The organism is Streptomyces sp. NPDC001663, assembly GCF_042893105.1.
Classification (GTDB): Bacteria; Actinomycetota; Actinomycetes; order Streptomycetales; family Streptomycetaceae; genus Streptomyces.
In genome coordinates this window covers 1035384-1090875 of record NZ_JBIAUR010000001.1, presented here as the reverse complement: position 1 = coordinate 1090875, position 55492 = coordinate 1035384, and the positions used below count along the sequence as shown (strand labels likewise).

At 69.8% G+C, this 55492-nt stretch carries 62 protein-coding genes and 2 pseudogenes (1 of these 64 running past the window's edge); 35 read left to right on the top strand and 29 right to left on the bottom strand.

What is annotated here, in order from left to right:
• Positions 1-111: 111 nt before the first annotated feature.
• The 6 genes from ACFY1L_RS05155 to ACFY1L_RS05130 all read right to left on the bottom strand — a co-directional run bounded on the left by ACFY1L_RS05155 (position 112) and on the right by ACFY1L_RS05130 (position 5906).
• Complete coding sequence (locus tag ACFY1L_RS05155; RefSeq protein WP_388818310.1) at positions 112-1437, bottom strand: MFS transporter; 1326 nt, start codon at positions 1435-1437, stop codon at positions 112-114.
• A 236-nt stretch (positions 1438-1673) separates the two neighbouring features.
• A complete protein-coding gene (locus tag ACFY1L_RS05150) occupies positions 1674-2624 on the bottom strand; it encodes a catechol 2,3-dioxygenase (RefSeq protein WP_388818307.1) in 951 nt (316 codons plus the stop codon).
• A complete protein-coding gene (locus ACFY1L_RS05145) occupies positions 2621-3697 on the bottom strand; it encodes a 4-oxalomesaconate tautomerase (protein WP_388818970.1) in 1077 nt (358 codons plus the stop codon). Before ACFY1L_RS05145 ends, ACFY1L_RS05150 begins: the two co-directional genes overlap by 4 nt.
• Before the next feature lie 32 nt (positions 3698-3729).
• Entirely contained in the window at positions 3730-4443 is a 714-nt protein-coding gene (locus ACFY1L_RS05140; RefSeq protein ID WP_388818305.1) for a 4-carboxy-4-hydroxy-2-oxoadipate aldolase/oxaloacetate decarboxylase, read from the bottom strand.
• On the bottom strand, positions 4440-5189 hold the full coding sequence (locus tag ACFY1L_RS05135) for a PIG-L deacetylase family protein (protein WP_388818302.1): 750 nt from the start codon (positions 5187-5189) through the stop codon (positions 4440-4442). Before ACFY1L_RS05135 ends, ACFY1L_RS05140 begins: the two co-directional genes overlap by 4 nt.
• A 66-nt stretch (positions 5190-5255) precedes the next feature.
• On the bottom strand, positions 5256-5906 hold the full coding sequence (locus tag ACFY1L_RS05130) for a GntR family transcriptional regulator (protein ID WP_388818300.1): 651 nt from the start codon (positions 5904-5906) through the stop codon (positions 5256-5258).
• Between the two features lie 236 nt (positions 5907-6142).
• Between ACFY1L_RS05130 and ACFY1L_RS05125 the strand changes: the two genes are divergently transcribed.
• Positions 6143-6982 carry a tannase/feruloyl esterase family alpha/beta hydrolase gene (locus ACFY1L_RS05125; RefSeq protein ID WP_388818297.1) on the top strand — a complete coding sequence of 280 codons (840 nt, stop codon included), beginning with the start codon at positions 6143-6145 and terminating at the stop codon, positions 6980-6982.
• Between the two features lie 260 nt (positions 6983-7242).
• On the opposite strand, the gene ACFY1L_RS05120 is transcribed toward ACFY1L_RS05125, so the two are convergent.
• From ACFY1L_RS05120 to ACFY1L_RS05075, 10 genes are all read right to left on the bottom strand, one after another.
• Entirely contained in the window at positions 7243-7392 is a 150-nt protein-coding gene (locus tag ACFY1L_RS05120) for a hypothetical protein (RefSeq protein WP_388818294.1), read from the bottom strand.
• 228 nt (positions 7393-7620) lie between these two features.
• Positions 7621-9135 (bottom strand): ATP-binding protein, encoded by a 1515-nt coding sequence (locus ACFY1L_RS05115; RefSeq protein ID WP_388818291.1) that lies wholly within the window; start codon positions 9133-9135, stop codon positions 7621-7623.
• A gap of 45 nt (positions 9136-9180) precedes the next feature.
• Complete coding sequence (locus ACFY1L_RS05110; protein WP_385743407.1) at positions 9181-9720, bottom strand: hypothetical protein; 540 nt, start codon at positions 9718-9720, stop codon at positions 9181-9183.
• Positions 9721-9743: 23 nt separating this feature from the next.
• Positions 9744-10214, bottom strand: a complete 471-nt coding sequence (locus ACFY1L_RS05105; protein WP_388818288.1) for a DUF6238 family protein — start codon at positions 10212-10214, stop codon at positions 9744-9746.
• A gap of 57 nt (positions 10215-10271) precedes the next feature.
• Positions 10272-11744 (bottom strand): SCO6880 family protein, encoded by a 1473-nt coding sequence (locus ACFY1L_RS05100; RefSeq protein WP_388818285.1) that lies wholly within the window; start codon positions 11742-11744, stop codon positions 10272-10274.
• A gap of 87 nt (positions 11745-11831) precedes the next feature.
• Positions 11832-13196, bottom strand: coding sequence for an ATP-binding protein (locus ACFY1L_RS05095; RefSeq protein WP_388818282.1), 1365 nt, complete (start codon positions 13194-13196; stop codon positions 11832-11834).
• Positions 13197-13235: 39 nt separating this feature from the next.
• Positions 13236-13922: a hypothetical protein gene (locus ACFY1L_RS05090; RefSeq protein ID WP_388818280.1), complete on the bottom strand. Its 687-nt coding sequence runs from the start codon at positions 13920-13922 to the stop codon at positions 13236-13238.
• Positions 13922-14230, bottom strand: coding sequence for a DUF6112 family protein (locus tag ACFY1L_RS05085; RefSeq protein ID WP_388818277.1), 309 nt, complete (start codon positions 14228-14230; stop codon positions 13922-13924). The genes ACFY1L_RS05090 and ACFY1L_RS05085 overlap by 1 nt, the downstream gene beginning before the upstream one ends.
• A gap of 254 nt (positions 14231-14484) precedes the next feature.
• Complete coding sequence (locus ACFY1L_RS05080; protein WP_388818275.1) at positions 14485-14850, bottom strand: hypothetical protein; 366 nt, start codon at positions 14848-14850, stop codon at positions 14485-14487.
• Between the two features lie 140 nt (positions 14851-14990).
• On the bottom strand, positions 14991-16106 hold the full coding sequence (locus ACFY1L_RS05075; protein WP_388818272.1) for a C40 family peptidase: 1116 nt from the start codon (positions 16104-16106) through the stop codon (positions 14991-14993).
• 523 nt (positions 16107-16629) lie between these two features.
• Between ACFY1L_RS05075 and ACFY1L_RS05070 the strand changes: the two genes are divergently transcribed.
• The 25 genes and pseudogenes from ACFY1L_RS05070 to ACFY1L_RS04950 all read left to right on the top strand — a co-directional run bounded on the left by ACFY1L_RS05070 (position 16630) and on the right by ACFY1L_RS04950 (position 37133).
• Positions 16630-17385: a site-specific DNA-methyltransferase gene (locus ACFY1L_RS05070; RefSeq protein WP_030614312.1), complete on the top strand. Its 756-nt coding sequence runs from the start codon at positions 16630-16632 to the stop codon at positions 17383-17385.
• A 169-nt stretch (positions 17386-17554) separates the two neighbouring features.
• Positions 17555-18205 (top strand): DUF4913 domain-containing protein, encoded by a 651-nt coding sequence (locus tag ACFY1L_RS05065; RefSeq protein WP_388818269.1) that lies wholly within the window; start codon positions 17555-17557, stop codon positions 18203-18205.
• Complete coding sequence (locus ACFY1L_RS05060) at positions 18202-18687, top strand: hypothetical protein (protein ID WP_388818266.1); 486 nt, start codon at positions 18202-18204, stop codon at positions 18685-18687. Before ACFY1L_RS05065 ends, ACFY1L_RS05060 begins: the two co-directional genes overlap by 4 nt.
• Positions 18684-19418: a DUF3631 domain-containing protein gene (locus ACFY1L_RS05055; RefSeq protein ID WP_388818263.1), complete on the top strand. Its 735-nt coding sequence runs from the start codon at positions 18684-18686 to the stop codon at positions 19416-19418. The genes ACFY1L_RS05060 and ACFY1L_RS05055 overlap by 4 nt, the downstream gene beginning before the upstream one ends.
• A 29-nt stretch (positions 19419-19447) precedes the next feature.
• The gene (locus ACFY1L_RS05050; RefSeq protein WP_388818261.1) at positions 19448-19921 is read left to right on the top strand and encodes a GNAT family N-acetyltransferase; all 474 of its coding nucleotides are present in this window, start codon (positions 19448-19450) and stop codon (positions 19919-19921) included.
• Positions 19918-20607: a hypothetical protein gene (locus tag ACFY1L_RS05045; protein WP_388818258.1), complete on the top strand. Its 690-nt coding sequence runs from the start codon at positions 19918-19920 to the stop codon at positions 20605-20607. The genes ACFY1L_RS05050 and ACFY1L_RS05045 overlap by 4 nt, the downstream gene beginning before the upstream one ends.
• Before the next feature lie 56 nt (positions 20608-20663).
• On the top strand, positions 20664-21386 hold the full coding sequence (locus ACFY1L_RS05040; protein ID WP_388818255.1) for a hypothetical protein: 723 nt from the start codon (positions 20664-20666) through the stop codon (positions 21384-21386).
• A 199-nt stretch (positions 21387-21585) separates the two neighbouring features.
• The gene (locus tag ACFY1L_RS05035) at positions 21586-21912 is read left to right on the top strand and encodes an SH3 domain-containing protein (RefSeq protein ID WP_388818252.1); all 327 of its coding nucleotides are present in this window, start codon (positions 21586-21588) and stop codon (positions 21910-21912) included.
• A 115-nt stretch (positions 21913-22027) separates the two neighbouring features.
• Entirely contained in the window at positions 22028-22483 is a 456-nt protein-coding gene (locus ACFY1L_RS05030) for a hypothetical protein (protein ID WP_388818249.1), read from the top strand.
• On the top strand, positions 22480-22923 hold the full coding sequence (locus tag ACFY1L_RS05025; RefSeq protein ID WP_388818246.1) for a hypothetical protein: 444 nt from the start codon (positions 22480-22482) through the stop codon (positions 22921-22923). Before ACFY1L_RS05030 ends, ACFY1L_RS05025 begins: the two co-directional genes overlap by 4 nt.
• A gap of 11 nt (positions 22924-22934) precedes the next feature.
• Positions 22935-23357 carry a hypothetical protein gene (locus ACFY1L_RS05020; RefSeq protein ID WP_388818243.1) on the top strand — a complete coding sequence of 141 codons (423 nt, stop codon included), beginning with the start codon at positions 22935-22937 and terminating at the stop codon, positions 23355-23357.
• Between the two features lie 30 nt (positions 23358-23387).
• Positions 23388-24278 (top strand): winged helix-turn-helix transcriptional regulator, encoded by an 891-nt coding sequence (locus ACFY1L_RS05015; RefSeq protein ID WP_388818240.1) that lies wholly within the window; start codon positions 23388-23390, stop codon positions 24276-24278.
• A complete protein-coding gene (locus ACFY1L_RS05010) occupies positions 24275-24787 on the top strand; it encodes a hypothetical protein (protein ID WP_388818237.1) in 513 nt (170 codons plus the stop codon). Before ACFY1L_RS05015 ends, ACFY1L_RS05010 begins: the two co-directional genes overlap by 4 nt.
• Entirely contained in the window at positions 24784-26022 is a 1239-nt protein-coding gene (locus tag ACFY1L_RS05005; protein WP_388818234.1) for an MFS transporter, read from the top strand. Before ACFY1L_RS05010 ends, ACFY1L_RS05005 begins: the two co-directional genes overlap by 4 nt.
• A gap of 117 nt (positions 26023-26139) precedes the next feature.
• Complete coding sequence (locus tag ACFY1L_RS05000; protein WP_388818231.1) at positions 26140-26283, top strand: hypothetical protein; 144 nt, start codon at positions 26140-26142, stop codon at positions 26281-26283.
• Between the two features lie 93 nt (positions 26284-26376).
• Entirely contained in the window at positions 26377-27597 is a 1221-nt protein-coding gene (locus ACFY1L_RS04995; RefSeq protein WP_388818967.1) for an ATP-grasp domain-containing protein, read from the top strand.
• Positions 27594-28757 (top strand): MFS transporter, encoded by a 1164-nt coding sequence (locus ACFY1L_RS04990; protein WP_388818228.1) that lies wholly within the window; start codon positions 27594-27596, stop codon positions 28755-28757. The genes ACFY1L_RS04995 and ACFY1L_RS04990 overlap by 4 nt, the downstream gene beginning before the upstream one ends.
• A pseudogene (locus tag ACFY1L_RS04985) lies at positions 28754-29406 on the top strand (HAD family hydrolase). The gene ACFY1L_RS04990 and the pseudogene ACFY1L_RS04985 overlap by 4 nt, the downstream one beginning before the upstream one ends.
• A gap of 44 nt (positions 29407-29450) precedes the next feature.
• Positions 29451-30323, top strand: coding sequence for a DUF317 domain-containing protein (locus ACFY1L_RS04980; protein WP_388818225.1), 873 nt, complete (start codon positions 29451-29453; stop codon positions 30321-30323).
• 47 nt (positions 30324-30370) lie between these two features.
• Complete coding sequence (locus ACFY1L_RS04975; protein WP_388818222.1) at positions 30371-31243, top strand: DUF317 domain-containing protein; 873 nt, start codon at positions 30371-30373, stop codon at positions 31241-31243.
• Between the two features lie 42 nt (positions 31244-31285).
• Positions 31286-32164: a hypothetical protein gene (locus ACFY1L_RS04970; protein ID WP_388818219.1), complete on the top strand. Its 879-nt coding sequence runs from the start codon at positions 31286-31288 to the stop codon at positions 32162-32164.
• Between the two features lie 64 nt (positions 32165-32228).
• Positions 32229-33251: a SpaA isopeptide-forming pilin-related protein gene (locus ACFY1L_RS04965; RefSeq protein WP_388818217.1), complete on the top strand. Its 1023-nt coding sequence runs from the start codon at positions 32229-32231 to the stop codon at positions 33249-33251.
• Positions 33252-33565: 314 nt separating this feature from the next.
• Positions 33566-34489, top strand: coding sequence for a serine/threonine protein kinase (locus tag ACFY1L_RS04960; protein WP_388818214.1), 924 nt, complete (start codon positions 33566-33568; stop codon positions 34487-34489).
• Between the two features lie 47 nt (positions 34490-34536).
• Positions 34537-35112 (top strand): ABC-three component system middle component 2, encoded by a 576-nt coding sequence (locus tag ACFY1L_RS04955; protein ID WP_388818211.1) that lies wholly within the window; start codon positions 34537-34539, stop codon positions 35110-35112.
• 5 nt (positions 35113-35117) lie between these two features.
• Entirely contained in the window at positions 35118-37133 is a 2016-nt protein-coding gene (locus ACFY1L_RS04950; protein ID WP_388818208.1) for a DNA recombination protein RecN, read from the top strand.
• 631 nt (positions 37134-37764) lie between these two features.
• Here the strand turns inward: ACFY1L_RS04950 and ACFY1L_RS04945 are convergent.
• The 3 genes and pseudogenes from ACFY1L_RS04945 to add all read right to left on the bottom strand — a co-directional run bounded on the left by ACFY1L_RS04945 (position 37765) and on the right by add (position 39597).
• Positions 37765-38397, bottom strand: coding sequence for a DUF2461 family protein (locus ACFY1L_RS04945; RefSeq protein WP_388818205.1), 633 nt, complete (start codon positions 38395-38397; stop codon positions 37765-37767).
• Positions 38398-38406: 9 nt separating this feature from the next.
• Positions 38407-38544 carry a hypothetical protein gene (locus tag ACFY1L_RS04940; RefSeq protein ID WP_388818202.1) on the bottom strand — a complete coding sequence of 46 codons (138 nt, stop codon included), beginning with the start codon at positions 38542-38544 and terminating at the stop codon, positions 38407-38409.
• A gap of 80 nt (positions 38545-38624) precedes the next feature.
• Positions 38625-39597 (bottom strand): annotated as a pseudogene (gene add / locus ACFY1L_RS04935) (adenosine deaminase).
• 115 nt (positions 39598-39712) lie between these two features.
• On the opposite strand from add, the gene ACFY1L_RS04930 reads away from it, so the two are divergent.
• The 6 genes from ACFY1L_RS04930 (at position 39713) to ACFY1L_RS04905 (ending at position 44334) form a co-directional block, all read left to right on the top strand.
• Positions 39713-40495, top strand: a complete 783-nt coding sequence (locus tag ACFY1L_RS04930) for a transposase (RefSeq protein WP_388818199.1) — start codon at positions 39713-39715, stop codon at positions 40493-40495.
• A gap of 86 nt (positions 40496-40581) precedes the next feature.
• On the top strand, positions 40582-41352 hold the full coding sequence (locus ACFY1L_RS04925; protein WP_388818196.1) for a transposase family protein: 771 nt from the start codon (positions 40582-40584) through the stop codon (positions 41350-41352).
• A gap of 209 nt (positions 41353-41561) precedes the next feature.
• Positions 41562-41933 (top strand): DUF317 domain-containing protein, encoded by a 372-nt coding sequence (locus tag ACFY1L_RS04920; protein WP_388818193.1) that lies wholly within the window; start codon positions 41562-41564, stop codon positions 41931-41933.
• Between the two features lie 104 nt (positions 41934-42037).
• A complete protein-coding gene (locus ACFY1L_RS04915) occupies positions 42038-42319 on the top strand; it encodes a hypothetical protein (RefSeq protein WP_388818965.1) in 282 nt (93 codons plus the stop codon).
• Positions 42320-42397: 78 nt separating this feature from the next.
• Positions 42398-43084, top strand: a complete 687-nt coding sequence (locus ACFY1L_RS04910; protein WP_388818962.1) for a DUF317 domain-containing protein — start codon at positions 42398-42400, stop codon at positions 43082-43084.
• A gap of 161 nt (positions 43085-43245) precedes the next feature.
• A complete protein-coding gene (locus tag ACFY1L_RS04905) occupies positions 43246-44334 on the top strand; it encodes a hypothetical protein (protein ID WP_388818190.1) in 1089 nt (362 codons plus the stop codon).
• Positions 44335-44412: 78 nt separating this feature from the next.
• On the opposite strand, the gene ACFY1L_RS04900 is transcribed toward ACFY1L_RS04905, so the two are convergent.
• The 10 genes from ACFY1L_RS04900 to ACFY1L_RS04855 form a co-directional block, all read right to left on the bottom strand.
• A complete protein-coding gene (locus ACFY1L_RS04900; protein WP_388818187.1) occupies positions 44413-45105 on the bottom strand; it encodes a hypothetical protein in 693 nt (230 codons plus the stop codon).
• Between the two features lie 93 nt (positions 45106-45198).
• Positions 45199-45636 carry a hypothetical protein gene (locus ACFY1L_RS04895; protein ID WP_388818184.1) on the bottom strand — a complete coding sequence of 146 codons (438 nt, stop codon included), beginning with the start codon at positions 45634-45636 and terminating at the stop codon, positions 45199-45201.
• 82 nt (positions 45637-45718) lie between these two features.
• A complete protein-coding gene (locus ACFY1L_RS04890) occupies positions 45719-47443 on the bottom strand; it encodes a relaxase/mobilization nuclease domain-containing protein (protein ID WP_388818181.1) in 1725 nt (574 codons plus the stop codon).
• A complete protein-coding gene (locus tag ACFY1L_RS04885; RefSeq protein ID WP_388818959.1) occupies positions 47440-47796 on the bottom strand; it encodes a plasmid mobilization protein in 357 nt (118 codons plus the stop codon). The genes ACFY1L_RS04890 and ACFY1L_RS04885 overlap by 4 nt, the downstream gene beginning before the upstream one ends.
• 302 nt (positions 47797-48098) lie before the next feature.
• Positions 48099-48314: a hypothetical protein gene (locus tag ACFY1L_RS04880; RefSeq protein WP_388818178.1), complete on the bottom strand. Its 216-nt coding sequence runs from the start codon at positions 48312-48314 to the stop codon at positions 48099-48101.
• Positions 48315-48434: 120 nt separating this feature from the next.
• Positions 48435-48626, bottom strand: coding sequence for a hypothetical protein (locus ACFY1L_RS04875; RefSeq protein ID WP_388818175.1), 192 nt, complete (start codon positions 48624-48626; stop codon positions 48435-48437).
• Positions 48623-50329 carry a hypothetical protein gene (locus ACFY1L_RS04870; protein ID WP_388818172.1) on the bottom strand — a complete coding sequence of 569 codons (1707 nt, stop codon included), beginning with the start codon at positions 50327-50329 and terminating at the stop codon, positions 48623-48625. Before ACFY1L_RS04870 ends, ACFY1L_RS04875 begins: the two co-directional genes overlap by 4 nt.
• Complete coding sequence (locus ACFY1L_RS04865) at positions 50326-50961, bottom strand: WhiB family transcriptional regulator (RefSeq protein WP_388818169.1); 636 nt, start codon at positions 50959-50961, stop codon at positions 50326-50328. The genes ACFY1L_RS04870 and ACFY1L_RS04865 overlap by 4 nt, the downstream gene beginning before the upstream one ends.
• A 148-nt stretch (positions 50962-51109) precedes the next feature.
• Complete coding sequence (locus ACFY1L_RS04860; RefSeq protein ID WP_388818166.1) at positions 51110-51802, bottom strand: hypothetical protein; 693 nt, start codon at positions 51800-51802, stop codon at positions 51110-51112.
• A gap of 5 nt (positions 51803-51807) precedes the next feature.
• Positions 51808-52713 carry a helix-turn-helix domain-containing protein gene (locus tag ACFY1L_RS04855; RefSeq protein ID WP_388818164.1) on the bottom strand — a complete coding sequence of 302 codons (906 nt, stop codon included), beginning with the start codon at positions 52711-52713 and terminating at the stop codon, positions 51808-51810.
• A gap of 1150 nt (positions 52714-53863) precedes the next feature.
• Here ACFY1L_RS04855 and ACFY1L_RS04850 point away from each other — a divergent pair.
• The 3 genes in view from ACFY1L_RS04850 to ACFY1L_RS04840 are tightly spaced (at most 42 nt apart) and all read left to right on the top strand, a layout consistent with a single transcriptional unit that may run on beyond the window.
• Positions 53864-54304 (top strand): hypothetical protein, encoded by a 441-nt coding sequence (locus tag ACFY1L_RS04850; RefSeq protein ID WP_052425335.1) that lies wholly within the window; start codon positions 53864-53866, stop codon positions 54302-54304.
• A 42-nt stretch (positions 54305-54346) separates the two neighbouring features.
• On the top strand, positions 54347-54859 hold the full coding sequence (locus ACFY1L_RS04845) for a hypothetical protein (protein WP_388818160.1): 513 nt from the start codon (positions 54347-54349) through the stop codon (positions 54857-54859).
• Positions 54856-55492, top strand: the 5' portion of a protein-coding gene (locus ACFY1L_RS04840; RefSeq protein ID WP_388818157.1) for an MAB_1171c family putative transporter. The gene runs 572 nt beyond the window's last position; only the first 637 of its 1209 coding nucleotides appear in the window; the start codon lies at positions 54856-54858; its stop codon lies beyond the right edge, outside the window. The genes ACFY1L_RS04845 and ACFY1L_RS04840 overlap by 4 nt, the downstream gene beginning before the upstream one ends.

Genomic DNA, 55492 nt, shown 5'->3' with positions numbered 1-55492 from the left:
GACGCGGCCGACCGCACCCCGTGCGGGAATCCCGTCGAACGCCGGACGCCGGCCACCGCACCGGGTGCGGTGGCCGGCGTCCGTCCTTCCCCCGGTGGCGGCGCAGGCCGATCAGTGAGCTCCGACCAGCTCCTGGTCGGTGTTCTGCGGCGCCTGCTTGGAGCTGCGGAGCGCGGCGATGCCGATGAAGACCATGGACGACAGGCCGGCGAGGGCGAAGGCGGTGAAGCCGACGTCGCCGTTGCCCGCAGCGAGCAGCTGGCCGCCGAGCCACGGGCCGAAGACGGCGCCGAAGCGGCCCATGCCCGAGGTCCAGCCGACCGCGGTGGCGCGGTTGTCGGGGTTGTAGCGGATGGAGACGGTCGCGTAGATCATCGTCTGCGCGCTGTTCAGGAACACGCCGGTGAGGAAGACGACGATCATCGTCACGGTCATCTGCATGTGGACGCTGAGCAGGAAGACGCCGGCCGCGGTCAGCGCGAACCAGATCGCCGAGATGCGCGGGGCGCCGAAGCGGTCGGCGGCGCGGCCGGCGACCAGCATGCCCACGATGCCGCCGAGGTTGAAGACGACGACGAAGGACAGGGCGGAGCCCAGCTCGTAGCCTTCGGCGCGCATCAGGGTGGGCAGCCAGGTGGCGACGCCGTAGACGAGGAGCAGACCGCCGAAGGAGGCCAGCCAGTACAGCACCGTCTGGGTCCACTCGCCGCCGCGGAACAGGTCCTGCAGCGCCTTGAAGCGGTCGGCCGCGCCCTGCTTGCCGGACTTGGCGGCGGGCAGCTCGACGTCGTAGCGGGTGGCGAGCTCACGGGCCTCGTCGGTGCGGCCCTTGGCGACGAGGAAACTCAGAGACTCGGGCAGGAACTTGGCGAGCACCGGGGCGAAGAGCAGGGGGATCACGCAGACCCAGAACGCGGCACGCCAGCCGACCGGGTCGATGAGCCACTTGGCGACGTAGGCGGAGAGGATGCCGCCGGCGTGGTGGGCGGTCATCAGCAGGCCGATGATGATCGCACCGCGGCCGCGCGGTGCGTAGTCGGAGACCATGCTGATCGCGGTGGGCAGCAGGCCGCCGAGGCCGACGCCCGCCAGGGTCCGGCCGAGGCCGAAGACCGCGACGCTGTCCGCCAGCGCGCACAGGCCGGACGCCAGCGAGAAGAGGACCACGCACGAGACCATCAGCTTCTTGCGCCCGATCCGGTCGGCCACGGTGCCCGCGGTGAGGGCGCCGACCAGCATGCCGAAGGTGGCGTAGCTGCCCAGGTCGCCGGCCGTGTCGGGGGTGAGGCCGAAGGTCTTCGTCGCCAGCAGGTGCGGCAGCACGGAGCCGTAGATGAACATGTCGAGGCCGTCGAAGAGGACGGCCAGCCAGCACAGGCCGACGACCAGGAAGGCCAGTCTGCTGCCGCGGGCCGACAGAGCGGGGGAGGAGGACATCGTTGTTTTCCTCTCGTCCAGGAGGCGTTCCCTGGAGGGGATCAGGTGAAGCGGGCCTGCGCGGCTCGTGCGGCTGACCCGGTGCGCAAGACGCTAAGGATTCGTCCGAAAAGAGTCAACGCTTTTGTCAACAATCTCATCAACGATCCAGAACCGTGACGCTCACGGCGGGTGAGGCGAAGGGGCGGGCGCGCACGACCCTGTGCGCGCCCGCCCCCCCGGCACGAAAACCCTCGTTACGCGATCGGCGGTGTGCCGTGCGTGTGGAAGGACCCGATCGTCTTCAGGCCCCAAGCCTGCCCCTTCTTCCGCTCCTCCTCGGTCCAGGTGATGAGCGGCCAGTCGGGCGCCAGGACGAGACGCGTGAGCGGGTTGCACAGCTCGATGCGGTTGCCGCCCGGCTCGTAGACGTACAGGAAGAACGTCTGCTGGATGGCGTGCTTGTGCGGTCCCGTCTCGATGAACACACCCGTGTCGATCGCGAGATCGGCCGCGCGCAGGACGTCCTCGCGGGTGTCGGTCGCGAAGGCGATGTGGTGCAGCCGCCCGGCGCTGCCGGTCCAGTCCGACGTGTAGACGACGTCGTACGACTTGTTCGTGTACGTCAGCCAGCGCGCCGCGATCTTTCCGCTGTCGAGCCGGATCTGCTCGGTCGGCCGGGCGCCGAGGACGTTCTGCTGGAACTCGGCGTTGGCGAGGACGTCGGCGGCGAGGAAGTTGACGTGGTCCAGGCGGCGCACGCCCACGCCCCGGTTGGGCTTGGCCTGCGGCTGGTTCTTCAGTGCGGGCTTCAGCTCGTCGGGGGCCTGGTAGTGCTCGCTCTCCCAGTACAGCGCGTGCTCGTGGCCGTCCGGGTCGGTGGTGACGTACAGCTTGCCGAGGCCGGGTTCGTCCTCGACCCAGTGGCCGGCGCCGCCCGCCTCCTCGACCGCCTCGATCCGGCGCCGGAGTGCCTCCTCGCTGGTGGTGCGCAGGGCGAGCCGGCCGAGACCGGGCTGCTCGCGGGCGGTGAGCACCAGGCTGTGGTGCTCGTAGTCGTCGAAGGTCCGCAGATAGACCGAGTCGCCGTCCTGCCCGTTGACGGTGAGCCCCAGGTAGTCGGTGAAGAAGGCGACGCTGGCGTCCAGGTCCGGGGTGAACAGCTGGGCGTGGCCGATGTGGGCGATGTCGCCGAGCGGCGGAGTCATCGTTGACCTCCTTGGGGTTGCGGGGGGATCGGCGCCGTCTCGGCGGACCGGGGGAAGACCGTGCCGTCGAAGATCTTGCGGGCCGTTCGGACCACGGCGGTGCGGCGGGCGGAGGGCCAGCCCTCGGGGGTGGCTCCGAGGCTACTTTCGATGTCCAGGAATCCCGTGGGATGTTCTATGCGAATTCGGTCACTGGCGGGCGTGAGCTCTGCGAGCTCCACACCCACGCTGCCTTCGATCCGCAGGCCTGCGGCGACGCTGGCTGCGCCGAGCACACCGATCGAGGTGTGGCAGCGCACGGGAATGAAGGTGCGAGTGGTGACCGCGCCCCCGTCGCGGGGTGCGGCGAGCAGCGTGAGCTTGGGCACGGTGGCGGCCGAGACGTCACCGAGGCCCATCAGTCGGCCGGCCTCCAGGCGGATGGTGCGCAGGCGGTCGGTCAGCTCCTCGTTCGCCTCCAGTTCGGCGGGCGTCTCGTAGCCGGTGACCTTGAGCGAGGAGGCCGCGATCAGCACCGTCGGCATCCCGTTGTCCACGCAGGTGACCTGCACGCCGTCGATCTCGTCCCGCACGGCGCCGGTGGGCAGCAGCGGGCCCGCGCCCGGCGGGAACTCGATCACCACGGGCGCGGCCGTCCCGGGCACGCCCGAGATCTCGGCGTCCCCGGTGTAGCGGACCCGGCCGCCGGGGGTCGGGAAGGTCGCCGTCGCGTAGTCGCCGGTGTTGACCATGCGGATGCGGACGGAGGTCTGCGCCTGGCCCGCCTCGACGAGCCCGCGCTCGACGGCGAACGGGCCGATGCCGGCGAGGATGTTCCCGCAGTTCTGACGGTCGCTCACTTCCGGCTTGTCGACGATGACTTGGAGGAAGAGGTAGTCGACGTCGGCCTGCGGGTCGGCGGAGGGGGAGACGACCGCGACCTTGCTGGTGAGCGGGTGGGCACCGCCCAGGCCGTCGATCTGGCGCTCGTCCGGGCTGCCCATGATGCGCAGCAACAGCGCGTCCCGCAGGGCCGGTTCGGCCGGGAGGTGGTCGGCGAGGAAGTAGGCGCCCTTGGAGGTGCCGCCCCGCATCAGCAGGCAGGGCACCTCCGCGGGCACGGGGGTCACGGCCGCTCCCCGGCGTCCGAGGAGTACTCCTCGTAGGTCTTGTACTCGACGCCGAGCCGCTTGAGCGTCTCCCTCAACCCATAGCGGTCCAGGCCGAGTTCACCGTCGAGGAAGGCGGCGCGGGACCTGGCCTCCTTGGCCTCGCGTGCCTCGGACGCCTCCGCCGTGGCGCGGGCGCGCTCACGCGGGACGACCACGACGCCGTCGTCGTCGGCGAGGATCACGTCGCCGGGGCGGATCACCTGGCCGTCGACCGCGACCGGCACGTTGACCGAGCCCCCGGTGGCCTTGACCGTGCCTTGCGCGCAGACGGCCCGCGACCAGGCGGGGAAGGACATGTCCCGCAGTTCCTGGGTGTCGCGGATCCCCGCGTTGATGATCAGTCCGCGCACCCCGCGCTGCTGGAGCGCGGTCGCGAACAGCTCGCCGAACATGCCGTCGGTGGACGGCGAGGTGGTGGTGACGACCAGGATGTCGCCCTCGCCGCACTGCTCGACCGCCGCGTGGATCATGAGGTTGTCCCCGGGCCAGCTGAGCACGGTGACGGCGGTGCCGACGACCCGTACACCCTGCTGGATGGGGCGAACTCCCGGGCCGATCAGCCCGGTTCGGCCCATCGCCTCACTCACGGTGGCCACGCCGAAGCCGGCCAGCGTCTCGACGTCCTTGGCGTCCGCCTTCGGCGGGTGGGTGACGATGACGCCGCTCATGCCAGCTCCTTCGCGATCTGCGGGTAGGGGCGCATGTACGCCTCGGCCATGGTCTTGTGCGCGAGGCCCAGGTTGGGGCCGGCGTTGCGCTTGAGCTGGACGCCCCGGCGGACGGCGAGGTCGGTGTAGTAGTCCCACAGGTGCTGCTGGGCGCCGAGGCACTCCATGGCCTTGCGCTTGGTCTCCCAGACCTCGGTGATGTCGAGGAGGACCTCGGGCTTGAAGCCGCTCATCTCGGGCTGGTGCGGCTCGAAGTAGAAGACCGGCGGGGCCCCGATGATCTCGCCCTCGCCCGGGTAACCGATGGCCTGGGCCAGCACGCGGGCCTCCAGCGCCATGCGGTTGGCGGCCGGATGGTCGCCGTTGTACGGGTCCTCGGTGGGATGGGTGAGGACGACGTCCGGCTGGGTGTCCCGGTAGACGGCGACGAGCTGGTCGGTCAGCTCGGCGGTGGCCACGAGGGGGTAGTCGCCGGCGTCGAAGAAACGGACCTCGGCGCCCAGGGCGGCGGCGGCGCGCTCCGCCTCGTCCCGGCGTATCGCCTTGATCTCGGCGAGCTTCTTGCCCTCGCGCCACGCCTTGGCGGACTCGCCGCGCTCACCGAAGGTCAGGCACGCGATGGTGACCTTCTCCCCGCGGGAGGCGGCCAGGGCGATGGCGCCGCCCGCCCGCCACACGAAGTCCCCGGCGTGCGCGGTGACGACGAGGGTCGATCGTGGCGGGGCGGGCGCGTTGGCCTGGGTCATTGCTGAAATCTCCTTGGTGACAGGTGGGCGCCCGCCCCCCGCGCGTGGCGTGCTGCGGCTGCGGCTCTAGTCGCGCAGCGCCTCGATCACGCTGGTGAGGTGGGCGCGGACGGCCGTCTCGGCCGCCTGCGGGTCCCTGGCCCGGATCGCTTCGATCATGGTCAGGTGCTCGTTCAGGGATTGCTGTGGACGCCCCGGCCTCAGCGCCAACTGGAAGCGGTGGCGCACCAGTTGGGCGTTCAGCCGCTCCAGCAGCTCCTGCGCGGTCTGCTGTCCGGAGAACTCCCGGATACGGACGTGCAGTTCGTGGTTGAGATCGGAGTAGGTGACCGGCTCGCCGTCGGCGACGGCCTTGGTCATGGCCGTGCCGAGGTCGGTGAGTTCGATCAGCTGCTCGTCGCTGGCCGCGACGGCCGCCTTCGCCGCGCACAGTCCTTCGAGGACCATGCGGCACTCGGTGATGGCGACCGCTTCGTCCACGCTCACCACGCGCACCCGCGAGCCGCGGTTGCGGATCCGTTCGACGAGGCCCTGGGACTCCAGATCGATGAGCGCCGCGCGGATGCTGGCCCGCGTCACACCGAACTGCTCGGCGAGCTCGTTCTCCACCAGCCGCTGCGCCGGCGCCATCTCGCCGTGCAGGATCGCCTGCCGCAGCTGCGCGAACGCATGCTGCTTGGCCTGCTCTCCGGTGCTCGGACGGGCTTCCTTCGGCATCGCTGCCCTCCCTGAGTGAGTGCCTGTCGAACCTAAATCTAGCCAAACAAGATTGTCAACAATTTTGTCCGCCGTATTGCCCACGTGCGTCGGCGGCGCTACGGTCCCGGGGCGGCGCCGCTTGATCCTTCTGCTTCCCCTCCGGAAGCACCCCCCGATCCCATCCCCCGATCCAAACGATCTCGATGATCTGATCGAACGGAGACCGCTGGTGCCGGTGGAAGACAGCCAGCTTCATGGCCACCCTCGCCGCCGCCCTCGCGCTCGTGACGGGCGCAAGCATGGCACTCGCCTACGGCACGAGCGGCGGCGCACAGGCCTCCGCCGCTACCGACGCCGTCGCCGCGAGCAGCACGTCCGCCGGGATCGCACCGGCCATCTCCTGCTCCGGCCTCACCGCGCTGGACCTGGCGAGCGCCGTGCCCGGCACCCCCTTCGAGATCACCTCGGCCACGGAGCTGGCCGCCGGCAGCAACACGCTGGGCAACTGGGCCGCCTGCGACGTGAAGGGCGTGATCGCCCCGCAGATCCACTTCGAGATCAAGCTGCCCCAGACCGGCCGGCAGGCCAACTACCTCCAGCTCGGCTGCGGCGGGCTCTGCGGCAACACGACCGTGACCAGCGCCCCCGCCTCGGCCGGGTGTGTCCCGCTGGCCACCGGCGCCTTCGCCGTCGCGTCCAGCGACGAGGGCCACTACCAGGGCGGCGGCCTGTTCTCCACCGACCCGACGCTGCGCGCCGACTTCGGCTACAAAACCGACCACCTGCTCGCCCAGGCGGCCAAGGCCGTCATCAAGCAGTACTACGGCCAAGCCGCCACCCACTCCTACTTCGACGGCTGCTCGCAGGGCGGCCACCAGGCACTCACCGAGGCTCAGCGCTACCCGACCGACTTCGACGGCATCATCGCCGGCGCCCCGGCCAACAACTTCACCGCCCTGAACACCTTCTCGCACGCCTGGACCGCGCAGTCCGTTCGGCTCACGTACCGGGGAGATCTGGTGGGTTTGAAGCCCTCGGGCTCCAGCGGGGCCACCACAAACTGGTGGCGGTACAGGGGCCGGTCGGTGACGTAGAGCTGTTCTCCATCGGGGCCGTTCAGGACGGCGTCATGGCCGAGGACGTACTGGCTGACGATGTAGTCGACGTGGCCAACGTCCCAGAGCCGTTCGATGGTGGGGAACTGGTCTTTGTAGGTGGGGTGGCGGTGGTACTCGCTCGTCCAGGTGCCGGGCAGGCGTTCGGCGAGTGCGGCGGCGAAGGCGGACAAAAAGGTCGTGCGGGGCGTGGGCATGGGTTCCTGAGGTGCTGCGGCGGGTGGTTGATCCGTCGGCAGTCAGCGCCGTGGTCCCGCGGACCCGGGCTGATGTCCGGGCGGGGCCGGGGGAGTGGCGGGCGTCGTGCGGGTCTGCTTCAGGAGCGCGTCGAGGTCCGGGGGTGGGTCGTAGTGCGCGCGGAGGATCTTGAGATCCGCTTCGGTGGCCATGGCCAGGGCTGAAGCGATGCTGCTGGCTGCGCCGCGGAGCAGCCAGGGGTGCCGGGTGCGGAAGGCTTCGGTATCGCGATCCGCCCAGCGGTGCAGGTCTGCCTTTGTGGCGGAGCGGGTGTGGTAGGCGTGGATCTGATCGGCGGTGCGGCCGACGTTGTCGTACAGCTCGAAGTCGGGGTTCTGCAGGGGTGCTCCAGGTCTCGTGCGGCCGCGGCTTGCGGGGTTTCAGTGCATGCGGGCGTCGGTGTCGAAGAGCGCCAGTTCGTGGGGGTGCAGGAGGTGCTGCACGATGAAGCTGCGCCCCGCGACCTTCCACAAGCCGCGGCCTCGGTTGAGGTGGGAGATCGCGTCGGTCTCCACCGAGGTCAGGCCCAGCAGGGCTGCTGCGGCATGGAGTTGGTCGGTCTCCTGCCGGTAGACGATGCGGGTGGAGCAGTCGGCGAGCAGACCTTCGGCCAGGGCCCGGCCGCGGGATCCGGCGTCGCCCGCGGTGAGCAGGTCGGACAGCCGGTGGATCACCATCAGGTTCGCGATGCCGAGTCCGCGGCTCAGCTTCCACTGGGACTGCATGCGCTGCAGGAGGCCGGGGTGGCGCATCAGGCGCCAGGCTTCGTCGTAGATGATCCAGCGTCGGCCGCCGTTCGGGTCGGACAGTGCGGATTCCATCCACGCGGACGCGCAGGTCATGGCGAGGACGAGCGCGGTGTCGTCGCCGGATCCGCCCAGGCGGGACAGGTCGATGGTGAGCATCGGCGAGTTGGGATCGAACGTGACGGTGCTCGGGGCGTCGAACATCCCGGCCAGGTCGCCGTGAACCAAGCGGCGCATGGCGTGGGCCAGGTCGCGGGAGGCGTCGCCGAGGCGGCCGGACATGATGCCGCCGGCCACATCGAGTTCGTCGGGGTTGTTGAGGGTGGCGGCGATGTCGCCGAGCAGCGGGGTGCGACCGGTGGCGGCGGCGCGGGTGACGACGGCATCCAGCGCGACGTCGAGGCCGGTGTGCTCCATCGGCAGCAGGTCCCGCCCGAGCACGGTGCGGGCCAGCGAGCCGAGCAGCAGCAGGCGTCGCTTGCGGATCTCGCCCTCCCAGTCGGCCTCGGAGACGCTGTTGGGCCGCGGCGCCGCGTCCAGAGGGTTCAGCTTTCCGGGCAGGCCAGGCCCGAGCGCGATGGAGGTACCGCCCAGCGCCTGCGCCACGGGCGTCCATTCCCCCTTCGGATCACACGGGACGTAGACCCGGTGCCCGAAGGCGATCGACCTCAACGCGAACGACTTGGCCAGCGCCGACTTGCCCTGCCCGATCACCCCGGCAAGGAGCACGTTGGGGTTGGTGAAGCCCTCGACCTTGCCGTACAGCGCGAACGGGTCGAAGCAGAAACTGGCTTCTGCGTGGACGTCGCGGCCGATGTAGATGCCCTCGGCGCCGAGGCCGCCTTCGGCGAGAAACGGGTACGCCCCGCTCGCGGTAGCGGTGGTCATGCGGTGGGCGGGCAGCTTGAGCCTGTTGTTGCGGGAGGACGCGGGGCCGGGTCGCCCGGCGGGTGGGAAGAGGGGCGCCGGCATCTCCTGTTCTGCTACGCCAGCGCCGCTGGTGTGGGCGGCTGCTTCGAGGCGGGCCTTCGCGGCGGCCTCGGCGAGCTGCCGGCGGGCAGCCTTGCGGGACGCGCGATCGGTGCCGTGCGGGGTGAACAGGGGGCTGGCGCTGGCGCGGCGGGCGCGGCGCGCAGGCCGGTGGCTCATGACGGGGCGGCTTTCACGTGACGGCGGTCTGGACGCGGCGCGGGGTCAGACGACCGGCGAAGCGGTGAACAGAATCGGGCTGCGATAGCTCTTGCCGTCGCCCGACCAGTCCAGCTGGATGTAGCCGTCGGCGAGGTAACGGCTGGAGCCCGCCTTGGACTTGAGGGTTCCGGTCGAGTAGGAGCCGTTGCCGTTGCCGCTGCTGTGTTCGAGCGCGTGCTCCAGGCCGGTGTAGGCGCCGGACTTCACGACCGGGTCCGTGCCGCTGACGCTCCGCTTGGTCTGGAGCTGGAACTTGGCCTTGTTGAAGGTCAGGGTGCTGCGGTTCTTGGCCGTGTACGGGCCGTCCCAGTACACGGTGGCGGTGGTGTAGATGTAGCCGCCGGACCGCATGGCGCAGAGCGTCACGTCGAAGTCCCAGTTGTCGGAGTCGGGTCCGGAATAGCTCGGGTCGTCGACGGTGTGGCTACTGGTCTTGCAGTGGTAGCTGGCGGCGGATGCCGGAGTGGTTGTGGCCAGGGCGGCGGTGCCGGCGAGCGCGGCGATGACGACGGCGGCGGAGGTGGAGAGCTTTAGGGCGCGCATTCAGGGCCTTTCGGTGGCTGGGGTTACTGGCTGCAGGAGGTGGTGTGGCCGTGCAGCGGGGCGTTGAGGTCGCTGGGGGTGGTCTTGCGGCGGACGACGTGACCTGCGGCGAGGTGGCGCTGGCAGATGGTCAGGACGGGTGGACCCTCGGGCAGCCGCTCGGGGTGGCATTCCGTGTCCGTCGGGGTGTCGCCCTCGACGGGCAGGAGGTGGAAGGCGTCGTGCACCGCGGCGGCGGACTGCCACAGCCGGGTGCGCGCGGTGGCGAGGTGCCGTCCGGCGGCGGGATGCGGCGGACGGGTGGATTCGGCGAGCTGGTCGAGCAGGTGGTGCAGCGCGGTCAGATGGGCGTGCAGCACGTCGAGGTGCACGCGATCCGCGGGCGAAGCGATGTGCTGGGTGCGTGGGGTGAGGGCGCGGGTGTGGTGGCGGATACCGGCGCTGGCGGCCCGCAGGTACGGGTACGCGTCGCCGACGGGGATGGCAGAGGTCAAAGGGGGAGAGTTCCTTCCTGCCGTGGGGGCAGGACGTCGGCTGGTGCCGGAGTGGGGCTACAGGGCCGTACGGGCGAGGGGGAGGGCACCGAGCGTGAAGGCGTCGGGCTGCTGGAAGTTGAGCCGCCGCAGATCGACCTGGGCGGTGACGGCGGCGGTCTCGATCTGCGCGCACGCGGCGTCGAGCAGGGCGTCGGTCTCCGCGGAGACGGTGAGCAGCCCGGTCAGCGACACGTCGGCGTGCCCGGCGATCAACTGGCGCTCGCGGACCTTGACGTCCGCGTATTCGACGGAATCGGCTTCGGAGTCGACCTGCCCGCGACGCGACCTCTCATTGGCGTCGGCAATGATCGCCGCCTTCTTGCGCTGCACGTCGCGCATCGCGGACTCGAGCCCCTGCGGCACATATATAAGGGAGAGGGTGCGCCGGACCCCGGCCGTGAACATCAGGCCGTGCAGGAAGCCCGCGCTCGTTTCGGTGCGGGGCCAGTCCTCGACCCAATAGGTGGCGTGCCGGGCGGAGTCGGTGGCGAGCCGGTCGTACTCCTCGACCTGGACCACGGGCCCGGCGGCTGCCGGGTCGGCTTCCGCCCGGCCGGAGTTGGACCACTGCTGCAGCGCGGACAGCGCCCTGGGGTCGTAGGCGGTGCGGATGACGGCGGCGATCTCGCGGGCACTGAGCCAGCCGGTCACCATCAGTCCGGCGCTGCGCGCGGCCTGGGCGATGGCGGACGTGGTCTGTTCCATCACGGTGAAGGCGCCGGGCAGTCCGCCGCCGGCCTGACTGATGAGGCGCTTGGCGGCCTTGAGGTCGAGGGAGATCGCCAGGTACGCCTCGTGCGGGGCGGCGGCAGGTCCTGCGGAGGCGACAAGGTCGGCGTACACCTGTCCGGCGACCGGCGTTTCGGGTCGCCCTTGCTGGGCCCAGTGGCGGGCGAGGGTGTCGCCGGAGTCGGGCACGGTGCGCTCCAGGACCTGCACAGTGGCGACGTGCCCGGTGCGGGCGATGCCCGCCAGGGCCCGCCCCCAGCTGCTGACGTTGTGGTTCTGACTCGCCGGGTCGAGGAGCGCGAAGGCCCTGCTGGAGACGCGGGCGACGGCGGTCAGGGTCTGACCGTGCGGGTCGTGCACGGCGGCGGCCTGGTTGGCGGAATCGCCGGGCGTGACCACGCGCAGTGAGGCGGCGGTGCCGGGGAGATGGAGGATGCCGTCCTGGCGGGGACGGGTGACGGGCCGGGCGAGCCACAGGGCCTGGCCAGTGCGCCGCCGTCGGGCGAAGCGCAGGACGATCGGCGCCCAGTCGATCAGCGAGCGGCCGTGCCGGCGGACGGCGACCAGGGCGGCGACTGCGGCCCAGAGCGGGGCTAGGGCGATGGCGCCGAGCAGCCCGGTGGATACCACCGTGATCAGCAGCAGAGCCAACGCGCAGGAGACGAGGACGAGTTGGGGCAGGGAGAGGCCGAGCAGGATGCCGCGCCTGGACCGGTGGGGGAATTTGACGGTGAGTGGTGTGACGGTGAGATCTGACAATGGCCGTTCCGATGGGGCGCGGGGCGGTGGCCGGGGCGGCGCGTGGCGAGGAATACGCAGCGCGTGCCGCCCCGGAGTCTGGCAAGCTCACAGGCCGGTGGGTGGGGGCGGCGGTGCCCCGGTTCCGCTGGAGGTGCCGGCCGAGTTCGGTGCTGGCGGGGCGCCCTGCGGCGGTGGCGTCGAGGCGCCGGCGCCGGGCTGCGACATGAAGCCGCCGCCGTTGGAGGGCGATCCGGAACCGCCACCCTGTCCGGGTGTACCGCCGACCTGACCACTGGTGTCGTCATGAGGGCTGGTCGGCGGGGGCTGGACGGCCTTCTCCAGACCGCTCCTGATCCCCTCGCTCCCGGACGACGGGGCGTTTGAGCTGCCGCCTTCCTTGCCGGCGTCCGGCGTGGGGTTGGTGGCGATGTCGCCGGGGAAGCCGCCCGGAACGGAGTCCGGGCCCTGGGGAGCGGCGCCTGCTCCGGCCGCGGCACCGCCACTTCCGGCGGTGGCGACCGCTGCGGCGGCCTTGCGCCCGGCACGTTCGGCGTGCTGACGGGCCATTTGCGAACCGGCTCCGCCGGAGCGGTGCAGGGTCTCGGCGTCAGAGCCCTCGGAGGCGGCCCAGTGCACGAACTTGAACGTGGCATACGGGCACAGCAGGACCAGCGCCAGGATGACGATGCCGGCCATCACGTCGGCAAGGGCCGCGATGCCGTCCTTCGCTTCGGTTTTGCCCATCGCGGCGATCCCCAGGACGAAGATCACAGTCATCAGCAACTTGCTGACGACGAGGGTGGCGGTGGCTTCGATCCAGCCCTTGCGCCAGCGCCGGGCGACCTCCCAGCCGCCGCCGGCTCCGGCGAAGACGGCGAGGGTGACCATGACGAGGATGCCGACCTTGCGGACCATCATCACGCACCAGTAGAGGAAGGCGCCGATCGCAGCGCCGACACCGACGAAGACGGTGACGAGCCAGCCCAGGCCGGACAGTTCGGCGATCTGCCCCACCTTGACGATCCGCCGCACTGCCGTGGCGATGTCGAGGTTGGCGGCCTTGAAGAGTCCGTCGCTCAATGCGTCGACGACTTCGATGGCGACGGTGGTGAAGGCGATCGCGGTGAACGCGAACAGCACGCCGGTGGCGGTGCCGGTGAATGCCTGGGCGAGCGCCTGGCCGTCGCGGCGGATCGCGGCGCGCACGAGCTGGGCGCAGAACGTGGCGACTAGGACGACCAGGCCGATCGGCAGGATCATCTCGTAGTTGTCGCGGAACCACCCGGCGTTGAGGTCGACCTTGGTGGTGGTGTTGACCGCCTCGGCGGCCAAGTCGGCTGCGGCTGCGGCGAGTTCGCCCGCGCTCTTGGCCATCCAGTTGCCGATGGCCGTGCCCGGGTCGGAGGCGAAATCCACGGCGTCACCGACGGCGCAGAGTTTGTCCGCGAGGGGGAGGTCGCAGAAGCCCAAGGGGGAGTCCCCTCCTTTCGCAGGTGGGCTGGGGGCGGGTCAGGGCACGACGCGGGGGGCGATGGAGACCAGCGAGCAGTTCGCGTTGGGGCGGCACTGCACGGCGAGGGTGATGGAGCGGTCCTCGGCGCCGGCCCCGCCCTTCTTCCAGGCGATCTGCTGCTTGCCGGTGACGGTGACGGCGTAGATGTACGCCTCGGTGATCGCCGAAGGATCGTCCGCCAGGGCCTGCTTGAACGCCGAGGGGTAGTGGGCCTCCGTGACGTTGGCGGTGGCGTACTGGTCCTGGTCGGCCATCCGCGACCACAGCACCGGATCCGGCACCTGCGCGGCGATCGAGGACCAGTCGGCGTACTTCGTCTCCGCCGTCAGCCACGCCCTCATTCCGGCGAGCTGCTGGTCACGGCTGGTGGTGCGGGTGTCGTACGCCCACAGTGTTGCCGCAGCGGCCTTGGCGAAGGCGACCGGGTCCGCCAGCTGCGGGGGCTTGGCCACCGAACCGTCCCCGGCCGACGCCGTCGGGCCGGCGGACGCGGAGGTACTGCTGCTCGGCCCGGAGGACGGAGCGGCGGCCTGGCTGTCGCCGGCTGTGGTGCGGCCGGTGAGCAGGGCGACGACGACGGCGAGGGCTAGCAGGACGGCGAGGCCGGTCGCGAGGACGGTGATGCGCTGGCGGGTCGACCAGCCGAGGCCGTAGCCGGACAGGGAGGGGAATGGTTTCGGCATCAGTGGACCTGCGTCCCCAGGGCGGAGAAGAACGCCACGACCCCGTTCGCGGCGCCGAGACCAAGGGCGGCGCCCGCCGCGACGACCGCGCCCTTCTTGCCGTTGGCCTCGGCCTGGTGGCCGCCGGTGTGGTGGCCCCACGCCCACACGCCGAGGGAGACGGCGAGCGCGCCGACAACGGCGACGATCGCGAACAGGTTGATCGAGTTGACGACGTTCTTGAGCACCGCGAGGCCGGGCAGGCCACCGCCCGAGGGCGTGATGCCGGGGTCGTAGGCCAGATACTGCACGGTTTCGAGCAGGTGCAATGAGGCTCCTTGGGCACGCCGAAGCCCGGCGCGCGGGAATCACAGAAAGGGGGAGGGGGCGAGGCAACTGCCTCGAGAAGGAAGGCCGGCAGCGGTGCGGGAGACGGCTGGCCCGGTCGGCGCCCGCGTTGGGGCGGCGTGGCGTGCACGAGGTCACCCAGGTTTCGTGCCGAGGCTGGACGAGGCCACAGGTCGGGCCGGGGCTGCTGTAGATGGCGCTTCGGCTCAGGCTCCGAACCGGCTGCCGGGGTGCACTACTTCGGGATCGACGGCTTCGGTGCCGGGTTGGTCTTGTAGGGGTTCGCGCAGTTGTAGATCATGTAGCCGCGGATCTTCTTGCCGTCGGACTTCCGGGTGACGGTGCCGCGGGTGTACCAGGTCTTCTCGGCCTTCTTGTAGGCCCACTGGTCGTAGACGACCTTGTCGTGCCGGTAGCCGATGCCCACGACGGTGGACGTCTTCGACGGGGCCTTGCGGATCTTGACCGCACTGCAGTTGATCGTGGTGGTGCCGGTGTCGTACGCCTGTGCCGTACTGGCGGTGGCCAGGCCGCCGGCGGCGACGGCCAGGCCCAGAGAGGCTGCCGCGAGGGCGCGCTGGGCGCGGTGGCGGGTTATCAAGTAGGTGCTCCGTGATGTCAGGGGAATGAGGATGGGCAGGCCGGCGGGTCCTGCGGGCCCGTCCGAAGTGAGTGCGGAAGAGGCCCAGGGGGGTATCCCGGTCAGGGGGTGTGCCGGGGATGTCGCGCCCCGACCGGGGGTCAGGTGACGCGGCGGGCGGCGAGGATGTCCCAGTCCGCGAGCGGCGTGATCCGCACAGGCTTTCCGGTACGGGGGGCCTCGATCGCGAGTCCCGAGCCGATGTACATGCCGACGTGTTCGGGGCGGGCGGCGCTGCCGCGGGAGAAGATCAGGTCACCGGGCTTGAGCGCCTTGGGGGACACGGCCTTGCCCTCGTTGACCTGCGTATACGTGGTGCGGGTGAGCTGGATGCCGGCGTGCTTGTACGCCTGCTGGGTCAGCGAGCTGCAGTCGCAGCGGCCCATCGGGTCGGGGCCGTGCGGCGCAGTGCAGGTGCCGCCCCACTGGTACAGCGTGCCGAGCTGCGCCATCGCCCAGGCGATCGCCTTGCGCGCCTTCGGATCGGCGTCCTTCGGGATCAAGTAGCCCTTCGGTACCGACCCTTCCGGGATGGTGCCGTACCCGGAGCCGTCCTCGGCCGCCGCGCAGGGCGCGGTACTGGAGGTGGTGTTCGTCTCGCTGGTGTCCTGGTCGGCGTCGGGGAACGTCGCGGCGATCGCCTTCTGGAGGGCGGTCGCCAGCTCCTCCCAGTCGGCGTAGGCGTCGGGGTAGCCGGAGCGCTGGACCTGCTGCGCGGCCTGGGCGACGGTCAGCTGCTGCCAACCGTCCACCGCGAGCAGGTGCTTGTAGAACTGCTCGCTCGCGTAGACAGGGTCGTGGATCTCCGTAGCGGTGCCCCAGCCCTGGCTCGGCCGCTGCTGGAACAGCCCCAGCGAGTCGCGGTCGCCAGAGTTCAGGTTGCGCAGCCGGGATTCCTGCATCGCGGTGGCGAGCGCGATGATCTGTCCCTTCTTCGGCACGTGGAGGCCGATCCCGGTGGCCACGATCGTGCGGGCGTTGGGGATCTGTTCCTCGGGCAGGGACAGGCCCTCGACGTGCACGTCCTTGGCGGTCGCACCGTTGAGGATCTTGGTGACCTGCTCGACGACCGTGTCGGTATCGACGTCGCCCACGCAGCTGAAGGACGAGTAGGTGGTCTGGGCGGCCTCGCTGCTGGTGGCCATCAGCATGGCCGTGCCAGCGAGGAGGAGAGGAGAGAGGACGAAGACGCCGATGCCGGCGGCCACGCCCTTCAATCGGGGACGCCTCCCGGGCGGCCGTCACGGGCCGGAGACCCGTGCGCGGGCAGGGGAGGGTTGAGCGATGTCACAACGAGGTCCTTGGTGAAGTCCCGGCGGCGCGTGCGTCGTTGAGGAAAGGGCGCGACGGCCGGGTGGTGGGTAAATCGGGGCCCAGGTGCACGTGCGCGAGTTGCCGCTCGCACCGGCACGGGGCGTCGGGTCAGGTGTGCCAGGACATGGGGATACCTCCACGAAGGCAGGGGCGGGGATGCGCCATCGGCGTGGTCCGCCGGGCAGTTCCAAAACACTAAGGGCGGATCCCCGGTTGCCGAAATCGTCTCGATCAAGGCTCTATTTCGGGGTTTTCGGCGGCGATAGCGCTCAACCGGGGATCGTGCCCTACAGTTTTGCCTCCTCCCCTCGCCCCCGCCGCTGCGCGGCCCGCAGTGCCTTCCTGCTCGCATGCGGTCCCGCGGGTTATCCAGGCGGCCCGGAGCGTCTCTCCCTCACCTCACCCGACCCGAATTGGGGTATCTCTTTGCCTTTTTCCCTGCACCAGGGCGACGCGCTCGGCGTCCTCGCCGAACTGCCGGACGACTGCGTCGACTCCGTCATCACCGACCCGCCGTACAACAGCGGCGGGCGAACGGCCAAGGAGCGCACCTCCCGCAGCGCGAAGCAGAAGTACACCTCCGCCGACGCAGGTCACGAACTGCCGGACTTCACCGGCGAGAACATGGATCAGCGGAGCTACGGCTTCTGGCTGACCCAGATCATGACCGAGGCACACCGGCTCACCAAGGTCGGCGGCACGGCGCTGCTGTTCACCGACTGGCGGCAGCTGCCCATCACCACGGACGCCATCCAAGCCGCCGGCTGGCTCTGGCGGGGCGTGCTCGCCTGGCACAAGCCGCAGGCTCGCCCTCAGAAGGGACGTTTCACCCAGAACTGCGAATTCGTCGTCTGGGCCAGCAACGGACCGATCGACGCCTCCAGGAACCCGGTCTACCTGCCCGGCCTGTACAGCGCCTCGCAGCCATCGGGCAAGAGTCGCCAGCACATCACGCAGAAGCCCGTCTCCGTCATGCGTGAGCTGGTGCAGATCTCCCCGCCCGGCGGCACGGTGCTCGACTTCACCTGCGGCTCGGGCTCAACGGGAGTCGCGGCCCTGCTGGAGGGCCGTGATTTCATCGGCGTCGAGAAGACCAAGCACTACGCCGAGATAGCCGCCGACCGGCTCACCGAAACGCTGCAACAGACTTTGTCCCAGGACGACTTGACCCTGACGTCCTGAGCCCTTTTGTGCAGCGCGGTACGGCCCGTGGTGCGTGGCCCGTCATGCCATGGCCGTGCCGCGCGGGGCGTTATAGCAGCAAAGTCCCGGTTACCGAAACCGGGGATTCTCCGGATGGTTTGAGCCGCAATTCACGCCTAACGGCCGCGGCTCAAGGAGGCCCCTTTTCGTGCCTGAATCCATAGACCCCCCAGAGGGCGGGGAGACGGAACCGGTCCGGCTGCCGGAGTCCGATCTGGAGAGCATTGAGGCGAGCGTCCGCAAACTGCTGGACCAATCTGCCGAGCAGGCCCGCCAGCTCGACAGCCTCGCCTCCGCACCGCCGCCCACGGACTCACCGTTCGGCGCCTTCGGCATGCCGGGGTTCGCGGGCCTGCCGCCGCAGCCCGCCCCGCCGGAGCCCCGCCCGATCCTGGAGCTGGAGGGCGAGGAGTACGAAGACGAACTCGACGCGCTGTCCGACTGGGTGGATGACTTCCTCGTCCGGGTCTACGGGGCGGAGGTCACCACCGCCGCCCCGTGGTGCGAGCAGTGGCAGGAACACGCCGACGTCGTCGCCTGGCTCCACGCCCTGTGGCTGGCCTACCAGCAGCACAAGGATCCCGAGGCCGGTCTGTCCGGCCTGTTCGTCTGGCACCGGGACTTCCTCACCCACGCCATGGCCACCGTCCGGGCTGCCGGCGGGCCGCTGTCCGCGTGCATGACCGATCCGGACCGACCCGCCCACCGCCTGCTGCCCGGCCCGCCGCCCTCGAGCCGGATCACCGCCGAAACCGCAGAGTCAGAGGGGAACGGCGCACCCGGCCAGGGGGCCGGATGAGCGGCCACGACCGGCCCGCCTTCGGTCTCTCCTTCGACCCGCGCGCCCTGACCGACCTTCTCCAGGCCCCCAGCGACATCCGAGACCTGGCGCTCGCCCAGCTCGAGGACGTCGTCAACGCCCGCCTGTTCGGCGCCAAACTCACACGCGATCTCGCCGGATGCCGCAAGGTCTACGTCGATCACCGCAATGCGTGGCGCATCGTCTACGCCCAGCGGCCGGCGCCTGCCAACTCCACGCACACCACCGAGATCCACGTCGTGGCCGTCCGCCCGCGGGAAGCGCACGACGTCTACGACACCGCCCGCGCCCGCCTCGGCATCACCCGACGGCCCCTGGGCGAGCGCACCCACGCGGCCCGAACCCGCTCACCGCAGCTGGGAGCGCGCCAGCCCATCCCCAAGCCAGGACCACCGCCCTACGCGATGCCCGGCCTTCCCCGACCCGCACTGCCCCCGACCCTGAAGGGCCCCATTCGTTGACGCAGTTCCCCACCCTGATCGACCAGGTCGCTGCCGCCGTACTGGCGCCGACCGAGGTCACCGAGAACCCGCACCACCGTGCCATCGTCGATGTGTTCGTCGAGATCCAGGACCTCGACCGGCAGCTCGCCGCCCTGTCCGGCGCCGACCGTCCCGCCGACGGCAGTGCCACCGAGCAGCTCGACACGCTCACCGACCTGCTGATCGAACGCATGGCAGCCGGAGCCGAGTTGAGCGCGCTGCTGTCCACCTCCTGCTGCTGCGCGGCTGCGTACGAGCCCGCACCGACCAGCGAGTACGAGCCGGTGGAGGACGAAGAGCCCGACTTCGATCCGGACCTCGATCCCGACTTCGAGGGCTTCGACGACTTCGAGGATCCGGAGGGTCCCGACGACCTCGACGGCTTCGATGACCTCCACGAGGCCACGTGCGAGGAGTTCCTGACCTGCCCGAGCCGGCCGAGGACGATCGTCCACGCCTGCCTTGGCATCTTCGACGTCCTGGGTGCAGCGGAGTATGTGAGCACCGCGGAGCTGGTCGCGCGCCTGCGCGAGCTGCCCGGCGAGGCCGATGGACGCTGGCGCTACGCCGTCCTCACCCCGGTCCGCCTCGCTCTGCTCCTGCGCCCCTACGGAGTCCAGTCCCGCAAGCCGCGCAACGTCGACGGCAGCCGCTACCGGGCCTACCGGCGCGGCGACCTGCTGGCCGCCCGGCCGGACTGCTCCTGCTGACCCACCCCGCCCTCGCGCGTACGCCCCCGGTGACGGCGGCGGACTGGGACCTGGTCGCCGCCTTCCACACGCAGTGTTCCGAACAGAACCTGCTGCGCCGCTGGGGCCGAACCCGCCTCACGCCCCGCGACCTGACACGGCTGCTCGCCCAGGCGCAGTGCTGGATCGGACTCGACGCAGACGAGCGGCCACTGGCCCTCGTCTCCCTCGGGCCCGTCAGCCGGGAGCCGGGCGTCGTCGACCTCGGACTGCAAGTCGCCGACGACCACCACCGCCGCGGCATCGGAACAGCCCTGGTCCGGCAGGCGGCCCGGATGGCCCGCACGCGCGGGGCACACACCCTCACCGCGTTCACGCAGGCGTCCAACGCGCCGATGCTCCGGCTCCTGGAGCGTCTGGGACCCACCCGGCGCACCCGCGACGGCCCCTACGTCGAGGCCCGCATCGCCCTGGACGCGTGCGCCTCGGACGCTCTCCCGTACACAAGAACCGCCCCGACATGAGCTCACCGCCCGCACCCTCGCCCAACCGCCACCCGCGCACCGTGCTCGACCACAGGATCGAGACGGCCACAGGGTGCAGCATCGAGACGCTGTGGCGGCACCGCGAGGCCGGTCTCCTCGACGCACCCCACTCGGCCCTGGCGGACGCCCACCGCGACCTCGTTAGGGCCGAGCGGGACGTCATCTTCCACCGCGCCCGTCTCACCCGCCTGGTGTCCGGCGAGATCCCCGTCGATCAGGCGCTGTTGGCCCGGATCGAGCGCACGGTCGACCAGCGCGCGCACGCCATCGACGAGCGCGACGTCGAGCAGGCCAAGGCCGCCGCCGCGTTGGAGCCGATCGAAGCCGCCGCCCCGCGAAGAGCGCCACGGCAGGTGCCGACGAAAGACTTCGCCGCCCTGCTCGCCATCGCCCAGGGCGCCAAGCTGCACGAGAACCTCCTCACCCATCGGCTCGCCGTGGCGACCCCCTCGCGTACCCGCATCTCCTACGCCCAGCTGCAGCGCCTGCAGGCGAGCGGCCTCGTAGACCGCGACACCTCCCACCCAGTGCACGCCGGCCAGCCCGTCACCCTCACCGACGCCGGCTGGGCCGTCCTTGCCGCCCCGCGCCCCTCAGGCCCGCCCGGCACCACGCCGTCGCCCCGGCCAGCGTCAGCACCCGCTCCCGCACACCTGCGTCGCTGAACAGCTCAACACGCCCTGCCCATGGCGCCCATGGCGTCGTCGCACCGAAAGCACCGATGCCCACCCACGAACCGGATTTCCGCCTCGACGGCTACGAGGCCGTCAACGACCACGTCGCCGACCAGTTCTGGCAGCACATCACCATCGAGCAGGACATGCTCACCCTGCTGGCCGAGCACCACACCGAGGACGGCGAGCACAGCTTCTACGTGATGCACAACCGCGCCGTCACCTGGGGCATCCCCGGGGAACCACAGATCGTCGCCCTGCACCTCAAACGCGACTCGGCGGCGCGCACTTTCCGCTTCACGCACAAGGAACTGCCGCTGCCGTCCATGTCCCAGTCCTGGCTGATCGCCCGCGGCTGCCCCGAGGACAAGATCCTCCTGCCCGACGGCATGGGCACCACCCCCGCCAACCAGGCCACCCGCGCCCTGGAGAAGCGACTGCGCAGCGACGGCGACCATTTCGCCCTGCTGACCAGCTACACGCACGACGCCGAGCGGATCGAGACCACCGTGCTGCTGCGCGCCATCGACGAGAAGGCGCCACTGCCGTTCCGGGTCCTGCTCGAGGAGGTCGACACCGACGCGTGGACGCACACCCTGCGCGAGGGCGCCTTCGCGACCTTCGAGGCAGCCACCCAGTGGTGGGAAGCGCACTGGAACGGCGAGACGATCCCGCTGCCGGCCACGTCACCGCCAGCCCGCCACACCACCGCTCCGGGCCTCCCCGCTCTGCCCGCGCACCCCGCTCCACCGCGCGGTCCGAGCCGCTGAATTCGCGGCTCCCCACCAGCTTTCCCCTTCCCCGCTCGGTGAAATGCCGGCTGCCCTGAGCTAGGCGGCGCGGAACATAGCACCCAATCCCCGGTTACCGAAACCGGGGATTCTCCGGACTCTTGTTCTCGGCCCGCACGGCATCAGCCCGGGTCCATCTCCGCATTCCCTTCCCCGTTTCCATGGAGGTCAATTCCCCATGCGCACCAGCCGCATAGCCGTCTCCGCCGCCGTTCTCGGCGCGCTCGCTCTCCCGCTCGTCTCCATCCCCACCGCCAGTGCCGCAACCCCCGTCACCAGCTGCTCGGCAAAGCCGCTCCCGTACAAGGTGCACACGAAGGCTGTGACGATCCGCTCCAAGGCGTCTGCCAAGTCCACGGCGCTCGGCGTGCTCTACCGCAGCCACAAGTTCACCGTCCACAAGAGCAGCGGGAACTGGCGCTACATCACGGACAAGACCACCGGCGTAAAGGGGTGGGTGTCCGGAACGTACGTCTACCGCGACACCGCCATGTGCCTGGACTAGCAGACCGGCCCGCAATTCCCCTCTTCGGCATCCGGGTTCGCGGACCGCTCCCCCACGGACTGGATCTGCAGTGCATTTTTCCCGCTCCCGAACAGCGAATGAAAGGAGCTTCTCCGTGCCCGAGTTCAGCGAGGACGTGATGGGCGTCGTCACTGAGCGGATCGAGGACCGCTTCCAGATGCCTCTCGCCGATCTGCGCCGGGCGGTTCAGGCGGCACCACAGGCCAACCCCGATGCCACCAGTGTCGTGCACTGGTACGGCCTGCTCGCCGAAACCCAGGACGCACTCGACACCGCGGAGGACGCGCTCGTCGAGGCGCTCGGCACGCACCCGGGCGAACTCGACGACGCTGTCATGGAGTTGGCGCACCGGGTCAACGCCGCTGTCACTGCACGTGATGGTCGCGTGATGGTCGTGAACTACCTCCTCGACCCCCTCGCCCCTGGCAAGCGCGGGCCTGGCGCCTGGCGTGGTGCCGGCCCCGCCGCGCGCCGCGCTCCGGCGCTGCCCACCTCGGCGCCCGCGCTGCCCGGCGAGCGGGGTATCCCGACGCGCGGGGTGACGCGATGAGCGTCATCGGCAAGTCCACCAGCCGCGACACCGCGCTGGAGGAGGCGTTCGGTGCCTCCGTCGCCGAGCTGTATGCGCAGGCAGCCCATCTTGAGGTCTGCGCCGCACTCCGCCGTGCGCTGGAACTGCGCAGCTTTCTCGCGGTCGCCGAGGAACAGGTCGTCCGCGTACTTGATCGCGTCCACGCCTCGATGTCCTGTGACCGCGACCTGGGCGATCTGTCCGCCGAGGACCTGCGCTGGGACGCCCAGTGGCTGGAGGTTGCGCTGGCCGGCCGGGACGGCTACGTCGCCGCCCTCGACGACCTCCTGCGGACCATGCCCGCTCCCGATCAACGCCCCGCGCAGCCGGTGCAGTTCGCCCAACCGAAGATCACCGCCACTGCTCCGTCCGCCCCGGCAACCGGCCGTGCCGGGGCGGTGCGGACCCACCGTCCCTGAAAGCCCGCCGATTGCCCGAGCCCGACGCCACCACCCACGCCATCTCCGAGATCATCGCCCAGCGCATCGAGGCGCTGTACGAACGGCCGCTCGGTGAGCTCGAAGCGCTCGCCGACAGCACCCCCGATGCCACCCTGCTCGCCGCGCTCACCGGCAGTCACAGCGATCTGGTGCTCGCTGAGCGCAACATCGCCTTCCAGCTGGAGAGGCTGCGCGAACTCATCGCCCCTGAGCGGGAGATCGGCCGTTTTGTCGCCGGTCACATCGTCGACTGCGCCCGCCGTATCGCCGAGTCCGTCGCCGCCCGTGACGCCTACGCCAAGAACACCGGCGCGGTCCTGGCAGGACTGCGCCGCGGACCGGCCCCCGACACCCCACCGCCGGCTGTGCCCGTACCCGCCGCCCCGGCGACCGCCGCCTCCCGCACCCGCTGATCTGCCCGCACTGCTTGAGGAGCCCCATCCTTGGCCACCACCGCTCAGCCCCCCACCACCCCGAACGACTACTCCAGCGTCACCAAGACGCTGGATCTGCTCGCCCCGCGCTGGAGCGTGTGGGTGCTGATGACCCTCTCCTCCCAGCCGCTGCGCTACGCCGAGATCAAACCCCGGCTGCCGTGGCTCGCCGACGGCCAGCTCCACCCCCGGCTGCGCCACCTCACCAACGCCGGCGTGGTCGAACGCACGGAGTACGCCCCGCGCCACGTCACTTACGGCCTCACTGGCCGGGGTGCCGAGCTGCTCCCCGTCCTGGCCGTGATCGCCTCTTGGGGCGACACCTACCTGGAGAAGCAGCTCGTCACGAGCAAGGCCACCGGTGAGCTGGAGCCCGAGCGGATCCCCCCGGCCCAGAACATCGACGACACGATCACTCTGATCGCCCCGCGGCACGCCACCCCGATCCTTATGACCCTGCAGGCCCGGGGCCGTGCGAGCGCCAAGACCCTGGCCACCGAGGCTATGCCTGGATACGTGCTGACTGCTGTCTACAAGCCCCTGGACCGACTGGTGGCAGACGGCCTCGTCACGGTCACAGGCAGCGGCGACTTCCAGCTGTCCGCCAGCGGCCAGGCACTCGCCCCCGTCTTCCAGGCCATCACTACGTGGGCTGTCCTCCCGTCCGCCGGGGCTGACCCGCTTCGCCGACCGGGGACCGCCCCGTCCCAGACCCGCTCCGGCACGTGGGCGACCACCCCGACGCGCCTTCCGGCACCCGCCATTCCGGCCGCATCGTCTGCCGGCCCTGCCCTGGTCACCACTCCGCCGCCGGACGGCCCGGCGTGGAAGTCCAGCGACCTCTTCTCCCACCAGATACCCGCCCGCCCCATCACGCCGGCAGGAGGCCCGCGTCGATGACAGCCGCCCTGCCCACCAGGGTCTTGCGCGAACGCCGCGCGATCCGGACCCTGTCCCTGCCCGGCCTGATACGCCTGATCACCGAGATCGACGACAACGGCCCGATCAGTCGCCAACGCGGCAGCCTGCAGGGCGCCCTCGGCGACCTCACCACCGGACAACTGCGCCACGCCATCGACACCGCACGCGACCTCGGCCTCATCCACGCCCGCGGACACGCCTTGGCCCGCTACCAGCTCACTGCGAGCGGCAAGGACCTGGCCGAGGTGTACGACACCGCAGCACGCTGGGCCCGAACCAACCAACTTCCCAGCCGCACCAGTGACTTCGTCGCGCGCGTTCAGCACGCCTTCCAGATGCAGGACGGCCCGGGGCAATCCGGAGCAGCGACCGAACCGTCGGCTCCGCGCGCGGCGCTGTCCGAGTGGCTTACGGCGTACCCCCGCGTCCTGCACCAGGACATCGCCCGCTCCTCCTGTGCGGCGGAGGAATCGGGGCGCGCTGCGTGAGATCCCGTGTCGGACCCTGGCGTGCCCGTCGCCCGGTCCCCACTCTGCTGCGCGGCATCTACCTGCCGCGCAGCACGGACGCTGCCGCGTTCGCCATGGCCACCTACGGCATCCCGCTGCTGGTTCTGGCCACCACCAACTCGGCCGCCCTGACCGGCCTCGCGTTCGCGCTGGAATGGGTGCCGAGACTGGGTTCGTTCGCCTTCGCAGGGGTTCTGGTCGACCGCCACGGGACCACCGCCGTGCTCCGTTTCGCCTCCGCGGGCCGGGCCGTGTTTGTCCTGGCCACCGCGTTCATCTTGCCAACGCAAGCGGGCCTCAGCGCGACGGTCACCGTCATGCTGCTCGCCGCGTCCACCGGGATCCTCACTGAATGCTCCTACATCGCGGCCGAGACCGCGGGCGGAGTCGCCGGCCGCGAGGCCGGCGCCCGCGCCCACCGCGTTCAGTCGGTGCTGCTCGGCATCGACCAGTTCGCCATGCTGGTCGGCCCCGCACTCGCCGGGCTACTCCTGCAGCGGGCCGGCGCCACCGGAATGCTGATCGTGATCGCCGTCTTCTCGCTGCTCACCAGCGTCTTGGCCCCGCGCCAGCGCCACCGGAGCAAGCCCGCCGCGCCGCAGCCCGTCCTTAAGGGGCTGCACACCGGCTGGTCGACCCTCCGCGCGCTACCGGCCCTCGGCTGGCTGGTGACCGGACTGACCGTCTCCAACCTGACCGTCGGCCTGCTGCAGGCCGCCACCCCAGTGATCATCGTCAAACAGCTCGGACACTCCACGGCCGACGTCGGGCTCATCTGGTCGGCAGCCGCCGTCGCCTCTCTCCTCGCGGTCGCCCTGTGCCGCCGGGCGATCGACCGCTTCGGCCTGTGGCCGGTCGGCGCCGTGTCCGCCACCATCGCCGCCTTGGCGTGCCTGGCCGTCTCCTTCGCCGACACCTACGGCAGCTATCTCACCCTGATCGCCGTCCTCATGGCCGGCGAGGGCGGCATGACCGTCGTGCTGCGCACCCTGCGCTCCCGCCTCATCCCCGCACCGGTGTTCGGCGCCACCCTGTCGCTGACCATCCTGCTGCTCCTGCTGCCCTTCCCCCTCGCCGGTGTCCTCGTCGCCACTGTGCCGCCTGCCCAGCTCGGCCATGTGATCACCATCTGCGCCGCACTGCAGGCGATGGGCCTCCTCTCATCCTTCGCCCGGCTGCGCACCACCCCCGCCCTGCGAACTTCTCTCACCTGACCTCCCGGAACACCCGACGGAGATCGCCGCCATACCCACCTCCCGCACCCTTGCCGATCTCTACGCCCTGCCGGTATCTCGCCCGTCGTTTCGAGCCACCGGGTCGGTCTCAGGGCGTTGTTCGAGGACCTGCGCTGGCAGCTGCCCGCGGGCGTGCGTGGACTGAACAACTCCTTCACCGCCCTGTACGCCCGCCAGTTGATCGAGGACCACCCCCAGTGGGCGTCTGCCTTCGAGCTGCGACGCCGCCGCACCCCCTGACCCAGGCGCTCTGCCTCAGCTCTTCGTTCCCCCGCACTGTTTGGAGCCTTGTTGTCCTCTCGCCCCGTCGTCCTGGTCGTTGCCGCCTCCGACATGGAGGCCCAGGCGTATCGCGGTACCTGCCTTCAGAGCGTTGCCGCCCACTGCGACGTCGTCCTGATCTCCGGCGTCGCGCCGACCTGGGAGAAGGAGTTCCTCCTCGACTACGAGGTCGCCGACCCCGCCGATCAGGCGGCGCTGACCGCGGCCGGGCACGCGCTCGCCGATCGGCACGCGCTGGCCGGCGTGATGACGTGGACCGAGTGGTACCTCATCACCGTCGCCCGACTGGCCCGCTGGCTCGGCGTGCCCACCACCGCTCCGGAGGCCCTCCAGGGCTGCCGCAACAAGCACACGAGCCGCAGCCTGTTCGCCCGCCACGGGGTGCCCTCCGCCGCCTCCGTCAGCGTGCGCACCGAGCACGAAGCGGAAGCCGCCGCCCGGCGCATCGGCTTCCCCGTTGTCCTCAAACCCGCCGCGCACGCCGCGAGCATGGGCGTCATCCGCGTCGACACCGCCGACCAGCTGCCAGCCGCGTACGCCTTCGCCGCCAAGACCGCCAGCCACGGAGTGGAGAGCACCCAGGTCCTGGTCGAGGAATACCTCGACGGCCCGGAGGTGAGTGTCGAGTGCGTCACCCACCAGGGACAGACCACTGTCGTCGCTGTCACCCGCAAGACCGTCGGCATGCCGCCCCACTTCGAGGAACTGGCGCACATGGTCGACGCGAACGACCCGCTCATTGCCACCGTGGCCCCGGCCGCCGTCGCGGCCATCGACGCCCTCGGCGTCACCGACGGCGTCAGCCACGTCGAGATCCGCGTGGTCGACGGCCGCCCCCGCCTCATCGAGGTCAACGCCCGGATCGCCGGCGACATGATCAGCCACCTCGTCCACCTGGCCACCGGCGTCGACCTCGCCCGTGCCGCCGCAGACATCGCCTGCGGACATACTCCCGACCTGACGCCGACTCGCCACCAGGCCGCGGCGATCCGCTTCATCTACCCGGCCTACTCCGGCACCCTCACCGCCCGCTGCGTCACGGAACCCACCAGGGGAGTGGAGCGCGTGCGCTTCCAGCGGCAGGCCGGGGACCAGCTCGTGCTGCCGCAGGACGGGGGCGATCTGTTCACCGCTCGCATCGGCTACCTGATCACCACCGGGCAGACCGCCACCATCGCCCAAGCCCGCGCCCAGGCGGCGTACCGCAACCTCGACGTCCAGGTGGCTGCGGTCGCGCAGGCGGCCGCGGTCACCCGGGAGCACGCCGCGTGAACCAGACCGCGGGGCCCGAGCTGGCGCGCAGCCGCCGTCTGCTGACCGGGTACTTTGCCGGCTTGGGTGTGGTGATGGCCGTCTTTGGCGCACGCATGCCGGCCGTTCAGAACACCGCCGAGGTGAGCACCGCCGGGCTCGCCCTGGTCCTGCTGGCCGCTGCCCTCGGCATGGTCGCTGGACTCCAGACCGGCGGACGCCTCGCCCACCCGGCCCGCCTGCCCGCACTGCTGACCGGCGGTGCCATCGCTCTCGCCGTCTGCCTTGCCGTCCTCGGGGTATGCCGCAGCCTGGAGAGCCTCCTGGTGGCGGCGTTCGTCTTCGGCACCGCACACGGCGTCCTCGACATCGCAGTCAATGCCGCTGCGGTCCGCTGCCAGAACGCTCACGGCCGCCCGATCATGGGCCGGTTGCACGCGAGTTTCAGCCTCGGCGGCCTCGCAGGCGCCGTACTGGCCTCAGCCACCGCCCACACCCCGCACACCGTCCTGTTCGCCGGCGTCGCAGCCATCGCCGCCACGGCGGCAGGTGCAGCGACGCGCCTTACCTGCTGTCTTGCCAGCCCTGGACTCGAGCCCGTCCACAACCGTGTGGCACCGGGCTTGGACGAGCGCGGGGGTCTGTCGCGGCCCCGGTTGTGGCTGCTGGGCGCACTGGCGGCCGGAACTCTGCTGGGCGAGGGGGCCGCTGCCGACTGGGCTGCCGTCCACCTGCACGACCTCGGTGCGACCGCCGCGACCAGCGCCGTGGCGTACGGCGTCTACAGCGCCGCCATGGCCGCCGGTCGCCTCGCCGGAGACCGGCTCACCGCCCGCTTCGGCGCTCCCGCTGTTGTCCGGGCCGGCGCCGCCCTGGCCGCGCTCGGCCTCGCAACCGGGCTTGCTGGCTCCACCATCGCCTTTGCCCTCCTGGGGTGGGCGGCCTTCGGCCTGGGGTTGTCCGTCACCATCCCCAGCCTGATCACCGCCGCAGGCATCGGCGGCCCCCGCGCGGTCGCCACCGTCGCGGTCACCGGCTACGTCGGCCTGCTCGCCGGACCCGCCCTCATCGGCGCCCTCGCCACCGTCACCGCCCTGCCGCACGCGCTGCTGCTGCCCGCCCTCCTCGCCGCCGCCGTCGCCGCTCTCGCTCCCAAAGCCCTGGAGAAACCCACCCCTTGACCCACACCTCCGTCTTCCCGAACGGCGTGGACGCCCTACTCCTCGACTACAACGGAGTCCTCGGACTCCAGCCCAGCACCGGCATGTGGACCCGCCTCGCCGACCTCGCCGAGTGGCCCGACCGACACCTCCCCTCCTTCCAAGAAGCCTTCTGGGCCCCCCGGAACGCGTACGACGCAGGTGAACTGAGCGATCTCGCCTACTGGGCGAAGGTGCTCGGGCACCATCCCGGCGCGCGGTGGCTGCGCACGCTGCGGGCCGCCGATACCGCCATGTGGACCCGTACCGACCCGCGCGTCCTCGACATCCTGTACCGCGCCCGGGCCGCGGGGCTGCCTCTGGTGCTGCTCTCCAACGCCCCGGCCATCTTAGCGACGTCCTGGACGCCACCGACTGGCGGCGCGATCTGATGAGTGACGCCCTGTACTCCGCCCGCCTGGGCCGGTGCAAGCCCGATTCGGCCGTGTACGAGCACGCCCTGGCGGCCACCGGCGTCGCCGACCCGGGACGCGTGCTGTTCGTCGACGACCGCGAGGACAACTGCAGGGCCGCCGCCGAGTTGGGCCTGCGCGCCCTGCACTACGCCGGCCAACCCGCAGACCTGGAACACCAGTTGCTACCCGCACTTGCGAACAGCACGCGTACCTGACCAGAACTGCGTGCTCATCCCCCAGCCTCAACCTCAGGACTTTCGTGCCCGACACCGTAGAGATCGACGGCGACAACTACGTATCCCCGCGCTACCTCGCAGGCAGCACGTGCGACGCAGACCCCGCGCTGGAGCCGCTCCTCGCGCTTGGCTTCGACCTCCATCACGACAACCTCGCCAACGCCTACGTCACTGCGCCCGACCACCGCGTCCGACTCGGATTCCTGCCCGAGGGCGACGACGACGGACTGTGGCGGATCAACGCCTACCGCGACCGCTTCGCCCCGCCCGCGTGGGGCGTCAGTTTCAATGACACCGCACCCACGGAGTTCGTCACCGCCTTCACCACCGCCCTCGCTCAGGCGTACACCGCCGGCCCCGACATCTACCTCGCCGAGCCCGACCTCAAGGACCCCGAGCTCGGCGCCTTCGACGCCGTCGTCCCGCTCATCAAAAACGGCTGGCAGTTTCAGCACCCGCGCTGGGGCGTGATGGAACTGCAGTCCCCGGACGGGATGGCCACCTGTGAGTACACCACCGGCCGCCTCGACCCGGAGAAGGAACTCACCACCCTGGAGGCCCGCTGGCATCTGTGGGGCGGACCGAAGAACGGGTATGCCCGCTGGTACGCCACCGCCACCACCAACACCCCCACCGCTCTAGTGAAGGCCATCACCCAGAGCGTGTCCGACCCTGCGCCCCTGCCACGCTGGAGGGACTCGATGCTCCCTGGGTTGCGCGAGGCCGCACAGCTCACTCCCGTCACACCGCCCGCGCCCCCAGTTCCGACCCCGCTCGACGTCCAGCGCGCCCTCACCCGCCGACCGCCGGCACTCGGCACCCGCAGCGTCCCACGCTGGAGCACGGCCACCCTTCCTCCGCCGCCCGCCGCCCCACGCACGGCAGCGCGCCGCTGATCCGCCGCCGCCCACGACCAGCAACTCTCCCCCGCCGAAAGGACCTTGTGGCACTCAGCCCTCTGGACGATCTCGACGACCACGACGTGGTCGAGGTCCTGCCCCGCCACCTCGCCGGCCCCGGCATCCACGAGCTCGTCGACGTATGGCCCTTCCCTTTCGATCAGGGCTGGACCCTCCACCACTCCGGAGACGGCCCGGCCATCGTGATCAGTCCCGGCATGCGGCTGCTCGCCGGGCACATACCGTCCGAGGATCACGTGCGCGGTGGCGAGTGGCTGATCGCCGCACACAAGGACCCCTTCCGACCGGCCACCTGGACGGCCACGCTGGATGCCAGTACCCCCGTCGAACTCGTTCGCGACCTGTATGCCGAAGTGCTCGCGCTGTGCGAGGCGGACAGACGGGGCGAACGCAACCTGCTGCGCCCAGACGACGTCCGCCCCCAAGACGTATACCTGCCGCTGCTCACCGCCGGCTGGCAACACACGGTCAAGACGGACGGAGTCCAGTACTTCCGCAGCCCGGACGGCTACGGCGTGCTGCAACACGCCTACGTGCACAAGAACGTGGCCGCACCCCGCTGGTCCGCGTGGGGCGGGCCACCGGACCACCCGCTGTGGAAGGCCACGTTCTCCTCCGCCGTGCCCGCCTCCCTGGTCGCGGCGTTCGCTTCCTCCCTGGCCTCACCCGTGCCGCTCGCCCGCGCCGTGTGGAACATTCCGGCCGACACCCGACTCCATCTCACCCTCCCAGCCGCTCTGACCGATGCCGCCGCCCGCCAGGGCGCCCCGGCACAGAGCCGAGCGTCGGCACCCTCGTCGCCGACTCTGCCGTCCGCGCACGCCAGGGTCAGCGCCCCGGGCACCGGGCCCGCGCCGACCGTCCGTCCCGCCCCGTCGGCCGGCCGACCCAGGTAGTCGCCCCGCAGAACCGTCCGCTGCCGAGGAGCACCACCACCGTTGTCCCTCCACGCCCAGCACTTCTTCACCGACCTGCTCGACCTGCCCGTCCACGAACGACGAGTGATCGGCGACGCCTGCTACGCCGTCCTCTCGCCCGACTCCCCGCTGCGGCTGCGCATCGAGTTCGCCCAGACCATCCGAGAACGCGAGTACGGCGGACTGCGCCTGAGCCTCCTCCACCCGGACCGCGGCGCCCTCGACCACGCGTACCTGTCCTTCGCCGACCACGGCACGTTCGCCGTCCGGGACGCCCGCCTCGGCAAACAGCCCGGACATGACGGCTACGGCACCGTACGGGACTGGCACCACGACGACACCTCACCCTGGATCGGCGCCGCCGTCATACCCCTGAGCCATGCCATCCAGGACTACCTGAAGGTCTGGACGCCCGAACCGTCCCCAACCAGCAGCGCCGACAGCGCACGGCGGCGACCGGCTCAGCTCGATACGGATCCTGAGCCGGCCCGGGGGTGCTGGCTCACAGACGCCGACTTCCTCACCCGCCTCCACCAGGCCACGGCCCTCTGGCTCGACATCGTCGACAGCGTCCTCGACGACGGCCTTCCCCTCACTCAAGCCCTGGCCGGCAGCCGCGAGCACGCTGCCCAACTGCTCAACATTCCACCGGCGTTCGGCCTCCTGATCGAAGCCGAGGCTGCGGCCCGGATCGTGCATGCCCTCGGCCTACCGGCGGGCACACTGCGCGGTGCCTTTGTCGCGCAGGGCCTATCGCACATCGCGACGTTGCCCGTCGAGGACCAACACCACCTCGTCCGGGCCGCCGCCCGCGGAAGCACGATCGACGCCCCCGCGCACCTTCCAGGGCAAACACGTCCGGCCCCGCCGCCCCAGCCGTCGCCGGCCCGTACCCGCTGACCGGCATTATCCCGCTTGCACCGACGGGCAGCCCTGCCCGCGTCCCCTCCAGGAGAGTTCCTTCTTGCGTATCCGTTCCGCCCACCGCCTGTCCGCCGCGGCCGTCACCGTTGCCACGGCGACCGGTGCGCTGGCCTTGGCCCCAGCCGCCTCCGCGAAAACCCCCGAGCCGAGCCCATCCACGTCCGCCACCGCGCTGAGCGCGGCCGGGAACGGCAGCGTCACCATCCTGAAGAAGGACCCGGGCGGCCATGTTCTCGCCGGCGCCACGTTCACCGTGCTCGACTCCATCGGCAAGCAGGCCGCCAGCGGAACCACCGACGCCGAGGGCCAGCTGACCTTCCAGGACCTCGCGCCCGGTGTCTACCGGCTCAAGGAGCTCTCCAGCGGCAGCCCGCTGCACGAGGTCATCGACGACCAGGACGTCATCGTCACCCCCGGTGCCGACACCCCACTCACCATCATCGACCCGTTCAAGCCCGCCTCAGTTCGGCTGAAGGTCAAGGACGACAAGACCGGCAAGCTGCTGTCCGGATCCACGGTCAACATCGGCAGCGGCGACAAGACCATCCTGACGTTGACCACCGGCTCCGACGGCACGGCCAGCGGCAAGCTGCCCATCAACTCCCGTACCGGCAGCGACTTCTGGGTCATGCAGGTGAAGGCTCCCGCCGGCTACGAGATCTACAAGCCCTCGAAGGCATTCAAGGCCAAGCCGGGCGCCCCCGTGACCGTGACCGTCACCAACGCCAAGACCGCCACCACCCCGCCGCCAACGGAGAAGCCGAACAACAAGCCCACCGACAAACCGAGCGACCAACCGAGCGACCGGACCGCCCCGGACAAGCCCGGCCAGGAAGAGGACACCTCGACGCCGTCTGTATCGGGTACCCCGACGTCCGACGAGACCGCGGCGAGCATCGCGGCCCCCGCCCCCGCGCGCTCGCTCGCGCACACCGGCGCAGACGCCACCCCGTGGCTGATCGGCGGCGCCGGAGTCCTGATCGCTGCCGGCGGAGGCGCCCTCTGCGTGGCCCGCCGCCGACCCACGGACAACTCCACCGACGACGGCTCCACCGCGAGCTGACCTCACCTGCCTCACTCCCCAAAGCCCCCGGGATCGAATCGTTCGATCCCGGGGGCTTTGGCGTGGGCGTTTACGCGGGGCCCAGCTGATGGAGGCGCTGGTGGCCGGGCGCCGCCCCGTTGCCGGGCTACTGCCGACCGCAAGCACCTTGATCGAGTGATTCCGTAACACGTACGCTGACGGCCGTTACTGTGTGTGGCGCAGGGTGAACAGACCGCTGAACGCGGTTCGCTCGGGTTGCCTGCGGGATGCGGGGGTGCAGGTTGTACAACTCCATGCCGGTGGCAGCTGGTGTTCCGCCCATCCATTTCGGAGTGCACGAACTGCGGACCGGGAGCGCGGACGGGGCGCGGGCCGACTTCGAGAAGATGCTCGCGCAGCTCGCGAGTGCGACTAATCCGAACGTCCGGATGATCGCCGCGAATCCGGGCGACTGGGGAATCGACGCTTTCGCCGGTGACCTCGGGGGCGCCATCACGGTTTGGCAGTCCAAATACTTCATGCCGAAGACCACAACCAGCCAGTCGCAGCAGATTCGCGAGTCCCTCGCGAACGGGCTGAAAGCCGCAGCGGCCAACGGTCACACCATCACGCTCTGGATCCTGTGCATCCCCTCCAGCATGGACGGGCCGGCAGCCCAATGGTGGGACGGCTGGAAGAAGCGGCAGGAGAAGGCGCATGGCCTCGTCATCGAGCTGTGGGACGAGACCAAGCTCGTGAAGAAGCTGCTGAGCCCCGAAGGTGACCAGGTACGCCGCGCTTATTACGAGCCCTTCACGGCGCCCGCCGCCCCCGCCCAGGAGCAGATACGCCTCGTGCTGGACGTGGAGGAGGACAAGGCGGCGGCGCTCGACTCGGCTCTGTTCGTGCGCCAGATGACCGAGGCCGGCCACGTCGAACTGGACTCGGCGAAACGGCAGTTCTTCAACGCCGACCTGGTGGCGCGCGAAGTCGCGCACAAGGGCGTGCCGGCTGAGGTTGCTGCACTGAGCTCTGCTGACGCCACCCTTCACGGGGTGTGGGAGATGCAGTTCAACGAGTGTTCGGCCGAGGGCGCCCTCGCTGCTCTGCACGGCCGGGTGTGGCGCGAGGTGCGCGGCGAGCACGACAAACTGCCCAAGGTGCTGCGTCTGGAGGTGACGCACAGTTGGGGTCTGGTCCACCGGCTGGTCGACAACCGTCGGGCAGGGTGGGTCACGCACTGGCGGCAGATCGCGAGCGGTCATGCCGACGACTGAGGTTTCGCGTCCCTCCGTACCGCTCGACCACTGATGAGGAGCATGCCGTGCAAGCAGACCGGCCGGTTGTGATGCCCGAGGACGAGGTACCTTTCCGTCTCGCTCAACTGCTGCTGCTCCTTGACTCCGTTGCCGCGCAGGACGCAAACGGGGCCACCCTGGAACGCATCGGGTACTACGACTTCCTGTCCGCGAACCCCTTCCTCGTAGTTCCCTCCGAGGGCAGGGACGCGAGCCTCCTCCGGCTGGCCGGATTCGACCCGCAGGTCCTTGCCTACGCGTCCTCTTCGCAGAGATTCACGAGCCGGCGAGAACGGATCCAGCACGACTTGGCGCTCCTGGTGGCCTATGGGTGCTGCCAGGTCCGAAATCGCAACGGCTCCCTCACCTACTCGATCACAGAGGCCGGTCAGCACCTCGGCGGGCAGTTCACCGCCACTTACGCCACGTCCTTTGCTACCGCCGCAGACATCGTCGTCCGGCAGCTCCGCAAACTCAGCGACAAAAGGCTGCGCGAGCAGACCGCACGGTGGCTCAGGCCGGACGGACCCGACGGGCCCGCGGCTGCCCTCATGAGCGTCCTGGGGCCAGGCCCGATGCTGGAAACGTCCTGGGAGGGATGATCACCATGGAGCCGCTTCCCGGCATCCGGATCCGCCGTCTGCGCCTGGTCGGCACGGAGCGGTCCTACGACGTCGATTTCACCGCCGAACAACAGGTACGGAACCTCTCCGTCATCGCCGGGGCATTCAGCTCCGGCAAAACAGCGGTCCTGGAATTCATCGCCTACGGGCTCGGCGCGAAACGGCACCCCCGCCACCAGGAGGTGCTGCGAAGGGTCCGTTCATGCCTCCTGGAGGTCGAGCTCTCCGGCGAGCCGCACGTGATCGAGCGGTCGGTCGGAGAGCCCTCGAAGGTCGCCTTCGTACGCCGCGGAACGCTCGACAGCAGGCCCGCGTCCAGGGCCGAAAGCAGGCTCATCGACCCGCCCGGGGCACCGGAGAGCCTGTCCTCTCTCCTCCTGAGTCACTGCAAGCTCGAAGGCGTTCAGCTACGCGAAGCGCCCACCAACAGCGAATCCCGCACGGACCCGCTCAGCTTCCGCGACTTGATGTGGCTCGCCTTCCTGCCCAACGAACGCGTCGCGGACAAGAACTTCCTGTTCGAGAACGACTACATGCGCAAGCACAAACTGCGACAGGTCGTCGACGTCTCCTTCGGGGTCCACGACGATCGCGCCGTCGAACTCGGCCAGCGCATCCAGGAACTCGGTGGCCGGCTCAACCGCGCCAAAGCCGAACTCGCAGCAGCCCGTACCTTCGTCGTGGAGCAGGCTCCCACCGCACTGGACGGTGAACCCACACCTGCCGTCCACGAACAGGAGCTGGCTGACATCACGAGCCAGCTCACGGAGTTGGACCGCCGGGCGCAGGCGGGAACGGAATTCGCGGCTCAGCTGCGCCACCAGCACAAAGAGGCGGCCCAGACTTCTCACCGGGCGGCAGCGGTCCTGCGGGACTGCGAAACACAGCTCCAACGCCTGATGCCCCTCCGCGCACAGTACGCCGACGATCTCCTCAAGCTCGGCATGCTCGGCGAGGCACAGCAGATCTTCGACCCCCTGAGCGTCACCACCTGCCCCGCCTGCCTGAACCGGCTGTCGGCTCCCCCCACCGCCAACAACGGAAGTTGCAGCCTCTGCCGCCACGAACTGACAGCAGCAGAAGGGACGTTGGTCCTGGGCGCTGTCGACATCGGCAGCCAGGCCGGAGACAACCGGGTGGACGTCGCAGCCGAGACCCGGTCCACCAAGGCCCGCCTCAGGGAGATCACCACCTACATCGACGAGCTCGGCGCCTCGCTCGTCACACTCAAACTCCGGGCGGAAGAGGCGGCCGTCCGGGAAGAGGAAGCCGCCGCCGCACTGGACGCCGCGACGTCGCCCTCCGTCTCACCGTTCCTCGCCGCCCGCGACGACCTCCACCGAAGGCGCGAACAGGTCCTGCGCCAACTCGAACAGGCCGAGAGCGCGGTCAAACTCCGCGAAGGACTTGCCAAACGGGCCGACGCCGTGGAACGCCACGAAGGCCAGATCGCCCGTCTCCGAGAGGAACTCGCACGACTCGGAGACGCCTCCCACGACCGCGATCGGGTCATCGCCAAGATCAGCGGCCGATACGGCGAGCTCCTGCGAGCCTGGCGCTACCCCAAGGTCAGTACGCCCTTCATCAAGACCGACCTCACCCCCTTCGTGCGCGGTGAGCCGTACCAGGAAGCCTCATCCGGCGCCCGCACGCTGCTCACCCTGGCCTGGCAGCTGGCAGTCTTCGAAATCGCCATCGAAGCAGGGGCCGCACACCCGGGATTCCTCATGATCGACAGCCCCCAGAAGAACCTCGGCCACGGCGGCACCCTCGATGCCGTGATCGCGGACGCCGTCGCGATCGACGACTTCTATCACCACCTCTCCCTCTGGCTCGCAGAGCGCGGTAGCCGAGCACAGCTCATCGTCGCCGACAACAGCCCGCCACCGCTGGTGGAGAGCAGTGTGGTGGTGCGCTACAGCCGCAACGAGGACCGTCCGCCGTACGGGCTGATCGAGGACGAAACCAGTGCGGACGAAGAGGCAGAAGCCGACGCGTGAAACGCCCTCCCAAACACGGGGCCTTTCCTCGGTAGCAGGCTGACCCCAACAGGCGCAGTGTCGCGGATCACTCACTCAGCAGTTGAAGCGCGGGCTCGATCCTGACGTCAGCCCGGCAGCCGCGTGTCGGTCAGCATCAGTGGCTGCCGGGTCTCAGACGGGTTGGGCGGACCATGGCGCGGTAGAGGGCAGCGGAGGCGAGAAGTGATGTCAGCTCCCAGATACGCCACCACTGGTTGACATCCAACCTAGTCGGCCCAGGTCAACAGGTTGCACACGACTGACCTTGCTGTAGGGCCAGATCGCTGACCTGCGATGTCTCACGGCCCGCTATGACCCAGGACGGCTTTGCGGTCGGAGTTCGTTCTGCCGCCGGATGCTCGACCGCAACGTCACGCTGCGCGGGGGCATCGCCCCGGCCCGCGCCTGCATTCCCAAACTCCTGCCGAGTGCGCTCTCCGGGGCCCTCGATCCGGGTCTGTCGTCGACGGTGCCGTCTCCCTGGCCGAGGTGCCGGACGGTTATCGGGCGATGGACGACCGGTCGGCGCTGAAAGTGCGCATCACCGTCAGAGTGCGGGGGCCGGCGGCACGGGCGTGGTTCCTCGCGTGCCGCCAGCGCCCTCGTGATGTCAGGCGGCGCGCTTCACGTGGCGGACCAGCCACATCAGCAGGGCATCCAGGTCGGCGGCGGCCGAGAGGACCCGGTCGACCGCCTCGGGGGTGTGCAGCCACTGCTCGCAGCCGAGGGGACGGGCGGCGATCAGCGAACGGTGGCGCAGCAGGTTCGTACGGGAGTGGTCCGTCGGATAGCCGCGCGGGGGGCGTTTCATCACGTCCCCGGAGATGTCGTAGCCCTTGTTCCGCACGTCCTCGACGATGGCGGACAGTTCGCGGCCGCTCCTCTCGGAGGCCACGGCTTTGCGGAACATGTCCACCTGGCCGGGATCGGGGTACCACCAGGCGCCCTGGATCCGCAGGCCGTCCAGGGAGAACCGGAGACCGATCTCGATCTTGCGGCCGAGCCGGATCACCGCGCCCTGGTGCTGCCACCACCAGGAGTTGGTGCGGTAGTGCCAGACGGAGAAGTCCTCGTACCGGGGGTCGGTGTCCGCGACCTCGTTGAGCAGGGCGATCATCGGCTGCCGGACCAGGCGTTCGCGGTCCGCGCGGCAGCGCTCGCGGGTCGCGTGGGTCGGTTCGCCCTGGAGCTGCCACAACACGTCCATGGCCTGCTCCGGCCAACCGGTGAACTGTCCGCGCATGCGCGCAGGCTAGCTCACCCATGATCCGCGCGCGGAGAGTGAGACGGGCAGGGAGGCGTAACCCCAGACAAGGTGGGAGGTGCTGCGGCGGGGCTCGCCGGCCAGGTCGATGTGCCGTGCACGGTGGGCGAGTTCGTTGAGAAGCACGGAGAGTGCCTTCGCTATGCAGCGGGCAGTGAGATTAAAGGTTGTCCCGCAATCTCTGGCTGGTCGTTACAGAAGGCGCCCTATGGTGCGGCGGTCCGCGCCTGTTGGGTTGGGGGCGTAGTTTCCTGGCCAGAGATGTCCAGCCATGTGCCGATGCGGGTGACAGCGTCTTCCACAGTGGCGCGCGGGGCGCCGGAAGCTTCGAGCGAGGTACGGGCCACGGCGGCGAGTTGGGTGTCGGTAAGGGATAGCGCCGTGCGGGCTGTTTCGTACTCCTGCAGCAGACCCGGACCGAACAGCAGAGGGTCGTCGGCGTTGAGGGTGCACCGGACGCCTGCTTGCAGCAGCAGCGGCAGGGGGTGCGCTGACAGGGACGCGACGACCCCGAGGGCGACGTTGGAGGTGGGGCAGACGTCGAGGACTATGCCTTCCGCGGCCAGGCGGGCTAGAAGAGCCGCGTCTTCGATTGCCCGTACGCCGTGGGCGATCCGTCGGGCACCGAGTACATCGAGTGCGGCGCGCACGCTCGCCGGGCCGGCAAGTTCCCCTGCATGCGGGGCTCAGCCCAGCATCGCGGGCGATGGCGAACGCCTCAGCGAACGACTCAGGGGCCTGGCGGGTCTCATCTCCGGCCAGGCCGAAGGAAACCACCCCGTTACCTGATCGTCTGGCCGCGAGGCGGGCGGCCTCGACTGCATGTGACGGGTCCGCGTTGCGTCGGGCGAACACCAGGATGCCGAAGCCGACGCCCAGCCGGGCGCCCGTGCGGCGGCCCTCGTCAATCACCTCGTCCAGCAGGTCGAGCGCGGCGTCCGGATCGTCGTCGTAGGTCAGGGGGTTGAGGTGCGGTTCGATCCATACCGCTCCGTCCGCGGCAGCATCCTCGACCACCTCGCGTACCAGCCGCAGGAGGTTCCTGCGCGGGCCCTCGCGCACCAGCCGGGCAGCGGCGCCATGCAAGGCGTTGAAGTGCTCAAACGAGGTGAGGCCGCCGAAATGCGGCGGCCGTTGGTTACGCTCGCCCGCCAGCTCCGCGAGCGTGGCAGGACGCATCGCGCCTTCGAGATGAAGATGGAGATGGGCTTTCGGCAGACAGTCCAGGCTTCGCACGGGGCCTCACTCTATGGCTTCCCCCGTGACGGCTGTTGGGAGATGTAACCATCACGGCGTGGCTGGTGTGATTACGGCGTCGGTGCCGTCCTGGATAGAGCCCTTCACGGGGCTGACCCCGCGCTGCTTCGCCAAGCTGGTAGCCGAGATACGACGCGAGCAGGCTGCAGATCAACAGCGCGGGCGTCCCTGGAGTCTGCCGCTGGAGGACCGAGTTCTGCTGGTCACGGCATACTGGCGCACGAACTTGACGATGCGACAGCTGGCTCCGTTGTTCGGGATTTCCAAGTCGGCCGCAGACCGGATCATCGACCACCTCGGTCCGATGCTGGCGCTCCGGCAGCGAAGGCGCTTCCGTAAGGACACTGTGCTCATCGTGGACGGAACCTTGGTGCCGACCCGCGACCGCACGATCGCCGCGCAGTCCAAGAACTATCGCTACTCCACAGCCCACCAGGTCGTTATCGACGCCGACACCCGCCTGGTCGTCGTGGTCGGCCGACCCTTGCCCGGTAATCGGCACGACTCCCGCGGTTGGGAAGAGTCCGGAGCCAAGGCCGCCGTCGGTACCACCATGACGATCGCCGACGGCGGATACCAGGGGACCGGCCTATTCATCCCACACCGACACGAAAAGGGAAGCGACCTGCCTACCTGGAAGGAGGAACACAACCGCTCCCACAAGCGAGTTCGCGCCCGCGTCGAGCACACCTTCGCCCGAATGAAGGGCTGGAAGATCTTGCGCGACTGCCGCCTCAAAGGCGACGGCGTCCACCTCGCCATGCTGGGCATCGCCCGCCTACACAACCTCGTCCTTGACGGATTGGCAACGAACAGCTGATCCCGCCCGCACTAACTCGAAGATCACTTTACGGGACAACCTTTAAAGGGTGTTGCACAAGGCTCTGAACTGGGCATCTCCCTTGCATGGCCGGGGTTTTACGTGCTGAGCGGGTGTGGGTGGAGACGTTCACGGGGCTGCGGATGACGCAGTTCTCGGGTCTGTTGAAGGTGGTGCGGGAGCGGGGTGGCAACGGCACGCTGCGGGGCCGGCCGTGGTCGTTGCCGTTGGCCGAGCGGGTGCTGATCGTCGCCGTGTACTACCGGACGAACCTGACGATGCGGCAGCTGGGTCCGCTGTTCGGTGTCTCTTCCTCGACCGTGTGCCGGGTCATCCAGCGGCTGGGACCGCTGCTGGCGGTGGAGCCTGTCTCCCGCACAGGCGATGCGGCGGACAGGTTGTGGATTGTGGACGGCACCCTGGTCCCGGTCCGCGACCGGACTGTCGGTTCCTCGTCACGCAACTACCGGTTCTCGGCGAACGTGCAGGTCATCGTCGATGCCGACACCCGCCTTGTGATCGCCGCCGCCCGCCCGGTGCCGGGCACCACCGCGGACGCGCATGCCTGGCGGGCCTCCGGCCTCGCCGTGCACTGCCAGGGCGTGACCGTTTTGGGCGACGGCGCCTACCTCAACTGCGGGATGGTCGTGCCGCACCGCAAACGCCCGCACCGGCCCCTGCTGCCGGGCGAGGAGGACGACAACGCCGCCCACCGCAAGGTGCGTGCCCGGGTGGAGCATGTGATCGGCCGGATGAAGAACTACAAGGTCCTTCGCGACTGCCGGCAACGAGGCGACGGCCTCCACCACGCCGTCCAGGCCGTCGCCCACATGCACAACCTCGCCCTCGCATCATGACCAGAAGATCGCGATCACAGCCTCTGACCTGCCCAAACACAGCCTTGTGCAACACCCTTTAGGCAGCCGAACTTGAGATCCCACATCGCCGTCAACGGACAGTTCGCCGGTGGCAGACAAGGAAGATCGCCCAAAGGACTGGTGGACGCTGCAACGGCATGTCAACCTGAACGACCTTCCGGAAAACCCCAGGTCAGAAAGGTGATGCTGTGGCATTGGATGCGGCGCAACCTGGATTCGCCACGACGGTCGCGGCCCTGCGGCTTCGCTCCTGGAAGCTCGGCGCCGGCCAGGCGATGGAGGTGATTGACCAGTTCTCGGAGGCCGACTTCACGCACATCGTCGACGACCGCGCCGACGTGCACGTCAGCTCGCGCGACGGCCGGTTCTACCTCGGCTACTTCCCGAACGGCCGGCCCGGCGGCGCTGACGAAGACTGGGTGACGGGTGAGGGCTGGGCCATCGCCGTTACCGGTACCGCCAACGTCCCTGGCTACCGGATGGCCTTCGGTACGGACACGCCAGCGGAGATCGTTGCCGGCGTCGTGGCCTGGATCCTGTCAACCTCCCGGCCCCTGTGACGGGCGCATTCTCTTCCTTATATACGCGACGCGTACCCTGCCCCTGCTCTCGCGGCTTCGCCCGCTACCGCTAGGAGAACGCCTTGGACCCGCACTCGCCCGAGATGACCGTCGGCGACATCCTCGACTTGCTGTCCACCTGTGACCGCGACACACCCGTCCGTCTTGCCATCAACCCCTTCTTCCCCATGGCCCACCGTCTGGGCGGCGTGGAGAAGACGGTGGACGAGCATGGTCGGCCGATGGTCTACATCGCCGAGTCCCCGGAGGCCGAGCAGTTCGGCTCGCTGCCGCCCGCCGTGGCCGTCGCGCTGACCTGGCAGGACCCGGTCGAGGCGCCCCCGCGCCGCCGACGCGGCGCGGCCGGGCCGAACGGCGGCCAGTGATTCACCCCCGAACCCACGGAGGCGCCCCTGCATCCGCACCATCCCATCGATCCATCCCACCCCACCTTGCCGGATCCGGTGTACTGGGTCACCCCGCGCCACCTGGCCGGTGATGACGGCGTCCTCGCCGAGCGAATCGGCGACACACTGACCGAGCTCGGCTGGCGCATGTGGCCGACCTCCCGCAACACCCTGCTCTATGTGAGCCCCGACGGCCTATGCGGCGCCGAGTGGATCCTCGCCGCCTACCCGTTCGAGCTGGGCGGTCTCTCGGTGGCCTGGCAGCTCTCCGCTCGCCTGCACGCCGCCTCGGCCCTGACCGAGTGGAACGCGTACTTCACTGCTGGCATACCGCACGAGGCGCTCACCGATTTCCTCCTCGCGCTCGACGCGAGCGAGACACCCGATACCGGGCTCGAGAACGCCGAGTCGGTGCTCACCGCGCTCAGCGCGCGGGGTTGGCTGCGCGACATGGACCGTCCGCACACGACCGCCACCGACCCCGGCTTCTCCACGAACGTCTCGCTGGAGATGCTGCCGCCGCTCATCCACGACGCCGACCCCCGTGATGACCTTCTGGGGTGGCAGGCGTGGACGGAGCCCGTGCTCGGGGCGCCGTACCTGTGGTGCGCGAGCTTCAGCGCGAGTACCCCGCACGAGCTGGTCGCGGCCTTCGCCTCGTCCCTCGCAGCACCCGGTCCGGTACCGCGTCGCACGCTGCCCGAGGGAGCGGAGGACCGTCTCACCGTCGTACGACGCGGCTGACGACCTGCTCGTAGCCGGTGACCGAGGCGGGGAATCGGCGGGGGATGTCCCCTCTTCCAGGCCCGGTGGTTCCACTCCCTTCACGGGAGTGGAACCACCGGGCCTTCGCCGTACCGGCATCAGCGAATCCCTGACGGCGCCCTGGAACCAAGATCCAGGTCGTGCGTACGATCGCCGTCGTGGCAGGCAAAGTAATCGGCAAAGGACCACTGCGTGGCTACCTCCTGGAGGAGGTGCTGGCCTGGTTGTTGCGGTCCAGCGGCTTCGAAGTCCTCACGGCTAACGACGACAAGGACAAAGAGCCATGGAAGGTGTTGAAGGAGGACAAGAACGGTCTGCTGGTCCGTGGACGCGGGGCGTGGCACCAGGTCGACGCGCTCGGACAGTTCCGGTACGTCCCGCCGTTCTCACTGCCTGTCCGCCTGTTCGTGGAGGCAAAGTACCTGACCACAACGCCAGTTGGTCTGCCCACTGTACGCAACGGTCACGGTGTGATCCATGACGTGAACGAGGGCGAGACCACCACGCTCACCGCCCCAGGGACTGGCCGGCCGCGGACGCGATACCGCTATAGCTACGCGATCTTCTCTACGTCCGGCTTCAGCCTGGAGGCGCAGGACTACGCTCTGGCCCACCAGATATCCCTGATTGACCTCTCCGCACCGGACTTCGCTGTACTGCGGAATCTCGTCAAGACCACCGCCGACACGATTCACGCAGCACTCGAAGTGACTCCGGCGGCCGAGCGGCCGAAGGTGCGCGACATACGGGCGTACCTTCGCGGCCCGCTGCTGGATATGTACGACGCCGTGGACCTGACCGATACGTTCCGCGTACCACTCGATTACCTGGCGCAGGCCCTGCACAGCCGGTCGCAGCTGGGGCTTGTCCTGGCCTTTCCTGCAGCGCCGTTCGTCTTGGGACTGGCCTCGGATGATCTGTACGCCTTCGTGGATTTCGGGAGAGCGCACCCCACGCACGCGGTGCGCCTGCGTCGCATCAATCAGGCAGCGTCACATCCGGTTTGGGAACTGCGCTCCGCGGAGCACCCAACTGCATACGCGTTGAGGTTCGGTCTGCCGGAGCGGGTGGAAGCCTGGATCGTCGAACAGGACGAAGGGATGCCCGCGCGGACTCGGTATGTCAAGCGCAGCATGCTGTCGACCATGACCCTGTACTGGATGGACGGGGAGCACGCCCAGACATTCCAACTCCGCTACGAGCCCGGCGAACTCCGCTTCGCCAGCTGATCGCCTCACACGCCGAAACTCCGGTGTCCGGCCTGTCGGACGGACAGGCCTGGACTCCGGGGCAGCTGGAGGAGCGGGTCAGCGTGCGGTACGGGCCTTGGCGAGCGCCTTGTCCAGGTGAGCGTCGACGAGGCCCGGCGAGCCGGAGACGATGACCAGGATGTTGCCGGTGCGGATCGCCGTCTGCTTGACGACGCTGCGCCGTCCGCCGGCGGAGTAGGTGAGCAGCTGGCTCCACTGCTCGTCGCCGAGGTTCGGCGCGGACGTCTTCTCGGTGCCCATCTCGACGACCGTGCTGCCCGAGGTCACCTGATACGAGGGGCAGGAGAGCATCGCGTCGAAGACCTTTCCGATGCCCTTGGACAGTTTCGCCGGGCCGTCGCTGTACAGCTCCTCGCTCACCTCGGAGTTGCTGCTGCCGGTGTAGGTGAAGGACTCCTTCGCCTTGCGCGTGAAGTCGAAGCCGGAGCCGGTGGCCGCGTTGCTGCCCAGGTTCTCCAGCGCCGGGCAGCCGATGACTGTGACGTCGTCGTTCCGGAGGGCGGGCTCGGGCTTGTGGGAGTAGCCCTCGCCCAGGTCGCTCTCGTTCAGCAGCCGCTTGTTCAGCTCGGTGGAGGATAGCGGCGCGGATGCCGAGGGTGCGCCGCCCCGGTGTGCGGGTGCAGAGGACGTCGCCGAGGCTCCGGCGGGCTCGGTGCTGCTGGAGCAGCCGGTCAGGGCGAGGACGGTGAGGGCGCTCAGGCTGAGGGCGGTCGTGGTGGAACAGCGCATGCGGAACCCCTTGATAGTGCGAGACGGACGGTCTGACCGAGTCGGCCCTCCGGGTGCCGACGAACGCAGGGGTGGGAGAAGGGGTTTCGGGCTTCAGCGGCCGAGGTGGCGCAGTCCGTCTTCGAGAGTGGGGTGGAAGTGGTCGACCGGACCTGAGTTGTGGTTGTACCAGGCGGTGTTCAGCCGGATCTCCTCCGCTTCGTGGCCGACCGGGCAGCGGAGCCACACCGAGCCGTCGCGCATGTTGAAGACGATCCAGTTCCGGTACGCACCGCAGTGGCACGCGTGGACCTCGCCGTCGATGACGAGCGGCAGGTCCCAGCGCATCATGAACCCCGAGACGTCCTGGCGGGACGGTGCCCGGAAGTCCGGCGGCAGGAAGTCGGGCAACACCGTGGCTGCCGGCGCAGCCGAGGCAGCGACAGGGCCGGGTGCGTCCGGCAGCGGCAGCTCGGTGTGCATCGCCAGCACCGCCTGGCCGGCACGCTGGGCTTCACGGAAGTCTCGGTCCGCACGATTGCGTCGGAACATGCCGTCTCCATCTCTGTCGTCTCGCCTGCACGAGGAGAGTGCCGCAAGTCCCTGACCTGCTGCAACTCTAAGAATGTTGAATTCAGCGGGACTTGGCGGGACGGTCGGTGCGATGCGTCGCGCGCTGCGCAGCACCGCGGGCGGCGGTGGGCGCGGTGGCCGTGTGCTCGGGCATGGCGGAAGGGTCGGCGGGCAGATCGGCCATGCGCCGCAGCCGCCACACGAGCACGTCGCTGATCGAGTCTGCGGTGTCCAACTCCCGTCGCTCGGCGGCCTCGGCTAGGAGCGCGGCCGGGTCGTGCCCAGCGTGCTCGACATCGGCGAGCGTGGCGGCAAGGGCGTACCAGCCCTGCTCGGTGAGGACCTGCTCGGCCAGCTCCGGGACGGCCTGGCGCAGGTAGGCGGCCTGCTTGCGCTGCAGGGGCTGGGACAGACGCCGACCGCGCTGGTGCATGACGGACAGGTACATCGGCGCGGCGGCCTGGTAAGCGGCGCGTAGGTGCTCGGCGGCCTGGCGGGCAGCAGCGGCCTGCTGGGCGTGCTCCTTCTTCCCGTGCCAGTGGGCGGCGGCTGTGACTAGGAAGAACACCATGTCGATCAACATGGCGGTGGTGGCGCCGTCCTCCCCACGGCCGAGCGCCGGCCCGCCGTAGACGAGGTCACGGGCAGCCTGCCGCAGACCACGGTCGTGGCCCCGTTCGGCCCGGATGTGGGAGCGGGAGGCCCGCTCGAACGCCCAGGCGGCATCTCGCAGTTCGCGCCGGGTGTGCGCGGCCGAGGTCTTGGCGAGCGCGTCGAGGACCTCGCCGGCCGCGGCGATCTGCGCGGCGATCTGCCCGTCGTCGCTCTGGTCGACGACGAGTACGGCCTGCCAGACCGCCGTCGTCGCCTGGCGCCGCGCGGTCGACGGGTTGACACGCGTCGAGCCGGAGGAGCGGTCCGCGGCGGCTTTGGGGTCGGGTCCGGAGCCGTTGCCGGCCCATCGCTCGCGGATGCGCGGTAGGGAGAGGTCGGGTGCGAGGGTGGAGCCCGAATAGTAGATCGGCTCCTGGTCCTCGTTGCGGTCGTCGGGCAGCGCGACCTTGTAGCCGAGCAGATCGCCGGAGGGTGCGACGCGCTGGCTGACCAGGAGGCCGGCGGCGGCCAGGCGGTCGAAGAACTCCTGCTCGCTGGCAACGCCGGCGGCGGCGCGGCGCACCGTCTCCCGCAATTCCTCGCGTGGCGTTCGTTCCTTGCCCTGGCGGTTCGCTTTATGGCGTTCGGCGCTGGTGGGGCGCTTGGCGGCGGTTCCGTCGCCGGTGTTCAACCGGCGTAGCCCGTAGTCGACTTCGATCTTCCGAGCCTCCGCCTGGGAGCGGGCGCCATCGTGGCGGATGCGGGCTTGGCGGCCGTCATGGCGGACGACGGTGGCGATGATGTGGATGTGGTCGTCGGCGTGGCGGACGGCTGCCCAGCGGCAGGCGGCGTCGTCGCCCTCGGGGGCGATGCCGGTGGCGGCGACCATGCGGCGGGCGATGTCCGCCCACTGCTCATCGGTGAGGATCGGGTCTTCGGGGGCAGCGCGTACGGACAGGTGCCAGACGTGCTCGGCGGGCCTGGCGCTTTCGGGCAGGGCCATGATGGGCTGGTCGAGCAGGCGCTGAAGGTTGCCGTATGTCGCTTTGGGGTCGCGGCCGGGGTCGGGGGCCAGGCGGTCCCACGCCGCAACGAGGTGCGGGTCGATGTGCTCCTCGGCCTTGCCGGGGCCGTACAGGTAGGCCACCAGGCCGCGGGTGTCCGTGCCCATGTCGTGGACTTTGGGGATCATGCAGCCGGACGCCCGCCGTCCAGGTAGCGCTGGACGAGTACGTCCACATCCAAGGAGACCTGGTCAACACGAGCGAGCACTGCCCTGGCCTGTGGCGCGGGCTCGTCCGAATTGAGGGCTGCCGCAACCTGGTTGAGGTTGTTGCCGATCCGGTTCAGTGCGGTACGCAGGTCGAACAGCCCCTTCAGCATGTCGCGTTCGCCGGCTATTTCTGCGGCGGTGCGGTCGAGGTTGCGGGCGGCTTTGAGCGCGGCGCGGGCGAGGTACTTGGCGACGCTCATGTTGCAGGCGGCAGCGGCACGCACGAGGAGCTGGTACTCCTCGTCGTTCATGCGGCAGCTCGGTTGGTGCATGCGCTTCTTCTCGTCGCGCAGGCGCTCACGCTGCTGGACGTGGGGCTTGGGCGGTATGGCGTGGGTGCAGTCGGCGCTGTGGCAGGAGTGGCATTCCCCTTCTTCAGGATGCGAGCCGCCCTCGGTCGCATTCTGACGGATCGGCGCCCCCTGGTGCCGATCCTCCCCCGCCACCCCCGGGGCGGGAGACGCAAGAGCATTGCTCCCACCGGGAGCAATGCTCTTGCACCAACTTGCTCGCGGTGAGGTCGAGTTGGTGTCCGGCTCACCTGGCGGGGGAGTGGGGCTTGTCGTCGGATTCGTCATCGGGTGCGGTTCCTCGTGGTGCGGATGCGGTGCTGGATTTCGGCGGCCAGATCGACCATGGCTCTCGGGCCGTGGAGGACGTGGACAAGGGATTCGGCGCGGTGCTGGACGAGCCACTGGCCGCCGGGGGCCAGCACGGCTGCGTACAGGAGCTGGTGGCGTACGAGTACCTCCGCCCAGGCGGCGGCCTCGGCGGTGGACGGTAGGTGCATACGCGGGTGGTGACGGGCAGGAATAGCGGGTCCCTTCAGTGCGGCGGCGGTGGCCCGGCCGAGGCCGGGCCACCGGATCGATAGGCGGAAGTAGGCTCCTGACCTGCTTGTTTGGGACCGTCAGCCGCACTCGGGGCAGCGGTCGAGGTGTCGGTGCAAGGCCCGCGCCATGTTCCGCTTCACCGACATGGCGTTCTTCGCGCTGGTCTTCGCTGGCGCGGACCCCTCGTGACGCTCGGCGTGAGCGTGCAGGAACCGGATGTCCTGCTCGAAGCTGGCCTTGATGTGTGCGAGACGCTGGCAGGTCTTCATCGGGCCGTACTCCGTGCCGTGGTGGTGCCCGCCTCGTCACGGAGCCGCTGCAGAACCGGCGTCAGACGCTCGTTCCGCCCTCCCCGGATCTGCTGGGCACGGAGGATCTCCCGCAGCTGAACCCGGGTCAGCGACTCGTTGCCGTCCCGCTCCAGCAGCGCGGGAACATGGGGACGGACCCGCTCGACCATCTCCTCCACGCTCAGCTTCGGCTGCTTCCGGGACCGTTGGGATTGACCGCCGCGCGGCCGGTTCCGGGACGCCCTCGCCTTCGGCGTCTGCCGCACGGGGACGGTGTGGGGGCGGTCCCCGTTGGGTTCGGTCCCCGTTTCGGTGTCGGGGTGTTCGCGGTCCCCGTCGTCGTTGGGGACGGTGTGGGGACGGTCCCCGTTGGGTTCGGTCCCCGTTTCGGCGTTCGGGTGCTCCCGGCCCTCGTCCCCGATGGTGATGGCCGCCGGGGACGGGCCTGTGCCCTCCTGAGCAGCAGCTTCGTGCACATTTTCGGCACTGCCGCTCGCGCCGTCGTCGGGCTCCTCGGTCCTGGCGGACACGGTGTCTTGGTCCCCGACTGCCGCTTCTTGGCCCTCGCGCAGCAGGCTTGAGCCGGACTCGGCGGCTCGGTCCCCGTTGCCGACGGAGTCCGGGTGGGGACGGTCCCCGTCGGGCTCACGTCCCGTCCCCTGCTCCGGGCGGTCCCCCTCTGTACGGTCCCCGATCGATGCGGTGCTTCGGGGACCGTCGCCGGGGACCGCGCTCACCCACGCACTCGCCTGCGTCCCGTTCGCCGACGGAGTCGCGATCGACGTAGGGAGAGGGGACCGGTCCCCGCGATCGGCGTCCTGGTCCCGCGCGGGCTGAATCCAGGGCGACGGCAGGACCACGGTGGCGAGCTCCGTGGCGTGCCGACGGGCGGCCAGCTGCTCCAGAAGCGCGCGACGCTGCTGTGGGTCGGTGCCGACACCGGATCGTGCGAGAGCCGACTGGAGCCGCCGCGTGATCCGGCTGCCACGGCCGTTCTCACGCTCCTTCTCTGGTATCCCGGCCAGCCGGGAGGCCAGGGCCACGGCCCGCCGGGTCGCGCGGTCCTTGGTGATCTGCGCGGCATCGCGGTTGCGGGTGGCGACGCCCAGGCGCGAGAGGAGACGCTCCCGCACTTCACGTCCGAGCGTGGCCAGGAGCCCTTGGGAGGCGGCGTCCGGCTTGTGCAGTCGCAGCTCGATGCCCATGGCCAGGTGCCAGAGCACGGCCGCCATGACCGGGCCGACGAAGGCCCGCACGGTGCCGCCCACCGTGCCTGACTCGGCGTATGCCGGGATGACCTGCACCCCGGTAATCACCCAGACCAGGCCACCCGGCAGGCCGGGTGCTCCTTGGGTCTTCAGGTTCTGCCGGGCCATCAGCGCCGTCGCGAATAGCGCCAGCTCGGCCGCGCTGAACATCATGGCCCGCTCTACCGTGCCGGCCATGTCGAGATAATCGGCGGCGAACCGCCAGCTGGTGTCGGCGCTGTAGGCGGTGCAGTTGAGGGCAGCGAGGGCCGCGACCCAGACCGCGGGGGCGCCGGCGCGTGGGCCGCTCGCCCGGGTCCGGTTACGCCGGATCGACCATCCGCCGAGCACCAGGGCGAGCACGCCGACGGTTGCGACGAGGTGGACGGGCTCGCTGCCAGAGAGGAGGGAGGGCATGGCGATGGGGTGAGTCATGCGGCCTTTCGGAGAGCGGCGATCAGGGCGTGGGTCTGCGCCTGGCGGGGCACCTGCACCGGGGAGGCGGCGTCCTCGGCGGCTTCGTCCTCGGCGTACTCGTCGTCTGCTGCCTCGGCCGGGTCGACTTGCCCCCAGTAGCGGTCGCGGTCGGCGACGGCGTGTGCGGCGTTGCGCATCAGGTCGCGCGCCCAGTCGAGGTCGAGCCGCAGTGCGTAGGCGAGGCGCTCGGGGCTCCAGCCGCGTACGTAGGCGTGGCGGGTGACGGCTTCGCGCTCGGCGTCGCTGAGGTGGACGTCGCGGCCTTCGAACGCGGCCTTGACGCGGCTGTAGTCCAGGCGCTTGTTGACTCGAGCGTGCCAGGGGCGCCGCTCGTCCTCGGTGAGCCCTCCCCACATGCCCTGGCGGATCTCGTTGTCGAGGGCGTAGTCGAAGCACGCCTTCTTCACCGGGCAGTTGCCGCAGATCGCCTTGGCCGCGTCGATGGCCGCGCGGTCGCGGGCCGCGTGGAAGAACAGCTCGTCGATGTCCTTGGCGGGCAGGCCGTGGCACAAGCCCCGTTCCTGCCAGCTGTGGTCGGCGATGCCCCGGATCGTCGGGGGCGGGGTGTCGTTGGTGGTGATGTGGCGCATGACGGTCTCCGGAAGTCGCCTCGACTGGTGCGGGTCGCCCGCCACCGGTAGCGGGACGGGGCGCGGCGGCCGCTGCGAGGCGGGCTCGGGGTACGGCGTGGGGGGCCGTACCGGAGTCGGAACGTTTTGGTGGAGAAGGGGGCTGCGGTCAGGCGGCGGATGCCTGCCGGGCCTGCGCAGCCAGGGCGCGGTCGATGCGGCCGGGGTGGGCCGTGACGCGCGGCGCGTTGCCCCGGGCACTTCCGTCGAGGTTGATGCGACGCCGGCGGCAGGGCTCGCCCTTGTCGGCGTGACACCAGTCGCACGGCACGCTCAGGACGTCGGGTCCTCCGGCGGCGATGGCGGCTTCGCGGGCGGCGCGGGCCGGGCGGTACGGGGCCAGCTCGGCGCGCACGGCCGGCGGGATGTAGGAGCCGACGGCGGCCAGCTGGTCCTTGAGCCCCGGCCGGTGTCGCCATGCGGTGATCCCGCGGTGAGCCGAGGGTGCGGCCACTCCGGCAGCCACGGCATCTCGCGCCGCCAGCAGCTCCGCTCGCCAGGCTTCCGGATTGTCCGGGTCGGCCATGGGGGTCGGGTCGGTGTGCCGGGCCAGACGGTCGCGGCGGTGCGCCTGCCATTCGCGGGCCACATCGGCCGGCAGGATCGGGTACGGCGAACTCACGATGCGCTTGCGGACCATCTCGCGGACGTCCCAGCCCTGGCCGGTGGCCATCGGGACGTCGCCGAGCAGCTCGTGCCACATGGCGAGCTGGTCGCGGGCCTCGCCCGCGTCGGTGCGGATGGTGCGGGGGTCCAGGCGGCCGACATAGGTGAGCACGGCAGCAACTTCGCGGCGGTCCAAGGCAGTTACTCCGTTCCAGTCGGTTCATCGACGGCAGCGAGCAGGGCGGCCATGTGCGCGTCGGCGCGGGTCATGCCGGCCTGCGGCGCGGGAGTGCCGCCGGGCAGGGCGTAGAGGTTCGGTCGCTGGGGGGCGGGGCTGTGCTCGCGGGCGATCCAGGACCGCCAGTCGGCAGCCCAGGCGGCGGCGGAGCGAGGGCCCCAGGTGCTGCGGTGGTGGCGCCACTTTGCGTCAGCGGCCTGGACGCCGTCCTCGCCGAGGCGGGCGAGATGTCCCTGCTGCTGAGCCCAGGACAGGCTCGCGTCGTCGACCTGCCAGTCCGCGGCGGAGGTGAGGTCAGCAGCACCACTGCTGCTGTACTTACGGTTCACCTTCGGTTCACTACGGTTCTGGGGGTCAGGTTCAGACCCGGAGGGGGGTTGGATTCCGACCCGGGCAGGGGTCAGGTTCTGACGAGGGGGTGCAAGTTCTGACCCGGTCAGATCCTGACGACGGGGGTCGGATTCGGACCCCGTCTTCGGCCAGATGCCGTGCTTGCGCAGCCGCTCGTCGTCCAGCTCGGGTACCGGGTCGGCGTCCGTCAGGGGCTCGACGTACGCGCCGGGGTCGTTCTCCCGGGTCGCCGCGACCTTGGCCAGCCATGCAGCGGCGCGCGGGAGCCGATAGACCGTGCTGTGCTGCGGGCCGCCGAGGTCGTCGAGCACCTCGAGTTCGCCGCTCTCGGCCAGCGCGACCAGGGCGCCGCGCACGGCGTTGCGGCTCGCGTTCGTACGCTTCATCAGCGAGGTGAGGGACGCCCAGGCGACGCACTGCTCGTCGGGGATCCGGTCGGCGATCGACAGCAGAACCAGGCGCGCGTTTCCGCGGCTGGCGCTGTACTCCCAAGCCCATTCGCGGGTGTCCCGGCTCATCGGGTCACCGCCCAAACCGGCCGGGTGCTGGGGGCCGGCTCCGGCGCGAGGGCGCCGGGCAACCGATGCGCGTCCAGGGAGCCAGGCGGCGAAGCGAGGACGGCTGCCGCGCGAGCCGGGGGCACCGGCCCTTTGCGCAGGGCAGGCGGCATGTAAGACTCTCCTCCGTAGTGAAACCCGTGCCGGTGTGCCTCGTAGGAAAGGACCGGTACGGTGAAGGTGGGTAAATCTCCGCCCTTGCCGGGGCAGGAGTACCATTTGGCGTTCGGCGTCCGGGAGTTACCGCTCCTTGGACGCCGTCGCTGTGTTCGGGGCTATCTCACCCGGCTGGATCGCGCGTTCCGCACATGGCTCCTAGCGTCGTCTGCCGCCGGGCGGGGAGCCCGAGGGACGACGAACATATGCAGGACCTGCAGCAAGATCCAGACCTTGCTAAAGGACTCTCTACAAGTCGCACCGGAGGGCGCCGACACCTGCGCCTACGGGTGGAGGCAGCGGGCCGCGACACAGGCAGCAGGCTGATCGCCCCGACGCACTCGGAGATGACTCTCACAGCACCCCCTCCTGTCTTGCGCCACAACGCGGCACAGCGGCGGACCGTGCTGGTTCCGTGGCATCGATCATGACGGCGCGCTCGGCGCTACTCGCCATGCCGAGGCAGTCGGCGGCGTACCGCCGACTGGTGTCGGAGAGGTGGGCGATGGTGGCGAGAGCAGCCATCCGCACCGCTGGCGCAGAGGCTGTGCCGTGCCGGCGCGGGCACGGCCGCGAAGAGTCAGCCGTCCGTCCACGAGCATGGCGAGGACTGGCCGCGCACCGCAGTGCCCGAATGACCCGACGGAAATACTCGCGTGGGCATCGCGAAGGGGATTAAGCCTTCCCACTGTTGCCTCTGCGCCTTCCATTCGAAGATCAAATTCGCCCTGTAATTACAGACGCAACTAGTATCGCTAGGTACAGGTGACGCGTGTCATGCATGCCATACGCGCTTATCGGTAGAAACGGACAGACCATCCCGAAGGGTGGACGTACAAACACGGGGGGCGTTTGCGAGGTAGAACTTTTCATATCAAGATCGGTGCGTCAACTGGCGTTAATCGCGGAGTACAGTGGCTGAACCCCTGTTAAGCCACACGCCTTGGAAAGGATCATGAAGGAGCCAGCAGAGGAGCCGACGAGTCTTCACGCGAAGAAGCTCAGTGACCGGCTCAACCGACTGTTTGAAGTGGTGCACCCGCCTGGCCGCGGCCCGTACAGCAACTCTGAAGTGGCCGAGCTGATGGCCGAGCGAGGGCTCGAAACCGTGACGTCCACCTACCTCTGGATGCTGCGCACCGGCCGTCGGGACAATCCGACGAAGCGTCATCTTGAAGCCCTGGCAAGCTTTTTCGGCGTGCCTGCCGCCTATTGGTTCGACGATGAGGTCGCCGAAAAGACCGCGGAGGAACTGAAGTTGCTGGAATTGCTCCGCGATTCGAAGATCAAAAACGTACTCCTCCGTCTGTCCGACGTCTCGGCGGACGGAAAGGAGGCGGTACTCGGTCTCGTGGACGGCGTGCGAAAGATGGAGGGGCTGCCGCCCTCCAACTAGCCGTATTCCGGCTATGGTTCAGAAAATGATCAAGGAATGACAATGTGGTCCACGGGTAGGTGGCGCCAGGATGACCCCCTGGCCGCGCTGGAGCTCCCCGACGTCACGAACATCCGCGACCTCCGCGACGAGGTCTCCCGTCGCACGGGACGCGAGGTGATCCTGCAACCCCAAGAGCAGGCGCCGTCGGTCTGCGGGGCATGTGCGGTCCTGGAGGCCGTCATCTACGTGTTCTACGACCCACGCACCAGCTGCCTGCATCAAGATCAGATCATCGCTCACGAGTTCATGCACCTGTTCCTCGGCCACCACGAGGCCCGCCCGCTGTCCGCCCTGGCGCCGGCGCTCATCACCACCATGGACCCGACCATCGTGCAGATGATGCTGGGGCGGACCAAGTACGACGACGCAGAGGAGCACGAGACCGAGCTCCTCGCCTCGCTTCTCCAGCGCCGGATCATCGACCGGTGGCTGCGCAGCGACGAGTCTTCCGGCGACGAGGTCCAGGACCGAGTCGCGCACACCCTGCTGCGCAGGCGGGAGGCCCGACCGTGAAGGACCTGCTCCACCCGATCAGCCTCGTGGTCGCCATCCTCGGATTCCTCTGCCTCCTGAGGGATATCCCCGCCCGTCGCCGCGATCCCGCCACCACGGCCCTGGCCTCGGTCTTCCTGCTGTCGGGCCTGTCGTTCCTGTTCTCCATCACCCCGATGTGGAACTACCTCGACCGCGTCCTGGGCACCGTGAACCTCTCCGTTCCCCTGGCCCAGGGCTGCGTGATCGCGCTGATCGCCTGCCAGCAGGTGGTCCTCACCTACTGGGGATCGCCCCCGGACATCGCCCGCAGGAGAGCGCGGGCCTGGCTCGGCGCCGGCCTCGCAGTGTTCGCGGGGCTGCTGGTGCTCTTCGCCCTGCTGACGCCGAGCGCACCGAGGCCGATCGACTTCACGTTGTACTACGCGCACGACAACATCTACGCCGCGTACCTCACCCTCTACGTCACCGCGTACACGATCGGCGAGGTACTCCTCGCCCGCGGCTGCTGGCGCCTGGCCCGGCGCAGTAAGCGCACCTCCGTCCGCGTCGGTCTGTGGGTCGTCGCCCTGGGCGCCATCGTTACCTTCGGATACAGCGGCGTGCGGACTGGCAACGTCATCGCGGGCGCCTTCGGCATCTCCCTCGCCGGCT

Coding starts and splice junctions, on each gene's coding strand:
- ACFY1L_RS05155 (WP_388818310.1), bottom strand. CDS start 1,437: ATGTCCTCCTCCCCCGCTCTGTCGGCCCGCGGCAGCAGACTGGCCTTC.
- ACFY1L_RS05150 (WP_388818307.1), bottom strand. CDS start 2,624: ATGACTCCGCCGCTCGGCGACATCGCCCACATCGGCCACGCCCAGCTG.
- ACFY1L_RS05145 (WP_388818970.1), bottom strand. CDS start 3,697: ATGCGGGGCGGCACCTCCAAGGGCGCCTACTTCCTCGCCGACCACCTC.
- ACFY1L_RS05140 (WP_388818305.1), bottom strand. CDS start 4,443: ATGAGCGGCGTCATCGTCACCCACCCGCCGAAGGCGGACGCCAAGGAC.
- ACFY1L_RS05135 (WP_388818302.1), bottom strand. CDS start 5,189: ATGACCCAGGCCAACGCGCCCGCCCCGCCACGATCGACCCTCGTCGTC.
- ACFY1L_RS05130 (WP_388818300.1), bottom strand. CDS start 5,906: ATGCCGAAGGAAGCCCGTCCGAGCACCGGAGAGCAGGCCAAGCAGCAT.
- ACFY1L_RS05125 (WP_388818297.1), top strand. CDS start 6,143: ATGGCCACCCTCGCCGCCGCCCTCGCGCTCGTGACGGGCGCAAGCATG.
- ACFY1L_RS05120 (WP_388818294.1), bottom strand. CDS start 7,392: ATGGCCACCGAAGCGGATCTCAAGATCCTCCGCGCGCACTACGACCCA.
- ACFY1L_RS05115 (WP_388818291.1), bottom strand. CDS start 9,135: ATGAGCCACCGGCCTGCGCGCCGCGCCCGCCGCGCCAGCGCCAGCCCC.
- ACFY1L_RS05110 (WP_385743407.1), bottom strand. CDS start 9,720: ATGCGCGCCCTAAAGCTCTCCACCTCCGCCGCCGTCGTCATCGCCGCG.
- ACFY1L_RS05090 (WP_388818280.1), bottom strand. CDS start 13,922: ATGCCGAAACCATTCCCCTCCCTGTCCGGCTACGGCCTCGGCTGGTCG.
- ACFY1L_RS05060 (WP_388818266.1), top strand. CDS start 18,202: ATGAGCGGCCACGACCGGCCCGCCTTCGGTCTCTCCTTCGACCCGCGC.
- ACFY1L_RS05045 (WP_388818258.1), top strand. CDS start 19,918: ATGAGCTCACCGCCCGCACCCTCGCCCAACCGCCACCCGCGCACCGTG.
- ACFY1L_RS05040 (WP_388818255.1), top strand. CDS start 20,664: ATGCCCACCCACGAACCGGATTTCCGCCTCGACGGCTACGAGGCCGTC.
- ACFY1L_RS05035 (WP_388818252.1), top strand. CDS start 21,586: ATGCGCACCAGCCGCATAGCCGTCTCCGCCGCCGTTCTCGGCGCGCTC.
- ACFY1L_RS05025 (WP_388818246.1), top strand. CDS start 22,480: ATGAGCGTCATCGGCAAGTCCACCAGCCGCGACACCGCGCTGGAGGAG.
- ACFY1L_RS05010 (WP_388818237.1), top strand. CDS start 24,275: ATGACAGCCGCCCTGCCCACCAGGGTCTTGCGCGAACGCCGCGCGATC.
- ACFY1L_RS04995 (WP_388818967.1), top strand. CDS start 26,377: ATGGAGGCCCAGGCGTATCGCGGTACCTGCCTTCAGAGCGTTGCCGCC.
- ACFY1L_RS04950 (WP_388818208.1), top strand. CDS start 35,118: ATGGAGCCGCTTCCCGGCATCCGGATCCGCCGTCTGCGCCTGGTCGGC.
- ACFY1L_RS04945 (WP_388818205.1), bottom strand. CDS start 38,397: ATGCGCGGACAGTTCACCGGTTGGCCGGAGCAGGCCATGGACGTGTTG.
- ACFY1L_RS04925 (WP_388818196.1), top strand. CDS start 40,582: ATGGCCGGGGTTTTACGTGCTGAGCGGGTGTGGGTGGAGACGTTCACG.
- ACFY1L_RS04915 (WP_388818965.1), top strand. CDS start 42,038: ATGACCGTCGGCGACATCCTCGACTTGCTGTCCACCTGTGACCGCGAC.
- ACFY1L_RS04900 (WP_388818187.1), bottom strand. CDS start 45,105: ATGCGCTGTTCCACCACGACCGCCCTCAGCCTGAGCGCCCTCACCGTC.
- ACFY1L_RS04895 (WP_388818184.1), bottom strand. CDS start 45,636: ATGTTCCGACGCAATCGTGCGGACCGAGACTTCCGTGAAGCCCAGCGT.
- ACFY1L_RS04890 (WP_388818181.1), bottom strand. CDS start 47,443: ATGATCCCCAAAGTCCACGACATGGGCACGGACACCCGCGGCCTGGTG.
- ACFY1L_RS04885 (WP_388818959.1), bottom strand. CDS start 47,796: ATGCACCAACCGAGCTGCCGCATGAACGACGAGGAGTACCAGCTCCTC.
- ACFY1L_RS04880 (WP_388818178.1), bottom strand. CDS start 48,314: ATGCACCTACCGTCCACCGCCGAGGCCGCCGCCTGGGCGGAGGTACTC.
- ACFY1L_RS04875 (WP_388818175.1), bottom strand. CDS start 48,626: ATGAAGACCTGCCAGCGTCTCGCACACATCAAGGCCAGCTTCGAGCAG.
- ACFY1L_RS04870 (WP_388818172.1), bottom strand. CDS start 50,329: ATGACTCACCCCATCGCCATGCCCTCCCTCCTCTCTGGCAGCGAGCCC.
- ACFY1L_RS04865 (WP_388818169.1), bottom strand. CDS start 50,961: ATGCGCCACATCACCACCAACGACACCCCGCCCCCGACGATCCGGGGC.
- ACFY1L_RS04855 (WP_388818164.1), bottom strand. CDS start 52,713: ATGAGCCGGGACACCCGCGAATGGGCTTGGGAGTACAGCGCCAGCCGC.
- ACFY1L_RS04850 (WP_052425335.1), top strand. CDS start 53,864: ATGAAGGAGCCAGCAGAGGAGCCGACGAGTCTTCACGCGAAGAAGCTC.
- ACFY1L_RS04845 (WP_388818160.1), top strand. CDS start 54,347: ATGTGGTCCACGGGTAGGTGGCGCCAGGATGACCCCCTGGCCGCGCTG.